We start from the raw sequence: 57,671 nt of genomic DNA, 5'->3' as shown, positions 1-57,671 counted from the left end.
AAAATGCTCAAGCTGCCTGTACTCAAAAGTAATGCTGCATAGCTGTTGAAGGAGGGTTCTTGTGCCTCTCGATAATTCCGCCATCTCACCCCGTAACCATACACCGCTTGTGCGTTCAAAGTCTGTTCACCGGTTAAACAGTACGAACACCCATGCAACCAGCATCGCACAGGCTGCCCTGAGGTTTGCCAAGTATCACATGCGTCGTGGCGCTGGTAACCTGGGGGCAGGCCATGTAAACCCAGTAAAATCATGGACGCCATGCTTTTCATCAGAAAACGCGACGTTACTTGATAAAGTACGACAACAAACCGCTAAAGCAACAAACTTGTCCAATCTAATCAGATTCATTATGAAAGGGGGGGTTGGTAACTGTGGCGAACAGTCTTGTCTGGTTTATTTTTATCTGAATTATCTGCAGGATAATCCACCAGTGTGCTATATGGTCAAGCTATCGCCTGACGATCACACGTTTGTTGTGCTGCACCAGCATCCCGATGAACAAGGTCTGTTCCCCAAGAATTTTAGCGACTGGGATGAGGATGCCGTGGTTATTGATGCCTGGGCCGGCATCTGTGTAGCAGCCAGACACTACCCTGATATCTGGCGCATGACCCTTGATACCATGGGCGCTGTAGGTATTGAACTTGACACCATTGTTTCTAAAAATAACAAAGAAGGCACAGAAGAATTCAAATGGCTGGTGGCTAATGATCCCTTTTGGCGACAAATGCTGGACGTGAATGAAAAATATCAGCTCGGCAAGCAACCAAAGTGAAATAACCCCCATAAATACGATGATGGGTGTTATCCCTTTTTGTTTTTATCCCCTGCCAGTAACTGGTTGAACCGCTCAGACAACGCTGATGGTGTCTGGCTGTCAGGGTTTTCTGTTACCGGTTCGTTAAACGTGGCAATATGAGACACCTGATGACTAGTGACGCCTACCAGAATATCTTTATTACTGATACGTACCAGGCAGAGCCGTGCCTGGTTTGATACCGGTGTTACTGATAACAGGGTAATATCCTTTCCCGTACAACGCTGCGATGGGTGAATCTTTTTCACCATCCATGTCAGCAGAAAAATCAGTGCGATGACCAGCAGTAAAGGCATTAACATCTGACCAATACTGATATCTGAGAGTGTCTCCGCAGGCTTGTCATCAGTAGCAAAGGCCGGGAAACTCAAAAAGACAGGTAGCGCGTTCCATGCTTTCATAGGGCAAGTCCTTTTATTGTCTGTTCAGGTTACTGCAATCCGCCGCAAGAGAAAACGGCCCGCTGCTTTTCAGAGCAACTGCCAGACGTTAGCCGCCTGGGAGCCTGTCGGATTTATGCTTTCTCGCGCTTTCTCGCACTTTCTCGCGCTTTCTCGCGCTTTCTGGATTTTAGGCCGAAATTGTCTTAAGTGCGACCGGCTCCTGGTGGGGAGCTGGATTTTTTCGGCGCGACCCCGCGCCACCAGTGCAGCAACTCTGAGGCCGCGTAGACCGCTTCAACGCCTTTGTTCTGGTTATTGTCACCGGAACGTTTATGGGCATCTTCAATGGACTTAACACCGATCACCTCATTAATAATGGGCTTACCAAACTGACGGGTGATCTCGCTCAGCCCATTGACTACCGTAAAAAGTACGCTTTCGTCATGGGATGTAATACCCTCAAGCACTACACCAAAGGCAATGACAGTGTCGAGTTCAGGGTCCGCTTCAAACAAGACCCTGGCCGCAAAGGGTATTTCCAGTGAGCCAGGTACCCGATGTACCGTAATGTTTTCAGGCTTGACATCAATGGCCAGCAACTCTTTATGGGCCCGGTCTATCATCGCTTCGATACAGTCACTGTGCCAGCGAGCGCCAATAATGGCTACTTTGGCCTCAGGGATCTTATGAAATTCGCCAGGGATTTTCGGTAAACCTGCACCCATGGTGTTCCTCCTTAGGTCTTTTACTGATTAATCAGCCAGTGTCCACAAACTTCGGCTGTTTTCATCCCGCCTTGTGGGGAAAAACTGTCGCGTTATCAACGTCTGGCTCTCAAATAAACGACTGGCAACGGTGACTTAAGTGGCCGTAGCGAGAAAGGATCGGATTAAGGCAATTTGACGCTATTTAACGAGAATCAGCATAAAATAAACCAGTCCAGCTTGTTTGCGCTCGGTGGTAATAAACACAACAGGCGGCTAAAACCACGGCCAGTGCTCAGCAATCACATCCAGTCCTTCAAAGGGTACGTTATCCAACAATGTCGCCAGTCGGCCCTTATTGGGCACCGTAAGATCCGGGGCGATATCATTGAGTGGATAAAGCACAAACGCACGCCCATGCATTTGCTCATGGGGTACAGTCAGTCGTTCACTGTGAACCTGCTGATCCCCATACAATAAAATATCCAGATCCAGTGTTCGTGGTCCCCAGCGAACTGACCGTTGACGACCGTGATGGTTTTCAATCGTTTGCAGGGTATCGAGCAAAGGCTCTGGTTGTAAGGATGTTGTGATGGAAATCACGGCATTGCAGTAATCTGGCTGACCTTCAGGACCCACAGGGTCGCTGCGGTAGAGTCTGGAGCAGCTTAGTAATCGCATACTGTCTGATGAGTCAATGTCATCCACTGCCCTTTGCAATTGCAGCGCTGGCTTTTCCAGATTACTCCCAAGGGCAATAAACGCTGTGATATCAGACATCATACATCCTGATCAGGTGAGTGAGTGGTAACATCGCCTGCTGTTTCAGACTTGCGCTGCTTACGCCCTTTGTTTTTGTTGCCCGCTTTTGATGAAGGGCTACTGCGTAATGCCAGGATTATCTGTTGAAGATCTTCATCACTGGCCTCCTGGGCCGCTGTCCACCATTGGCTGACATTCTCACGTTTTTCACCGGATTTTTCGCGGAGTAACAGAAGGTTGTAAGCGGCCCTGAAACGCTGGTGTTCTAATAAACTCTTAACCAACCTGGGCTGGCGACGCTCAAGGCGGGTCTGTAGCTCCCAGATTTCACGAATCACCAGTACAAACCGTTTCGGTATGGCAGTGTGAGCTGCCTGATTGTTCAGTACCAGGGTCGATGCTTTTTGTAGCGCTATCATAGGAGGAATACCCTGACTTTTTAACTCAAGAACCTGTTGCTGTAAAGGGTGCCATAACAAGACCGCAAACAAAAAGGCAGGGGTTACCGGTTGGTTATTTCGAACGCGTTTATCGGTGCTTTCCAGGGCATGATAGACCAATTCCTCAAACGGAAGATCATCACTCTCAAGGCTATGATAAGTGGCCGGGAACAAAGGCTTCAGCAGGCCATATTCCCAAAGCTTGTCAAAAGTATCCACACCGTTGCCAGAATGAAGGAGCTTTAAGGCTTCATCAAACAATCGAGCCGGGGGAATATCCTGCAACAGGTGGGCGAATGTTTTAATGGGCGCCCGCGTTGCTTCTGCCATAGTGAACTTCAGCTTAGCGGCAAAGCGGATGGCCCTTAACATCCGTACCGGGTCTTCCCGATACCGCTTCAGGGGATCGCCAATCAGCCGGAGTGTCCGCTGTTCAATATCAGCCACTCCGTTGCAATAATCGACCACGGAGAAATTTTGCGACTCGTAGTAAAGCGCGTTGATGGTAAAGTCACGGCGCAGCGCGTCTTCTTCCATAGAGCCGTAGACATTATCGCGTAGTATGCGGCCGGAGTCCGCATGGCGTGAAGAGTCTGATGCTGGCTTATTCGCGTCATGACTGGCCCTGAAAGTGGCGACCTCGATGGTTTCTCGGACAAACAGGATATGCGCCAGCTTAAAACGGCGCCCAATCACCCGGGCGTTTTTAAAAAGCTTGCGAACTTCTTCAGGGGTGGCACTGGTAGCAATATCAAAGTCTTTTGGGGTAATGCCCAGATAAAGGTCACGAATACACCCGCCCACCAGAAATGCTTCATAGCCCGCGTTATTAAGGCGATGGAGTACCTTAAGGGCATTCTTGCTCATATTCCTGCGGGAAATGGTGTGTTTATCGCGGGGGATAATAGGGCTACCTGTTACTGTATCAGATATATTCAGGGGGTGGCTCCCCTTTATTGACAGGGTTGCTTCAGGTAATGCCGTTTGTGGCGAGTTGGATTGTGTGACTGTTTGCCGTCGTATATACCTGAGGACAAACCCGGAAATCAGAATAATGATAAGCACATACAGCGAAATGCTTAGCCAGTCTTGCATGTAGTTTTCTATGTCCAGTGGTCTGATAATAACATACTGCCCAAAGTGGGTAGCCTATTGATGAGCATGACACTCAAGCCTCCTATGGAGCCTGTCGGACTTATGCTTTCGAGCATAAAATTCAGTAGGGCGAGTCAGAATTTTCGATCAATTTGTGCGAATAGTTGACCTATTTAAGCAAATTGATCGGAAATTCTGGCCGCGCTTTCTCGCGCTTTCTGGATTTTAGGCCGAAATTGTCTTAAGTCCGACAGGCTCCTATGATAGCACTACCTGGGAATAAGCATAAGAGCCTTTCGATCCTGATCGATCTGAAACATAAAGCGGTTCAGTATGTTCATTCCCAGCAACCCCTGAGCAGGCTCATTGCCACCTATTTCCAGCTCTGCGACTTCCAGATTATTGAGAACAAAAGCACCTATCTGGAGGGTTTTCAATCTATAAATAGGCGCGAAACGGATACCATTGGCGGTTTTGAGTTCAGTGTGACCGGATCTTGCTGCCAGCTTCAAGCCCTTGAGTTTTTGTAACAGTGCAGGAGGCAGAGTCGTTAATGTAGCACCCGTATCAATCAGCAGCGCAGCGGTTACCTTATCACCAATCATCACGTTTGCCATGAAATGCGCGCCTGATGGGGTTAATGGGACACTGCCGGTTGGCAGGGTTTCAGGTTCATCAAAATCGTCCATGGTAGCCACAGTGAAATCAGCCAGCAACGCGGTTGCTACCTTGCCGAAAACAGGGTCATCTGTGAGTTGTTCGAGTTCCCGGGCGGCATCGTTTGCCAGGCTGGCAGCCAGGTAGATTTCTGCCAGGTGATAGCGGTAAAGACTGTAATGGGGGAACCTGTGAACAAGCCTCTGAAACAGCGGCAATAAACTGGCAAGGTCATTATTTTTTTTGTGGTTGCTGATCAGCTGCCGGGCCAGATGTTGTGTGGTTCTTTTAAAGAATTCAGTACTGCTACCCCGGCGGGTCAAGGGTTCTGCCATCATGCACACTTCCAGGGCTGAATGTATTTCACCCTGGCTGATTAACATTTCTACCTGCATTTTTAGCAATGAACTGTCTTGGTAGTAGTGTTGCGTAAAGCGCTCCAGTGCCTGAATACTTTTCTCACTTTCACCGTTGTTTCGCCATTGCTCCAGAAGCGTGATCAGCGAATGCCTGAGTGCCTGCTGGGTGCTTGCGTCGCTATTGTTGTGTTGTTGAAACAGCGTAATGGCATCATCAAAGCGCCTATCTTCCAGTAAAGCCAGCAGCTCTTTGGTAGCAGGGGGCTGTCTGTAAACGGGTGGTTCCACAAAAGCAGTAGGAGTGATGACCGCAAGCGCGCCATCATTTACAGGCTTAAGAAAAGTTGAACCATGGTACTTATTAGAAGGAGCATAGTTGTCACGTAGCCACCATCCTGCTGAAGCGCCCACTGTCAATATGAGAATGGCTGTACCAAATTTATAAACTGTTGTCAGATCTTCACCTGTAGAGTTGTCGATGGTTGTCACGTTGTAGAGGATAGACAAACTGATACGTGTATACAAAACACTTGGCATATTTCTGTAATTCTGCGTATAATCGCCGTCTCTAAAGGGCCTATAGCTCAGTTGGTTAGAGCAGTGGACTCATAATCCATTGGTCGGAGGTTCGAGTCCTCCTGGGCCCACCAGAAAAAAGCCTTGAAAAAAAGCACTTGCAGATGTACTGAAGTGCTTTTTTTGTGCCTGGAATTTTGCATCTCCCGCTTCAGGGACAACTTTACCCTCTGCTTTCTGAAACCACTTTTCATGGCAGGACTAGCCTGCCATAACATCTATATATCCTCTTCTTCCAATGTTTCCTCCAGTCTTTTTAGCTGAGCAGCATGCTCCTTGAGGTACTGACTTAAAGCCCTAAGCTCATTCAATCCCGTTTCAATAGCAAGAATCAAACGAATCAAAGGAAACGAATCAAAGAAACGAATCAAAGGACACCCATAAATTTATCCTTAACTTTTATATGGCTAAAATTATGGGTGTCCTAGATTTCTCTACTAGATTTCTGGCCTTATTCATGAATAACTGTGTGAATTCAGCCCCCTGATAAAGCTTATTTCAGTTAAATATAGTTAAAAGTTACCGTATAAAAATAAAGAAGAATTGATAAAGTTAAAATCGAAAGTATTGTTTGAGTGCTAATAATTAAGCTCATGGATTGATAATCTCCCCCCATATTTTGAGTCATAGCCGTGGCGTTTGATGAACATGGGGAACCGGCATATATCATACAAACCAAAATTAAAATGGGATCAAACTTCATTAAACTGAGCGTAATTACAACAATTAAAGGCAATATAATTAATTTGATTAATGAGCACCAGAGTATGCCTGACATATTCTTTTTAAAAGTCCCTAAATCCAGGGAGGCGCCTACAGATATAAGGCTTAAAGCTAAAGATGCCTGCCCTATGTAGTTGAGGGTACTGTTTATCCAGGAAACACTGAGTATAACAGGATAAATTGTCGACAAATAATTTATAGCAAGCCCCAGCAAGCAAGAGAACACAAGGGGATTAAGCAAAGTTGATATAAAAGATTCATAAATACCCATTTTGTTTTTGGAATAATGGTTTAAAATGAATACGCTCACCACATTTGTAGTCATAACCAAAAATGCCGTAATCAGTGAGATAAAAGGCATAACATTACTATCTGTATACAGCAATGTTATGACTATAAAAACATAGCTATTATACCTCACTGAACCTTGAATAAAAGCAACCCAGAATCGTTCACTTTTAAATAACGGTTTTAAACCCCATATCCCAAGCATTAACAAAAGAACGATAATAATCAACACAGGAATAAATGAAATATCAATTTCTGAATAATCTGCTTTTGTTATAGAAAAAACCATCAAGCAAGGGAACATTACATAATAGATAAGTCTATTAATTGATGCCCAAAAACTATCTTCTGTTATTATCTTTTTCTTGCAGAAAACCCCAATAAAAAGAAGACAGATTATTGGCATGATGGAATTGAATACACTTAACATTTTTTTCTCTTACTGATAGTAATAAAAAGGAAGCTTGAAAGTCTCCTTTATTAAAGTAGTCTCAGGCTCCTAGTGGGGAATATCAGCACAGTATTTAGGACCTTTTGATCTAAATAGAAATCTGTCAATTTCCTTTGCTGAATGACTGATTTTTTGTCGTGCATGCAAGACTTCTCTATTGCTCAAACACAATAAAAGTCCCGGTTTTACCGTAACTGGATAAGGGTTCAACTTTTTTACAGGCTAACCTCAAACTTTCAAGAAGTATTTTGTTTTCTGGAATGTCAGAAAACATTCTTTCACCAATATTGGACTCTACTCTAAAATCAATATTGTAATAATTTTTATTCCCTTTTTTTTCTACTAAACTTCTATCTCTTTTAAGCAACCGCCCATTAACATTCTTTCCAGAAAGATAAGAGAATTTCATATCGAGAATTTTTTCCTTTAAATCTTTAGGTAGTTTCTCTATTATTGCTTCAATATCATAAATTTTTGTTGAGCTACTTGTTTTGTCTTTTAATATAGTCAAAGATAAAAGATCTGTATCAATATTTTCATAAAGATCATCTGAGTGTGGCGATATATCACCATAACCATTTCCCCACTCCGAAACACCAATACCAGTATCCTTTGGATAGATAAACTTATGGTTTTCATAAGGGTATCTTATATCATCTAAATTAGAAAGGTACCTCGATACTGCTTCATGTATCAAAAAACATACTTTTTTATCAGTAGACTTGAATAATCCGTGAATGATCACTGACTTTACGGAAGTTCCCACCTTATATAGAGAATCCACAACCTCAGAAGGAAGTGATTCTTTTAAAAAAACGGCAATTATAAGTGGATCAAAAAAACCATCCCTTATATGGCTGGAAACATAACTGTCAATATCATCAGTTAATTTATTACTACAAATATACTGCAAGTGATACATTTTATAGTTAACCCTAACTAATTTAGTTTTATAATCAAAGCAAGCGATAATAAAGCCCGTTTATTATAAATTTCTCATTAAGAAAATCCATACGTATAACTTCTTGCTTGTATTATTAAAAACTCCTTTGTAAGCAAAAACAGTTGAATAAATCGGCTCAGTTGCCACCACTGCTCATAGCCCTCCCACGCTTCCCTTTCCGGGGGAAAGACGGCCCCACTGAGCCGTGACGTGCTGACGAAGTTCCTGTAAGCTGGTCAGTCCCAGACAGTGGCCTGCCCGTGGCGCTGTTCCAATTGCAGGAGAGTCACAACGATGGATTTCGCGTCCCTCGGCTTATCAGCCCCGCTCCTTAAAGCCGTTGCGGAGCAAGGCTACAACACACCAACACCCGTTCAGCAACAAGCCATTCCTGCCATTATCAAAGGGCAGGATGTGATGGCCGCTGCCCAAACAGGCACAGGGAAAACCGCCGGATTTACCCTTCCTGTTCTGGAAAGACTGTCGGAAAAAGCAAGCGCCAGGTCAAACAGTGTCCGGGCATTGGTGCTGACGCCCACCAGAGAGCTGGCAGCGCAGGTGGGTGAAAGTGCAAAACGCTATGGTTGCAAGCTGCCCTTACGCACTGCTGTGGTGTTCGGCGGCGTCAAAATCAACCCACAGATGATGACACTTCGCAAAGGCGCGGATATTCTTGTGGCCACCCCCGGGCGATTGCTGGATCTATTCAGCCAGAATGCTGTTCACTTCAAGCAACTGGAAATACTGGTACTGGATGAAGCCGATCGCATGCTGGATATGGGTTTTATCCATGATATCCGCAAAATCCTGGCACTACTGCCCAAGCGTCGGCAAAACCTGCTGTTCTCTGCCACTTTCTCTGATCCTATCCGCTCCCTGGCCAAAGGGCTGGTGCATAACCCCACTGAAATTTCGGTGAGCCCACGCAATGCCACGGCAAAAACGGTCAAACAGTGGATTGTCCCGGTGGATAAAAAGCAGAAGCCTGCTTTGCTAACCCAGCTGGTTATTGAACATAACTGGCACCAGGTGCTGGTCTTCACCCGAACCAAACACGGAGCCAATCGGTTAACTCGCCACCTTGAAGAAAAAGGACTGAGGGCAGCCGCTATTCACGGGAATAAAAGCCAGGGCGCACGCACGCGAGCACTGTCTGAGTTTAAACAGGGCGCGACCCGCATTCTTGTTGCGACGGATATAGCAGCGCGAGGGCTGGATATTGACCAATTGCCTCAAGTCGTTAACTTTGACCTGCCCAATGTGCCTGAAGATTATGTCCATCGTATTGGTCGCACCGGACGGGCCGGCAGCCAAGGTCAAGCCATTTCCCTGGTCAGTGCCGATGAGTTCAGGCAACTGTCAGATATTGAACGGTTAACTAAACAACTACTGACCCGCAGACTGGTTGACGGGTTCGAGCCTGTGCATGATCTGCCAGCCTCCAGCCTGACCCCCAGACGACAGCGCTTTGACAAACCTAAAAAACCCAAGCCGGAGCATCGGGATGGTCAACGATCAAAACAAGCCAGGCTTGAAGGAGGTAAGCGGGTTCGACAAAACATTAAAGGGCTGATTTAAGCGCTGCACTTTCTCGCGCTTCCTCGCGCTTTCTGGATTTCAGGCCGAAATTGTCTTAAGTCCCACAGGCTCCCATGGCATTGACCGGAGTGGTCAGGAAAGGCTAACCTGGCAAAAAGGTGACCTTACCGGTGTCCAGTGAGTATTCCGCGCCAACAATCACCAGCCCTTTTTTTTCCGTCAGGCGCTCCAGTATCTCGGAACCATGGCGGAGCTGATTGACAGAAGCTAAGATGTTGGCCCGCACAGCAAGTCGCATGACCTCTTCAGGCGGTTTATCACCACCGGCTTCAACGACACTGCTAACGGTCGGTTGAATGCGCCTGACGATAGAAAGCAGGTTTTCAGAGACGTTGCTGTCTGTCTGTTTCAGCGCATCAAGGGTTGCTTTAACCGCCCCGCATTTTGAGTGGCCCAGCACAACCACCAGCTGCGTTTTAAATGCTTCCACGGCGAATTCGACACTACCAATTTGCGAGGGTGCCACAATATTACCGGCAATTCGAATCACGAACAGGTCGCCGAGCCCCTGGTCAAACACAATTTCAGCCGGTACACGGGAATCAGAACACCCCAGAATAATCGCAAACGGTGCCTGACCTTCCACAAGATTCTGGCGGCGGTCGTTATTGCTTAAACGGTCAAGACTGACAACATTGGAGGCAAAACGCTGATTGCCCGCTTTCAGGCGTTCAAGGGCTTCCTTTGCTGAAATCATTGTGGAAAAAACCTCCTGGCAGTCTGTGATGTTTGAACCTGAATTCAGCAGTTGATCACTGTTAACTTGCTAGGAGCCTGACCGAGAATAGCGCCTGTAGCGAGGATTACGAGAAATTGAGGATAAAAATTTCTGCTTCTGGGGAGAATAGCGGGGCTATTTGATGAAGAAGCAGGAATTTTTAGACCAATTTATCGCAACCGCAGTAGCGCAGTCTATTCTCGGACAGGCTCCTAGAAGCCTTATTCCTTATGGAAACACGGCATTCAACGGCTGAATTCAGACTGAACTATGGAAAAATACTATAAACCATCAATCAATAAACAGACAGTGAATCGTAGCAATTGATGAGATAGCGCTGGAAAGGCAACCCCTGTATACCGACCTCGACCCGATAAACTCAGTGGCACCATTGTCAACGGGGAAGCTTGCCTCACTTTTCCATATCACTTTTCCATAAAAAGCACTGACACGTCCAACCACGCCAAGGGGGAACATATGAAATTGATAAGCTTGTCATCAACAAAAACAGCACCCCGAAGGAAGCGTAAACGAATAATGTCAATGGCCTGTTCTAACTATCATAATGATCATGTAGTCAATCGCGGCAACCACCACAATCATTAGCAGCAATCCCTGGCGTTAGAAACGTCCACTGTCTTACAGGCTTTTAAGGTATTGTCCTACTCACTGGCAAGACTCAATAATTCAACCTTGTATTTGATGGTACATGGTGAGTGCGGATTATAAGGGTTACCTTGTTTTGATTTAGATTGTGGTTAATCACTCTCTGCCTGGATCGGTAACCCTTGTTCTTTTGAAGAAACGTCAGATCAAGTCTGAAAAACTGTAATTAATTAGATATCATCAGTACTTTCTATGACACAGTCCATTCTTTTTTTGCCGGTTCGCTCAAGGTAAAACTGAAACTCCTGAGGAAGACGCCCGGTTGTTGCACCTTGCCAGGTGGTAGTATCTCCGCTGGTTGTTTGATACTCAAATGTGTATTTCTGTATTTTTCTACGACGCTTGTCTGACAGGTTGTCACCTAAATTCAGATCACCCATTGACACGCCGCTATCCGCCATGATCTGTTTAATAGCCTCAATACTATCATTCTTAGCTTGTCGTTGTTTTTCTTCCAGATCCCGTTCTTTTTGTTTTTCCGACAGAACATCTTTCATTCGAGAAAGGATTTTTTCTAATTCGGGATTTTGAGTATCTTTAAACAGCTGGCGGATTCTGGTTTTACTGCTTAAGCGCTCTAGGAGTTCTTCAAACGTATTCACTGATATAGCCTCAAGTGTGCTGTGATTGCATTTTATGGAAAGCAAATAGGGATAAATTCGCTTTTTATTTATACAGCATGCATGAAAATGATGGAATAGATAAAACAACATTCACATAAAAGTACAGGCATACTGATCAAACAAAATACGGGTTACCCGAATGTCTGTTTATGCGGCTTTTTTCAGCTAGGAGCCTGTCGGACTTATGCTTTCGAGCATAAAATTCAGTAGGGCGAGTCAGAATTTTCGATCAATTTGCGCGAATAGTTGACCTATTTAAGCAAATTGATCGGAAATTCTGGCCGCGCTTTCTGGATTTTAGGCCGAAATTGTCTTAAGTCCGACAGGCTTCTAGATTGCCCCCAGTATGCTTCCCGTCTCGATCGATAACTGGAGCCAAACGCCTGAGGATTTCTATCCGCTGGGTATGACAGCCACTCATCCAAAGTTCAGGAGTCGTTTATATTACTTTATCGTGTACCAAAAAGCGAGTGGGCAACGCCTATTGCCAGCCCTATTTGAGCAAAATCATGAAAAGAATTCACTGCTATAATGCTGCAGCGTGAATTCAGCAGTTGAATACCGTTTTCTCCCTAAAGAATAAGGCTCCCGGCACGTTAAAGGTGATCAACTGCTGAATTCAAGTCGTGTATCATTCCATTACTCTATGCTTTTGCAGGACACGGTTATGGTCAAGTATCTAAACACCTGATTTTTTGCCTTTTTGCCCTTGCTAAAGTATCAGCATCCATCGCTAAAATCATGCTCATTGGGTTTCTTTTTTCTCAAACAGACGACGAAACACCGGGTATATGTCATCAGGCGTTTTAATTTGCTGCATAGCAAAACTTTCCGCAAATTGATCAGCTACGGTCTGGTATTCTCGCCATAAGTTTTGGTGAGCCCGGTCAGTGATTTCCACATAGGAAAAATACTGGACTTTAGGCATGATGCTTTGAGTAAGAATTTTTGTGCAGACACTTGAATCGCCTTCCCAGTTATCGCCATCAGAAGCCTGAGCAACATAGATATTCCAGTCAGCAGGACTATAGCGATTATCAATGACATCCCGTGTCATCTCCAGCGCACTGGAGACAATGGTGCCACCTGTTTCCCGAGAGTAAAAGAAGTCATCTTCAGTTACCTCTTTTGCGGCTGTGTGGTGACGAATAAACACAACTTCTATCTGTTTGTAGCTGCGTTGCAAAAACAGGTAAAGCAAAATAAAAAACCGTTTAGCCATATCCTTGATTTCCTGTGTCATGGAGCCTGACACATCCATTACACAAAACATCACTGCCTTGTTGCTTGGAGAAGGCACTTTGATGAGGTTATTATATTTCAAGTCAAAATCATCGATAAACGGCAGTTTTTTGAGTTTGGTGTTCAGTGCTTTTATCTGCTCTCGCAATGCCACGATTTTTTCCTGTTCGGCTTCGTCAGGGCTGACCTCCATCTCCCTGAGTTCTTTTTTCAGTGCCCGGACATCTTTTCGGTCTTTTCCTGAGAGAGCTATACGACGAGCATATGCCGACCGTAGAGATCGCACCACATTCAGGCGATCAGGTGAGCCATCATTATTAAACCCCGCCTGTTTATATTTGAATTCTGTTGCATCTTGCAGCTGCTTTCTGACGAGATTGGGCAGTTCGAGGTTATCGAACATGTATTCAAGAAATTCTTCGTGATTGATCTGAAAGGAAAATTCATCCATTCCCTCTCCCTGATTGCTGGCTTTTCCCGCGCCTTTTCCAGAACCCTTACCACCACTTGGGCGTTTGATACGATCCCCCTCGACAAAATCCTTGTTACCAGGGTGAACCTGTTCATAATGCCCGCCCTGACCGTGCCTGAAAAAAGGTTCAGTCAAATCTTTACGGGGAATGGTGACTTCACTGCCAGATTCAACATCAGTGATCGAGCGCTTATTAACAGCTTCTGATACGGCTTTTTTGATATGCCTGCGATATCTGTCCAGAAAACGCTGACGATTAACTGTACTTTTATTTTTACCGTTAAGGCGGCGATCGATAATGATACTCATTGTGTACGTTCCCTGTCGTAGCTTTTTCTCTTGGCAGAGAGTCTGGGCGGACCCGCTAAGGAGCCTGTCGGACTTATGCGATTGTCTTAAGTCCGATCGGGCTCCTAAGACCCACCTGGCAAATCTCCTTTTGCCTTATTGCGACTTTCTCACTCGAATATACCATTCAGCCAACAACCGAACTTGCTTTTTGGTATATCCCCGATCCATCATACGTTTTATAAATTCATTGTGCTTGCGCTGATCTTCATTGTTACCTTTAACATTAAATGAGATGACCGGCAGCAAGTCTTCTGTATTGGAAAACATTTTTTTCTCAATAACGGTACGCATTTTCTCGTAACTCAGCCAGTTGGGATTTCTGCCTTCATTTCCGGCCCTGGCGCGTAAGACAAAGTTAACGACCTCGTTACGGAAATCCTTGGGATTAGCGATGCTGGCTGTTTTTTCAACTTTTTCCAGCTCATCATTGATGGATACCCGATCCAGAATATCACCGGTGTCAGGGTCTCGATATTCCTGATCCTGAATCCAGAAATCCGCATAGGTAATATAGCGGTCAAAGATATTCTGGCCGTATTCCGAGTATGACTCCAAAAAGGCTGTTTGAATCTCTTTACCAAGACTTTCGATGTATTTAGGAGCAAGGAATTCTTTTACATAGCGCAGGTAGCGATCTTGGGTTTCTTTCGGGAACTGGTGTTGTTCAATCTGATGCTCAAGAACGTATAATAAATGAACAGGGTTTGCGGCGACTTCTGTTGGATCAAAGTTGAACACTTTTGAGAGGATCTTGAAGGCAAAGCGTGTAGAAAGCCCATCCATCCCCTCATCAACGCCTGCCTCATCCTTATATTCCTGAAGCGGCCTGGCATTTGGGTCGGTATCTTTCAGGTTTTCACCATCATAGACGCGCATTTTTGAAAACACATTAGAATTTTCAGGCTCTTTGATGCGTGACAAAACTGAAAATTTAGCCAGCATATCGAGCGTCTCAGGCGCGCAAGGACTGTTTTTCAGTGAACTGTTCACCAGTAGCTTATTGTAGATCTCAACTTCTTCCGTGATCCGAGTGCAATAAGGTACCTTAACAATATTGACCCGATCGATAAAGGCTTCGTTCGTCTTGTTGTTTTTGAAGCTATGCCACTCTGATTCATTAGAGTGCGCCAGAATAACACCGTCAAATGGGATAGCTCCCATACCTTCTGTACTGTTGTAGTTGCCTTCCTGAGTGGCGGTAAGTAACGGGTGTAATACCTTGATGGGGGCCTTGAACATTTCAACAAATTCCATCAAGCCCTGATTTGCCCGACATAATGCACCTGAAAAACTGTAGGCATCGGGATCATTTTGTGAGTACTCTTCCAGTTGCCGGATATCAACTTTGCCCACCAGGCTGGAAATATCCTGATTATTTTCATCACCCGGCTCTGTTTTGGCGATGGCCGTTTGCTTGAGGACATTCGGGTAGATTTTGATGACTTTGAATTTGCTGATATCACCCCCCATTTCATTGAGGCGCTTCACTGCCCATGGAGACATAATGCCTTTTAAATAGCGGTGGGGAATACCGTATTCCTGTTCAAGAATCTGAGCATCTTCCTCGGGGTTAAAAAGGCCAAGGGGAGATTCAAACACAGGTGAGCCTTTAATGGCATAGAAAGGGACTGTTTCCATTAATGCCTTGAGCCGCTCTGCCAGAGAGGACTTGCCACCCCCAACGGGACCGAGTAAATAAAGAATTTGTTTTTTTTCTTCCAGCCCCTGAGCTGAATGCCTGAAATAGGCGACAATCTGCTCAACAGCCTCTTCCATGCCATAAAATTCTTTAAACGCCGGGTACCGCTTAATCAGTTTGTTAGAGAAAATACGACTCAGCCGAGGATCGGATGACGTGTCAATGACGTCAGGCTCACCAATGGCTGTCAGCATCCGCTCAGCCGCATTAGCATAAGTCGTGGGATCTTGTTTGCAGAGATTCAGGTACTCCTGAATCGATAGCTCTTCCAGTTGTTTAGATTGATAGCGCGCCAGATAACCGTTGAAAATATCCATGCTTCTCTCACCCCGTATGGTACTTTTGCAGAACAGCGGCTGTTAATTTGTCGTTGCTGTTACTGCCCAATTGTCACGCCCGAACCCCTGTGTGCTCTTTTGGCAGTGCTCATGGTCTGATCAGCGCTTCCCTGTTTATTGGTATTGTTATGGAAAGCGCTTAGGGGCAAAGGAAGCTGATCAGAAAGATGCCACCGCACGTCCAGCGCTTAAAACGTCAGTAGTCAGGCTTTTAGCACCCGGACACCCTATGCGTTGGAAAAATGCCGCGCTCCATGAATTTATAATGTGAGGTTTTGACCACTTCTGCAACTGTTGCATGAGTTTTGTTGTACAAAAGAGTGATGGGCGAGGACAACTATGGAGCTCTGTGCGGTAGCAATACAGTCGTTATTGTCGTACAGGAGGAAATCTGTCACGAAGTTATACAAATAATTTCTTCTAACTACCGTAATGATTATGACAATCTGAACGTCAACAGTCGTATTAAAAGTAGTGCTGATACTGCAGTCTGCGATAAACGGGTTCAAAAAGCCGGTTTTGTGGGTTAAATAGCAAGCTATTGCCACTCAATACCGACTTTACCGACTTTTAAGATCGCTTCTCAGAACAAGGCGAAATGACAGGTAAAACTCTCTGTTTTTCAAGCTGGAAAAATTCCATGATATCATCATCGGTCTGTGGAACAGTCAACTCAAACCTGGCATTGATAAGTTCAGCTCACTATCTGCTTTGTGGTTTTCAAGATGAAGGGCGAGTCAAATTGGATAACAGCTCGTTGCGCTCCCTGGCAGGCTTGTAAATCAGCGCAACGTGACCAATTGTCTGGACAAGCTCAGCCTCGGTCTGCTCACAAAAGGACACGATCAGCTGTCGCTTCACTTCACGGTCACCTACAGCAAATTTAACCTTGATTAACTCATGATCATTCAGCGCGCGCAGAGCTTCCTTGACAACCCCCTCCGTCAGCCCTTTGTCTGCTACGGTAACCACGGGCTTTAAACCATGGCCGATAGTACGGAACGCTTTCTTTTTGGCAGCATTCAGTGGCATATTGATGTGTCCTGTTAAAAAATAAAACGTGCGATTTTACGGGCTATATCAACAGGTGTATAGCGGTGATTCCCTTATTTTGTCACTATTGCCAGGAGCCTGACCGAGAATAGCGCCCGTAGCGAGGATTACGAGAAATTGAGGATAAAAATTTCTGCTTCTGAGGATAATAGTGGGGCTATTTGACGAAGAAGCAGGAATTTTTAGACCAATTTATCGCAACCGCAGTAGGGTAGTCTATTCTCGGACAGGCTCCTAGGTAGCTCGAATTCTTCAGGTTTGTACAAAGGCTATGAAAACTCTACAATCGTTTATTCACAAATTATGCGCCGTTTTTTTCAGGGGTGATTCAATAGCCTGACCTTGGTTGTCGGGTTGTACCAATGGCCTTTTAACTACCGTAAGGGCCAGCAAGCTGGAAGTCAGAACAGTAGAAATAACCAGTAAAGCCTTCTACTGCCGGGCGTCTCAACGCATCGCTGGTGTTCATATTTCGGCGTAAAGCGGGGTTGGAACGGGCCATTGGTTGTGTATTGCATTATGGATCACCTTTTATGAATACAGGGTATTATGGCAAGATCGAAAAGCAGTGGTCAGTGGCTCAGGGAGCATTTTAACGATCCGTATGTAAAAAAGTCCCAGAAAGATGGATGGCGCTCTCGTGCCAGCTATAAACTGCTGGAAATCCAGAACAAAGACCGGGTGTTCCGATCTGGCATGAAAGTGTTGGACTTAGGTGCCGCTCCCGGTGGTTGGTCACAGGTGGCAGTGAAGCAAGTGGGGGATTCAGGGCGCGTTGTGGCCTCCGATATTTTGTCCATGGACCCCATCGCTGGTGTGGACTTTATTCAGGGCGACTTTACTGAAGAAGCTTCGCTGAAGGGTATTCTTAACACAATCGGCGCGACACAGGTAGACCTTGTAATTTCAGATATGGCCCCCAATATGAGTGGTAGACCCTCTGTTGATCAGCCAAAATCCATGTACCTTGCGGAGCTGGCGCTGGATATGGCACGTCAGGTGCTTTGTAAAAATGGCGCGTTTCTGACTAAAGTGTTTCACGGTGAAGGTTTTGACGCTTACCTGAAAGATGCTCGCTCATCCTTTGGCAAAGTGCAGACTCGTAAGCCTGATGCTTCCCGTGCCCGCTCTCGGGAAGTTTATCTATTGGCTCGCGATTTTAAAGCATAGCGTGTTGTTTTGGATTTCTCGCGCACACTCGTTCATTCGTGTATGGTTACGAATGAATATGACACCTATAACGATAGCCAGGTTTTACGTAACACATCTATGAACGATATTCATTGGCTCAGAAAGACTCTAGAGAGGGTAGCCCCTTGAACGATATGGCAAAAAATCTGATTCTCTGGGTCATCATTGCCTTCGTGCTTTTGACCGTGTTTAACAATTTTGACGGAATGCAGACATCCACGCAAAAGGTGAGCTATTCCGAGTTTGTAAATATGGTCGAAAACCGCCAAGTCGACAAAGTGGTGATCGATGGCTTTACCATCACAGGGTTGCAAAGTAACAGTGAACGCTTTGAAACCAATATCCCACCCGCTGTGCCCGATAATCAGCTTATGAATGAGCTGCTCCGTGGCAATGTGCAGGTCGACTCCAAGCCCATTGAAAAGCAAAGTATCTGGACGCAGCTGTTAGTCGCGAGCTTTCCGATTCTGGTAATCCTCGCGGTTTTTATGTTCTTTATGCGCCAAATGCAAGGCGGCAGTGGTGGCCGGGGTGGGCCTATGAGCTTTGGCAAAAGCAAGGCACGCCTGCTACCGGAAGATCAGATCAAGACCACTTTTGCTGATGTTGCCGGTGTCGAAGAAGCCAAAGAAGATGTTCAGGAGTTGGTGGACTTTCTGAAAGACCCGGGCAAGTTTCAGCGCCTTGGTGGCCGTATTCCCCGTGGCGTGCTGATGGTAGGCCCTCCCGGTACCGGTAAAACCCTGATCGCCAAAGCCATTGCCGGTGAGGCAAAAGTACCCTTCTTTACCATTTCCGGTTCCGACTTTGTTGAAATGTTTGTGGGTGTAGGCGCTTCTCGTGTCCGTGATATGTTCGAGCAGGCCAAAAAGCAGGCACCTTGTATTATCTTTATCGATGAGATTGATGCCGTGGGGCGTCATCGTGGTGCCGGAATGGGAGGGGGACATGACGAACGTGAGCAAACCCTGAATCAGCTACTGGTTGAAATGGATGGTTTTGAAGGCAACGACGGTATCATTGTTATTGCCGCGACTAACCGTCCTGATGTGCTTGACCCAGCCCTTTTGCGCCCTGGCCGTTTTGACCGCCAGGTGGTTGTGGGCTTGCCCGATATTCGCGGTCGTGAACAAATTGTGAAGGTTCACATGCGCAAGGTGCCAGTCTCTGATAATGTGCAGCCCGATGTCATTGCCCGTGGCACACCCGGCTTCTCCGGTGCTGATCTGGCGAACCTGGTGAACGAAGCGGCCTTGTTCGCGGCACGTGCCAACAAACGTACTGTTGATATGAAAGAGTTTGAGCTGGCTAAGGATAAAATCATGATGGGCGCTGAACGTAAGTCAATGGTGATGAGCGACAAGGAAAAAAGCAATACCGCCTACCACGAGGCGGGTCACGCCATTGTTGGCCGCATTGTGCCAGATCATGACCCTGTTTATAAGGTGAGCATTATTCCACGGGGCCGAGCGCTGGGCGTGACTATGTTCCTGCCCGAAGAAGACCGCTACAGCCAAAGTAAACAAGCCCTGCACAGCCAGATCTGCTCCCTCTTTGGTGGTCGTATCGCCGAAGAGATGACCCTCGGCAAAGGGGGGGTCACTACGGGCGCGTCTAACGATATTCAGCGCGCCAGCCAGATTGCCCGCAGCATGGTCACCAAGTGGGGACTGTCAGATAAACTGGGTCCTTTGATGTACGATGAAGAGGAAGGTGAAGTCTTTCTGGGCAAAAGCTACGGCAGTTCTAAAATGAATGTGTCCGGTGAGACGGCGAAACTCATCGATGAAGAAGTGCGTAATATCATTGATGACTGCTATCAGACAGCCGAGAAAATCCTGCATGATCATCGTGACAAACTGGATCTGATGGCAGAGGCATTGATTCAGTACGAAACCATTGATGTTGATCAGATTGACGACATTATGGCGGGCAAAAAGCCCCGACCACCGAAAGACTGGGGGGACGACGACCAAGGTGGCACTAAACCTCAGCCAACACAGTCCAACCCCGTGGACGTGAAAAAAGATGAGAAACCCATTGGCGGGCCTGCGGGCGAAGTTTAACCGGGTCATTAAGTATCAGTAAAAGGGCGGAATTATCTGCCCTTTTTTCTTTGTCCTGTGTTAGCCCGGATATTTCATAAACATGCTCCTGGCCTTGCTTGCTCCTTGCGGCTCCTAGGTAGAAAATACGACGGGTATCAGACATCAATAGCACTAAAGAGGTTGTAATGACTGCCAAGACCACGCTCTATTGTGCCGGGAAATCCCTGACACTGGACAAGCCAAAAGTCATGGGCGTTTTAAACATCACGCCTGATTCTTTTTTTGCAGGAAGTCGCCATCAGGATGATTGGCTTCGAGCAGCAGAACAGATGATGCTTGATGGTGCGGATATTCTGGATATTGGTGGTGAATCAACCCGCCCGGACGCAGCCGGTTCACCCACGCCTGAGGAAGAATTGAAACGAGTCCTGCCCGTGGTTGAAGCCCTGTCATCGCGCTTTGACACCATTATTTCTGTGGATACCAGCTCGGCATTGGTGATGAAAGAAGTGGTTGCTGCTGGTGCAGGCATGATCAACGATGTTCGCGCTTTACACCGTGAAGGTGCCCTTGAAGCCGCCGCGGCAACTGATGTGCCCGTGGTACTTATGCACTCCCTGATTGATCAGCCAGCCCCTGACTTTGTGCCTTATTATGACGATGTTGTCGCAGAGGTCAGTGAATACCTGTCCCGCTGTGTCAAGCGATGCGTCAATGCCGGTATTGCCAGAGAGCGCCTGGTGATTGATCCTGGCTTTGGCGGTGGTATGTTTGGCAAGACGCCGGCTTATGACCTCAGTATGCTGAAGCATTTTTCCCGCTTTCGTGAACTGGGTTTACCGGTACTTGCCGGGATGTCGCGAAAATCGTTTATTGGCGCTGTTATTGACAAGACCCCCGACCATCGCCTGGCAGGCTCCCTGGCAGTGGCAACACTGGCGGCTTGTGCCGGTGCCAATATTATCCGAGTGCACGATGTTGCCCAAACCCGTGACGTGGTGCAAATGGTGAGTGCCGTTAGACAGGCAGTATAAACCTCAATCATGCTGTTTTTATTGTTATACCCAAAGGACTTTCAAGCTGCTACGCGCCAGCAAGTCAGTGAAACCCAGGAGCCTGTCGGACTTATGCTTTCGAGCATAAAATTCAGTAGGGCGAGTCAGAATTTTCGATCAATTTGTGCGAATAGTTGACCTATTTAAGCAAATTGATTGGAAATTCTGGCCGCGCTTTCTGGATTTTAGGCCGAAATTGTCTTAAGTCCGACAGGCTCCTAGCAGCCTGCCAAGGGCAGTTGACTGGAGGGAACGAACGGTGCCAGCAAAGTAGTGGTTTGACAGTCAGCGGGTCTAGGAGCCTGACCGAGAATAGCGCCCGTAGCGAGGATTGCGAGAAATTGAGGATAAAAATTTCTGCTTCTGAGGAGAATAGCGGGGCTATTTGATGAAGAAACAGGAATTTTTAGACCAATTTATCGCAACCGCAGTAGCGCAGTCTATTCTCGGACAGGCTCCTGGACAGCCCCTTTAAGACTATCTCTTTATGGAGATTTATAGTAACAATGGCACGTAAATACTTTGGTACTGATGGCATTCGTGGCAAGGTGGGAGATTTTCCCATTACACCGGATTTTGTCTTAAAACTGGGATGGGCCGCCGGTAAAGTACTGGCAGATGAAGGTCAGGGTAAGGTCGTCATCGGCAAGGACACCCGTATCTCCGGCTATATGTTTGAGTCAGCTCTGGAAGCTGGCTTGTCTGCTGCCGGCATTGATGTTGTGCTGACAGGTCCCATTCCAACCCCTGCCATTGCCTACCTGACCCGCACTTTTAATGGTTTGGCCGGCATAGTCATCAGCGCGTCTCACAATCCCTTTTATGACAATGGCATTAAGTTTTTTGGGGGTAATGGCAGCAAACTTGCCGATGACGTTGAGCTACGTATAGAAGCGTTGCTTGATCAGGATATCAGTGGGATAAATTCCTTCCGCCTGGGCAAGGTCAGTCGTCTGGATGATGCTGCTGGTCGCTACATTGAATACTGCAAGGCAAGTACTACCCCTCAACTGGATCTGTCACACCTGAAAATTGTGGTTGATGCGGGCCATGGCGCAACCTATCAGGTGGGTCCTGCTGTTTTCAGGGAGCTCGGCGCTGATGTGGTGGTCTCAGGCGATAAACCCGATGGCCTGAATATCAATGACGGCTGTGGTTCCACCTGTCCTGAAGGGTTGGCAGCGAAGGTAAAAGAAACGGGAGCTGACCTGGGTATTGCCTTCGACGGTGATGGTGATCGCGTCATTATGGTGGATGAGCAAGGCAATGTTGTCGATGGTGATGAGCTGCTGTTTGTGATTGCCGTCAGCCGCAAGCAACAGGGCACGCTGAAGGGGGGGGTTGTCGGTACCTTGATGACTAATCTGGGTATGGAGAAAGCGCTGGAAGCTCAGGAGATTCCATTTGCCCGCGCAAAGGTAGGAGACCGTTATGTGAACGAACTGATGTCAGAGCGGGGCTGGCAGATCGGTGGTGAGTCTTCCGGGCATATTATCTGCCGTGACGTGTCAACCACAGGTGATGGTATAGTTGCAGCACTTCAGGTGATTAAAGCCATGTCTCTTTCGGGCAAGCCGTTGAGCGCATTGCGTCAGGGAATGAGCAAATTCCCACAGACAATGATCAATGTTCACGTGGCTAAACGCAAGGATTTAATGAGTGTGCCTGCCATTACCGAGGCCGTGGCCTCATCGGAAACAGCGCTGGCTGGCAGGGGACGTGTTCTGTTGCGCCCCTCGGGAACGGAACCTGTGATTCGCGTTATGGTGGAAGGTGAAAATGCCGACGAAGTGAAACGCCACGCAAAACAGCTTGTAGCAGTCGTAGAAAAAGCGCTGGCTTAAGCCCCTTGAGCGGCTACAAAGCGTTAGGAGCCTGTCGGACTTATGCTTTCGGGCATAAAAGACAGGATTAACGTTGGGCTTTTTCCGGTGGGCACACCTGCCGGTCTTCAGTTTCGAGCCGGTCAATCTCTTCCCGGAACTGGTTAAGGTCTTTAAAGTGTTTATAGACTGAAGCAAAGCGAATATAGGCAATTTCATCGAGCTGTTTGAGTTCATCCATCACGGCCTCACCGACCACCCGCGACGGCAGCTCGCGCTCGCCCGTGGCTCGCAAGCGCAATTTAATGCGACTGATGGCCTCTTCCAGTCGCTCAACACTCACAGGGCGCTTCTCCAGGGCTCGAACCATGCCGGCACGGAGTTTTTCTTCATGAAAAGGCTCGCTGGAACCGTCCTGCTTGACCAGCCGGGGAATCACCAGTTCAGCGACCTCGTAGGAAGTAAAACGCTCGCTGCATGTCTGGCACTCCCGTCGTCTGCGAACCTGGTTGCCCTCAGCAACCAGCCGTGAGTCAATAACCTTGGTGTCTGCGGCACCACAATACGGACAATGCATGATTTATATTTTAACCTTACTCTTTGCAGAGATGGTACCTGCAATGGTTGACATCCTCCCCGACGTGAACGACGGGGATTCCTGCTACCAGACGGCAATGCCCTGGGGTAGCGTATCCCTTACCAGTAGCGGTACACGCCTTATTCGACAATTTGCTCTACCTTTCGGATTGTTGAGATACACGGGCAGAAAGCGGAGGTATTTTACTTGTTACTTTTCCTGTCAGGTAGCGTAATCGCTGGAAACGCCTGACAGATAGAGAATACAATAAATGGCTTGCCTTACAAGCCTCGCTTACATCCCCGCACCAGAGAGGGTGTCGCGAAACGCTGAAATACACCCCGCACCGTCATCCTGTACAGGGAATGTACAGGAACCACATTCTATGGAAGGCGCTCTAACCACACGCATCATGGGGGGGTAGTGATTCACGTCCTTGTGGCATAGATCCCTTACAATCCCTGTACGGGATGACGACGGAGAAAATTAAGCGTTTCGCGACACTCTCCAGAAGTACTCCAGAATTACTCCAGAAGTACTCCAGAAGTACTCCAGAAGTACTCCAGAAGTACGGGGTTTTACGCGATTTCGATAAAATACGTCGATAAAAAGGCTGATATTCGTTTTTTTCGTCAAATATGACCGACAAAAGCCAATCCTTTTCATAGTCGTCATGCGTATCAGCAAAATGCCGGTTTTTTTATCCGGCAACCCCCTTGATTTTACTGGGCTACAGCCGAACCAGTGCCGAATTATAAAAAAATTCTATTTTTTACTATGAAAAACATAGTGTTGCAAGCGTTGCGGTGCTTAGGCAGTCACTTGCCGGTCGTCCCTCGAGTAGGAAGTAAGTCGCTGAAATTTATGAATTTTCCTGAAACGTTCTCTTATTTTTAATGATTAGGTATAAGCACTTGTTGAGTAAAAGATATTTATAAAATATTGTTTTCATTCCTCTACAGCAACAAGTAATTCTTAGAGGTTTTATAAAAAAATTATAAAAGGTGATATCATGAACTCTTCTACCCCTAAAAAGCTTAAAGTAATTAAAACCAACTCAACTTCTTGGTCTCGTGCCCCACGTTCATAAAATTCATGCGTGATACAATGCTTTTTCTTGATCAGGAAGAAATACCCGTTATTAGCGTCGCTCATGCTTGTTCTAACAATAATAACTGCGTACTTTCTAGAAGAGCTATAAATCCAATAATCACGCTAAGTACATGACCAAATGAAAATATATATTTTCTTGCTGGCACACCTTGCAAGACCTGTAGATCAACTTGAAAAGCAAATGGTCATGTACTTAATACAATTAATTCAAGAAACTGAACCTAACCATACACAAGCGCTAAGAAGCGCTCTGGAAAATGGGCTATGACAAAAAAACTACTTCTCGGTAATTCTTTGGTCATGTACGCAGATCTTGCGGTGTATGTGGTTTACTCATTACTTATATTTGATATATCAGAGTCCGTACCTTTGTCAGGAGCTGTATTTGGGGCTTTTGTATTACCGTCATTAATAAGCCCTTTATTCGGAAACATTATTGATAATAGCAATCCAAAATTTTTAATTGCTGGTTCTAATGCAATTGTTGCGATACTAACTACACCACTATTATTCACCGAAAATCATACTTCTATTTTTTTTGCTTATCTTTCTGCTGCTGCTCATGGTTTAAGCTACTCTCTCTATTCATCAGCTAAAGCTAGAATTGTCGTAAACTCCTATCCTTACGAAAAAGTAGGATCGATCAACGCCAAACTTAACTCTACTAGAGAATTAGCCAGGATAGTATCTCCTTTAATTGGTGCTACTATTTACAGTATTTGTGGTGTTTTTTTCTTTATCTTAACACAGTTGATTATTTTAATCCTATCCAGCCTATTTTTCATACGCCTTCCTTTAATGAATTACTTATTAAAAGAGCAAACCAATTTTTCCTCTTTTAAGGGTATTATGGATGGTGTTAACTACCTGGTAAATCATTTTACGCTCAGGTACTTTATAATTACTATTTGTATTAGTTTACTGATATCTGGATTCTACGAGGTATCACTAATTCAGTTTATTAATGATTTATCCCTCCCATCTTCTTTTTTAGGATCATTAATATCAATACAAGGAGCAGGCGCATTGATTGGAAGCCTTCTTTGTATTAGATTTAAAACCAGTGATGCTATGAGCTTAGTCACTAGTGGAATGCTAATACAAGGTCTCGGGATGTTTTTACTCCAATATGACCACCTTTACCCGATATACATCAGTTGTCTATTATTTGGGTTTGGCGCGCCTATGGTATTAATAGGGATGGATACTACAAGTCAAACATTGACTCCATTTGAGCTCCAAGGCAGAGTTAATTCAGCTATAGGCGCAATCACATGCTTACCTTTAGTGATTTCATTCCTTATTGCCGGTGCTGTAATTATAAATATAGGAAGAGGTTACACATCAATAATACTCCTTCTTGTCAGTATGGTCTGTGCTGGATGTATTGGTCGCATAAAAAATTCATTCCAAAGCCAGCAAGATTTTTGTAATAAAATCAGTTAAAACAATTACCCAACTCATCACCCTTCATAAAATGGCAAGTCCGTCTTGTGTTTTTAATGCCATCACCCCATTCACACAATCAGTGCATTGCGCAGTTATCAGTGTGTCGGGTCACTGTTATAGGCATAATGCTAAACAGGCTAGGAGCCTGTCGGACTTAAGGCAATTTCGGCCTGAAATCCAGAAAGAGCGGCCATATTTTCCGATGAATTTGCTTAATAGGTCAACTATTCGCACAAATCCATCGAAAAATCTGACTCGCTCTACTGAATTTCATGCTCGAAAGCTTAAGCTCGACAGGCTCCTGGTAACACTTTCAAAGATTTATGGGAAGTTGAATTCTTTACAACTTAACCTGATAAAATTGTAACTATATATTCAAAATAAGTTCTAGCAAATTACCAGTTCTTACCGCTTCTGATCTATTTTTGATAGTGATCTCAGTTTCGACATAAATAAATTAAAGGGCAGAGCATGATCAAGGTATTTGTACTATCAGAAAAAAATACATTCTTTCTAAACCTCCTCTGTAGCTTGCTGTGTTTTGCCTTGCTTTGTTTTGCAATAAAGACACATTCCTCTTTAATTCAGGAAATAGAGGGTTTGAAAGTGGAGGTTCAAGACGAGAATTTGTGCCCAATTTGCCTGGATATAAAAAAAGATAGTTTTTTTGTATCACCTTCCATATGCAATCATCTTTTTTGCAATGTATGCCTTGGGCATCATCTAGAGATTGCTCAGAGCAGTCGTAAAACGTGCCAATGCCCCCTTTGCCGAGAAAGTTTTACTCAAACAAGACCCAGAAAAGAGGTGGAAATGCATTATGAGCGATTAATATGCCCCGGTTGTCAGAAAGTTTTCTCCCGCGAGGCAATCAATGAGCATCTTGTTTCATGTGAAAAAAATAAACAAACTTACCAAGACAGGGATCAAGAGGTTGAGCAGGCTTATTTGGAGTACCTGGAAAAAAACCCAAAAAAATATGTTTCAAACAATATTGACAGCAGTCATACGACAGCCGCACGTGTGTATGATGAAAATAACCGAATTATTCATTGGACTGTTTTATCGGGAAATAATAAAGATGATGTTTTTTTGGGTTACAGGCATTCTATTTTTATGGACTGTGATAACCCCCCTGAAGTGAGCGTTGTTCAGTTTAATGAGCCGGAAAATGTCTCGGATAATTTTTCGTGCTCTCAATCAAAAGAACTGTTGTGTGTTTCCAGTATGTGTGGATATTTTTCTTTTCAACCAGAAAAAATGCCAGCAGATCTTCAGTTATTGTTAAGCGAGGGTCAAGAAGACCGCATTGAAAAGATGGCTCTTTATCATTCGATAGTAGCTGTCCAGGAAAATCATGGCCCCTTAACACTGGCGCTAACCCCACAGGTAGCGAGTAAGACATTGGATTTAACGAGAGAGCGTCGAAAGGTATTTTTACTCTACAGGATTAATGTACCTGGGCAAAAGGAAGACTATTGGGGGATTCAGGAGGTTGTCAAAGATCGCCGTATCCTTCTCGAACTGTCTGAGGATCTCAGCGTTATTGAACCGGCTGCCATGACCGAACAACAAGAACGGCAGATACAGGAATCAGCGGGCTACAGTGTCAGGGATAATGCTACCAATAGTGTTCGATGTGAGTTGTATCTTTTTTTCGATCCCAGTTATATATACCCTGATGCTTTGTCAAGCATCGGTCGTCCATCATACGATGTTACCCCTACTCAAACGTATCCGAAAAGCCATCAATTTGTTTCAAAAGCGTTCGATACCAAGCGAAAATATATGGTAGCAAGGGGGAGCGGGGGGATTGTTTTTTGTGATGGCGCTGAAGGAACTGATGACTGTGACTCTCCTGTATCTCCTGTAAGAGACGTGTGTGACTCTGTTGGGCATAGCTTTGAAACTCAGGCAACAATGAAGCTTTTAAGCCGTGGGTTTAAACTATCTGAAAAATTGTGCAGACCCGCCAAGGATCGTGTAAATGGACATTCCCTGATTTTAATGAGCCAATCTGTTGTTTTTTTAGATATCGTTTATTCAGGTTTTCCGGTATCACCGAAATCAATTCCTGCTCCGTTACTCAGTGAAATAGCAGAGCAACAACGAAAGATACTCCACTCCATAAATAAAGAAGCGGATAAATAAAACCTGTAAATTTTATACGGTACGATTTATGGCGTTTTATGCTCGAAAGCATAAGTCCGACAGGCTCCTAGCTACAGCAATGAGCACGACAAACCAGGGAGAACAGTTTGTCATGCTCATTATGGTGGTCATTTTTTAAAAAACAAACCTTGCCTGAAGCATAAAATGATCAGAAAGCTCAATATCACCATAATGATATAAAGAGACATTTTTTGAGGGTTCATACATACGAGGGTCATCTAATGCTCTGAGAACTGTGACCTGCTCAGTAACTTTTGATGGGGCAAGGTAATGACTAACAGGAATAATGTAGTCTATAAGAGATTTAGCCGTTTCTTTTGGGGATATCATTAAATTCAGATCTGAGTCGTTACTGTATTTTGGATTTTCATTTATACCGTTACCAACCCATTGATCATCCAAAGACAGTGCGTCCTTAAGTATACTGAAGTCAGACTTTTCATAAAAATCTGTATTTAAATCACCGACCAATATGAGAGGATTACTACTTGATATGTTCAAATCCCGATTATTAATAATATGTTTCCTTATTAAGGAAAACTCTTCATGTCTGGCAGCGATAGCTTTTTTATCACCTCCAGACTGCACATGCGTAGCGATAATATTGTAAAAACGCCCGCCTTTCTTTATTCTTACAAAAGCAGCGCCTTTGTTAGAGAAATAGTCTGCATTAACCAGCCGCTGATGATCCTGGTAATTTAAAAAATATTTTTTTACTATAGGGTATTTGCTGAGTATCAGCAGACCACTATACAAAGGTTTAAGGTATGAATGTCTGGGTATTGGGCTGTATGAATAAGGGTATTCTTTTTTAAAGCCAGCAATTAACTTATCCCTGATCTTTTTGTCCCACGCCTCTTCAAATGATAAAATGTCCGCATGTTTAAGAGTGTCACTTTTAATCATATAACTTATACGACTATTCATTTTATTCAAATCAAGCGCCGTGCCTATATAATTAGGGAATGCCTTGATATTATAGGCGTTAATGGTGAGTTCATTGTCTTTTGACGAATGTAATATAACGGGTGCTTTATCTAAAGCCAGGTACAAGCTATCAACCCCTTGCAAGGAGGTAAAATGATCTTTTTCTGCCACGGCGTATAAGGTGTATGTTTCGTTGTCAGGTGTTTTAAACGCATGTTTCCCTATCACACCGGGTGTTACTTCGCCTTTATCATTATTGCTGTCTAATAAAGTATACTGTTGACCGTTAATAACAGCACTGACTGACACAATATGAAAATCTTTGTCGGCGCCTTCCATCCTAGTCAAAAAATAGCCTTGTATTTTGTGCTTCTCGTCGGAAATAGTATTTTTTACTTGGCGCGCGTTCCCGGCCTCCGCGCCTTCTTTGACGGAAGCGACACGCTTTCTTTGGTAGGCTTTCAATGGACCGTCAATCGCGGCATGACACGAAACGTCAATACCTGTGCCACATGTACTTTCAACAGTAATGGGTGAGGGCGTATTGTCCATCAGATAAACATCATAACTGGCAAATACATTTTGACAAAATAAAAATATAGCGATCAATAGATACTTGTACATAAGACACCAAAGCCAGTATTTTTAAAAAACCAGAACCGGGTACGAAGAATCTCTTTAGGATTATTAACAAAATATAACCCTGAAAACTGAAAATCTGTCATTACGCTCGACATTTTTTACTTTTATTTTACAGGTAAATTTAGCCGGTCTCTTGTAAACGAATGTCATTATTTGTAAAAGATTTTAAAAGACTGTCAAAGCTATTAAAACAAGGATTTTAATACCTGAGCTGACAGTGTTGCCAGTCGCCCAGATCGACCAGATAGACATGGCCCAACTTGCCATGAATCGAGGTGTTCCATGATTTGAGCAGGGTAATAAAGAGACGTTCAAGTGAATAGAAGCCACAGACTCACCGTGTTCAAGATATAGGTATAAGTTACTATACAATTTTGGTAAATACGTTACACTGGAATAGTGCTCTCAGAACGGATTCGTCTTACCTGCACGAGGATGATCCGTTCGAAGTGGCAGATCTCACTGAGGGAACAGTGCGATCTATTTCATCAGGCATTGGTGTAAGGAGGGGCCCCCCATGAGCCATAACAAGTACAAGAGCCTGCAAGATCTGGTAGACAATTATATTGAGTCTGGACTATCTGCAAGGGAATACGTGGAGTGCTGCGTAGATTCTGGCGATATCAGTGCTGCTGAAGCGCTTAAGCTATTATCTATTCTAAGAGACGCTCAGTCTGTCACATTCAAGTTGGCTGAAGTGAATGATGATAGCTTTTCCGGTCTGAAAATGACGCTGATGCGAAAGAGCGATGAGCTGGATGTGAATGAGCCTCCACTGTTTAAAATTGCTATCAATGAAAGTCTGAACTCAGACCGGGAGGAAGTCATTGATATTCTGCAAAAGTTTGCGAAGGAGCTTGCCGTGCTGGCAACCAGGGACGAACTCCCCGAGGCCGAAGCCATAGACACTCTTGATGATTCACCTGAGGAATGGCTTGATCACCCCAATATTATGCCTGCTAGCGATACTCGTCATTGAAAACATCTGAAATGTCCGGCTGTTGCACAGGATTAACCGGACAACCTTCCTCCTGCTTCTCTTTTTTGTAAAAGAAAGTCCTGACACTTTTCAACATTACCCAATAGCGCTCTGTTGCCAGGCGTTCATTTTCCTGCATAGAAAACTGCCACCGTTTATGGAAAAATAAAGCGCGTAAACTTCACAGAAGTCTTTAATTTACGCGCTTAGCCTTCCTGGCGCTTCTGTTGAGACGTTTATAAACAAGCTTCTTAGCGACAGTGCTATACAACCGGACATGGGCCTCTGCTAACAGCCTGCCCAAGGAGCCTGTCGGACTTAAGACAATTTCGGCCTAAAATCCAGAAAGTGTGAGAAAGTGCGAGAAAGTGCGGCCAGAATTTCCGATCAATTCGCTTAAATAGGTCAACTATTCGCACAAATTGATCGAAAATTCTGACTCGCCCTGCTGAATGTTATGCTCGAAAGCATAAGGCCGACAGGCTCCAAGGTCCTGATCCTCGAGTATCGTACCTATAACTGTTATAAGTCGATGGCGACAACCCAAAAAAGTGTACTTTTAGCCTTATGATCAGTCGAGTATTAATGCTACTACCGCTAGTTACTCTGCTTTTCTCCCAAAGCAGCTTGGGATTGAGCAGCCCTTGGGTCATCAGCCCACAGCAACCTGATATAAAAGTCAGACTGCTTATCAGTGGAGAGGTCGACCCTGTCTCAAAAACCGTAATGGCCGGTCTTGAAGTAAAGCTTGCCGATTCCTGGAAGACTTACTGGCGTTCACCGGGTGAAGGAGGGGTGGCTCCGAAAATCACCTGGCAACCTTCTGATAATATCAATACCATTGACTGGCTTTGGCCACTGCCCAAACGGTTTGAGCTGTTGGGCTTCCATACACTGGGGTATCAAAACGCCGTTGTTTTTCCACTGTTGATCAGGGTTCACCGGTTAGACAAACCAGTCACTGTCGTCGGCAGGCTGGAGCTTCCTTCCTGCACCACAGTCTGTATTTTATCGGACTATAGTCTTAACCTGACGTTTACCCCTTCGATGCTTCAGCCTGACAGTGATGCTGCGTTTCTGATCAATAAGGGCGTGTCAGCAACCCCCAGAAGTGATAAAAACATCGCCACACACCCTATAGTCTCAGGGATTCATGATGTACAGGCATTTTGGGACAAAAGTAGTAGCACCTTGCGTATTATTGCGGAAACTACCCAGGCTCAGAACAACGCAGATGTCATAGTGGAGTCAGATAATACTGATATTTCGTTTGGTTTACCTAACCTTCACTGGCGTGGGGCACAATTAACGGCAACAGTAAAAGCCAGCAATTGGCTCAGGGAAGCCAATCTGGCCAACACATCTGTTACCGTGACCATTAAAAATGGTGATGATGCCCTTGAGAAAACTATCAAGGTGCAACCGTCCTCCTCATCGCTAAATAGTCAGTCCCTGCTTTCCATTCTTGTCTTTGCCTTGCTTGGCGGCCTGATTCTCAACCTGATGCCTTGTGTATTGCCTGTACTGGGCCTCAAGCTAACCACACTGGTTGAGGCTTCGAGGCAACCCCGCCAGCGAGTGCGCCAACAGTTTTTAAGCTCAGCGGCAGGCATTCTGTTTTCATTCTGGTTACTGGCCGGGGTACTGTTGCTTCTTAAATTAACAGGAACCCAGATTGGCTGGGGTATTCAATTTCAGAACCCCTGGTTTATTGGTTTTATGGCCTTAATCACCACAGGCTTTGCGGCCAATTTAATGGGATTGTTTGAAATCAGGCTTTCTTCCGGGTTTTCCACGAAAATAGCGACTGCTGGCGATGACAGTTGCAGAGGGCATTTTATCCAGGGCGCGTTTGCCACATTACTGGCAACACCGTGCTCAGCGCCTTTTCTCGGTACCGCTGTTGCCTATGCACTGTCGACGACCGCATTAAACCTTATCATTATTTTTACGGCATTAGGTCTCGGGCTGGCAACACCTTATCTTCTGGTTGCACTGAGTCCCGCCCTGGTGCGCTTTCTGCCCAAACCTGGCCGGTGGATGCGCCATTTAAAAATCCTACTGGCTCTCATGTTGACCGGCACCAGCTTATGGCTCATTAACTTGCTGCAAACCTACCTTTGGGCACCCTGGTTATTAATGGCTTTCTGCATTCCAACGGTTCTGTTTACCTTTTTGCTATTAAAACAGGTTTTACAGCGCGGCAAAAAAAGTATATTGTTCATAGCCTCGTCGGTTCTGTCTCTGGTCATTGCTCTGGTTTTCAGTTGGTCTACAGGCATCTTGCAGCCAAGTGAAAACAACAAACCCGCCCTTCCCTGGCAACCACTTTCTATGTCTATGATTCAAGCAGCCGTTGCTGAAGGGAAAGTCGTTTTTGTGGATATCACCGCTGATTGGTGTTTGACCTGCAAGGCCAACAAAATTCGCGTACTGGATCGCGCGCCTGTTTTCGATGCCCTGCAACAAAACACTGTGGTGCTAATGCAAGGTGACTGGACAAGACCATCTGATACCATCAACGAGTTTCTGAACAGTCATGACCGCTATGGTGTTCCTTTTAATATTGTATACGGCCCCGGTGCCCCTCAGGGGATTCCACTGCCGGAACTTCTTTGTAGTGACAAGGTGATGACCGCTTTGCAACAAGCTTCCAGTCAATAAAAAGGAATATTCACCTATGAAAAAACTGCTAATAATGTTTTGCATGTGCAGCCTGTCCCTGGTAACTCAAGCTGATTCCCTGACCCCTTCTCAGCAAAGCGAGGTTCGTTCTTTGGTTCGAGAAACCCTGATCAAACATCCTGACATTATCGTAGAAGCTATTAACGAACTGCAAAAGCAAAAGCAGCAGGAGCAACAGGGGAGGGTGCAAGCTGTTTTGGATGCTAATAAAGCAACCCTTTTCTATGACCGGCAAGATCCATACCTTGGCGCTGAAAAACCAGCATTAACCATTGCTTACTTTTTCGATTTTAATTGTACCGTCTGTAAACGCCAGGAGGTTGAGATTGAAAAAACGCTGAAAGCATTCCCTCAGGTACGGGTCGTCTACAAAGATTTACCCATTTTGGGGGAAAGCTCGTGGGAAGCGTCTGAAATGGCATTAGCTGTGCACGAAAAAGACCCGAAAAAGTATGCTTTAGTCCATAAAAAACTCACCTCCAAACCGGGGAAACATGACAGCCAGTCCATTTCAGCCGCTTTAAAATCAGAAGGCTTTGATGTGAATACACTTAAAAAAGGTAATACAAACAGTTTTGACAAACAATTGAATAAAAACATACAGCTGGCTACTCTGTTAGGTATTCGAGGTACCCCCGCACTGGTTTTCCCTGATAAAGTGGTAGTCGGTTATGTCGATGAAAAACAACTGGCTGCAATGATAAAAGAATGGCTAAAGCCCCATAGCTAATTTAAAAATATTATTTACAAAGAGCGACTTTACAGCGCTCTTTGTATCAAGGTGAAATTAACCCGGCTTTGCAGGGTAAAAAGATAAAAAATTTTAGTCAGATTGACGCATTTTAGCCCTGCTAAAAGGCTGATAGCTTTACCGGATGTATAAATTTTGATCAAAGCGGACTCTAGGGCACTTCCAAGAAATACCAAAGAAAATGAACGTCTTTTTTATTGGCAGTTTGCTCAAAAATGCACCAACTCAGCAGTCATTTCGACCCACGCTTACTTATTTTCTATTGAATGTTTATGTTTCTGTTCTTCCCAGCTCTGAGACAATGCAGTCTTTACGATCTTTGCCAGTGCGCTGCAGGAACTCAGAAAACTCAGCAGGAATCCTGCCAGTAGTCACACCTTCCCAATTAACAGAATTGCCGTCTTTTGTTTCGTAGGAGAAAACAAAGCGCTCACGAGGCTTATGCTTGCGAGTCGACGTGCCAACACTGATCGCACCTAAGTCTTCCAGCGAAAGGCCCAGTTCTTTCATTTGATTAACAACAGCTTCAACGGCTTCACGCTTTCGGCTTTGTTGTTGTTGTTGTTCATGCTGAAGCTGCAGCTTCTCATCATAAATGCTCTCAATACGGCTAACCACGCGCTGTAAGTCTTCTACGTGCATATCCTGAAACAGTTTACGCATCTGTACTTTAGACTTGAGAATATCAATCGCTTCTTCAAAAATATTCATTCTATACCGACCAGTCTTTAATAAAATATGCTGGGTAAATCAAGGCAGGGTAATTCACTACTGAACAAGACCGCCTGTAACCTTATGATAGCGGAATCTTATTTCATAGTCACCCCGATTCATCACTATACCAAAATAGTATTCTGTAAATTTAAGGAATTATACGCTGCCGGTTGCCATTAAATCATTTCCTCCATCGGGGACGCTTGTTAAATGCCACAGAAAAATAAAGCGCTAATTGTGAGGTAATGGATCATGAATTAGACGGTGTTATGAAAAACAGTAAGGTACCTATAGACATTGAGCGCTAACTATGCGAAAGCGATAGACAAAATTTCCAGCTTGGGTTTGCCTGGACGCTTTTTAAACCTGCATTCAGCCGTTGAATAGCCCTTATACGCGAAAATCAGTACCCGATGAGATCACCCCAGCGCCTGTTTTGACCTTGTGTGCTACTAATATAACAAAAGCAAAGTGACAATAAGGAGTTGCTTGTGCTCTGCCAGCCATTATTATGAATGCTATTTTCTCATAAGATGGATAGATTATGCATCCCCTTGCTGGTCAACCTGCCACCAGAGATGTTCTGGTCAATATTCCTCGTTTAGTCAGTGACTACTACATAAACCAGCCCGACACTGATAACCCACTTCACAAGGTTGCCTTTGGCACGTCAGGACACCGTGGGAGTTCGTCGCTGTGTACCTTTAACGAGGCGCATATACTGGCTATCAGCCAGGCAATTTGTGATTACCGGGTTCAGCAAGGTATCACAGGTCCCATCTTTTTAGGTATTGATACGCATGCGCTGTCTGAACCCGCGATGACCAGTGCTGTTGAAGTCTTTGCGGCTAATCATATGGAAACAGTGATTCAAACGGGTCGAGGCTATACGCCAACGCCGGTTATCTCCCACGCGGTTGTGTCCTTCAATCGTAAAAACACCCGCCATGCGGATGGTGTTGTTATCACGCCTTCGCATAATCCGCCGTCTGATGGCGGGTTCAAGTACAACCCACCCCATGGTGGGCCTGCAGAAACAACCGTGACACGCTGGATCGAACAACGCGCTAATACGCTGATCAGGGAAAGTTTAACATCAGTCAGGCGCATAAATTTTACCAAAGCAATAACATCTGGTTTCGTCACTGAGCAGGATTTTATGCCATCGTATATTCAAGACCTTGATGAGGTGGTGGACATGAAAGCCATCAGGGATGCCCGCTTAAAAATAGGTGTTGATCCACTAGGGGGGGCCGGGTTGTATTATTGGGAACCTATTGCTGAATACTATGGGTTGAACATTGAGGTTGTCAGTAAAAAAATAGATCCTACCTTCTCATTTATGCACCTGGACAAAGACGGCAAAATCCGAATGGATTGCTCCTCTGCCTGCGCTATGGCCGGATTGATTCAATTAAAAGATACATTCGATATTGCCGTTGGCAATGATCCCGATTTTGATCGCCACGGCATTGTGACACGCGAGTACGGCTTACTAAACCCTAACCATTACCTGGCGGTTGCCATTGACTATTTGTTCCACCACCGCCGTGACTGGCCAGCACAGGCAAAAGTAGGCAAAACCATCGTCTCAAGCAGCATGATTGACCGTGTCGCTGTGGGGCTTCAGAAACAGGTAGCCGAAGTTCCTGTTGGTTTTAAATGGTTTGTGGAAGGGCTGGCAACCAATACCATGGCTTTTGGCGGAGAGGAAAGCGCCGGCGCAGCCTTTCTGCGCAAAGATGGCTCGACCTGGTGTACCGATAAAGACGGTTTTATCATGGCGCTATTAGCGGCTGAAATCACCGCGGTCACCGGCAAAGACCCTGGAGAGCACTATAAGAACCTCGCTACCCGTTATGGCGCACCTGTCTATCAACGTATAGAAGCCCCTGCCACTGATGTACAGAAAAACCGATTAAGCCAGCTAACCCCGGAACAACTTAAGGCTGACACTCTCGCGGGTGACCCTGTTATGACTACGCTCACCCATGCGCCATGGAATAATGAAGCCATTGGCGGACTCAAGGTGACCACTGAAAAAGGCTGGTTTGCTGCCAGACCTTCAGGGACTGAGCCAGCGTATAAGATCTACGCGGAAAGCTTCGACGGTGAACAACACCTGGAGCAAATCCAGTCAGAAGCGCAAGCTATGGTTTCCGAGGTGGTGGATAAGGGCTGAAGAACGGGGCGTGGGATGTTTCTGTCAGGGCACATCCCGCTACTTGCCTTTGAAACGACTTGCTGGTTGATATACCCGTAACGCTCACACCTGAAATAACGGGAGAGCGTCAGCGGTTATGCGATTGTTGTGTTTTTTCCTCTGTCAGCCAAGGGCGTCGGTATTGCAAAACTACAGCGCTCTGCCACACCCTTTATAGGTTTGACCACCATAATGAACCGTCACTGAAGTATCAAAAGGTTCACCACTGATGGTGTCATTACAGGCTTTACCCTCAATTTGCACTGTTATTTGCTGATGACCATTGTTGAGGCGATAGGTGGAAGTGCGCTTACTGGCATCTGTGACAGGCTTGGTGGTTTTGAACAGGGCACGGGTTTTGCCGTGATCGCCCACAAACACGGTATTCCCCTGAAGGCTCAATTCCAACGTCCAGCCGGGCTTATTACCCGCTGCCCGAAAATCAGCCCCCCGTAACTTAGCCTCAACCCAGACAGCTTTTTCAGGCTGGTTACGGCATTGCTCCGGGCGTTTATCATTCACTTGAAACATTCCGTTATTGCCTTTTCCCCACAGGCTATACTCACCATTAGAGAATATAGCGGCACCATCGGCTGTTTCTTTGCGTACCAGCCGCTTGGCGCCTTCAGGTAAAAAAATCCAGGCTTCGTCCTTTTGTACATTGACCGGGAACTCATAACCACCTGTACACAACATATACAGGGCACGGCCTTTCATGGAAGCACTCGGAAAACTGTCCTCGGCAGGCGGCACGCCCTGCACCGGTTCCACTGGTTTTTGTGGCTGGCTGCTACAACCTGTTAACAGCAGCACAAGCAGAGCACAGACTACTTTCGTCATTGTTATTCACAACTATAGCGGTGTTATTTACTGGGGATTATACCGTGATTTGCCAAAAACACGCCCTTTTCTTTCATGATGTCACAGAATCCCGACATCTTTCTCCTGGACGGTAATGCCCTGGTGCAGCGTATCCCTTCACAAAGGGTAGACCTGATTAAATGCTAGTATTTTTTTAAAATGAGGATAAAACTCATGGCTAGGAGCCTGACCGAGAATAGCGCCCGTAGCGAGGATTACGAGAAATTGAGGATAAAAATTTCTGCTTCTGAGGATAATAGTGGGGCTATTTGACGAAGAACCAGGAATTTTTAGACCAATTTATCGCAACCGCAGTAGGGTAGTCTATTCTCGGACAGGCTCCTAGGAGCCTGTCGGGCTTAAGCTTTCGAGCATGAAACTCAGTAGAGCGAGTCAGATTTTTCGATGGATTTGTGCGAATAGTTGACCTATTTAAGCAATTTCACCGGAAAATATGGCTGCTCTTTCTGGATTTCAGGCCGAAATTGCCTTAAGTCCGACAGGTTCCTGGTGTGTGTATAGAGTTGCATTTGAAGGAAATCGCAAAAGCCACAGTGGCAGCCCGATACTCTGGTTGGTTCCGGGCGTTTATTCCTGACAATGTATCATGTTGATCAGGGTAACTTCTCTCAGGGGATTCACCAAGGCTCAAAACTTAATGTCTAACCTGAGGTTGTAAAAGGTTATATAAATGACATCACTTTATAGAAAAACGCTTTTTATTTTATGGATGCTTTTAATGCATCGTGTGGCAACAGCTGATGATATTACCGTGACTAACCTGCCTTCAGGTTATTTTCCAGTGTATTTGTTAGCATTAACCTGGTGGCCAGAGTATTGTACGACAATTAATGAATATAACTGTAGTCAGTTATCCGGCAAATATACACAAACACATATAGGACTGCATGGTTTATGGCCACAATATTATAGAATACCAGCAACTTATCCTACTTATTGTTTAGATAGTCCAGGTGGTGACGCTTTTGATAAAAACAAACTAACTCAGGAAACATGGCAGCATTATCAATCGCTTGTGCCTTTTGATGCTGAGCAATTAGCTCAGCATGAATGGGCTAAACATGGGACTTGTAGTGGTTTAACACAGCAACAGTTTTTCCAAAAAAGTATTCAGGCAGCCATGCTTACACTCGGTACGCCAATAGGGTTTCAATCTTATATTGGTAAATCATTGTCCTATACTCAACTAGCTAATTTTTTTGGTGGAGTGGATAGAGTAGAGCTTATTTGTGACTATGACAGCACTGATGATAAATATTATTTTTCACAAGTTATAACAATCTGGGATAAAAATACAAGTAAACCATTAAGTAATCCCGGATTTGAATCAAGTTGTCCCAAAAACAAGCCTATCTACATTCGTTCTGTGGGTAATCCATCAAAAAAATAAACACAAATTAAATTATTTGTAACGATTTTTTTCTTATTAAACGTGTCTGAAAAGAAAGCTTTGACATCCTCCTCCAGCTAGGTCGCTGGAGGATTCCCATTACTGGGGCGTTACTTTCTTGCGAGTTTACGCGGGTTTCTGCTTCCACGTTACAGCCACGAGGGACTTACATTAACTCCACAGACTTTACTTCCCCTCTGCCTGAGGGTAGGTCTTCAACGACGGAAAGAATATTAGCGGAATGTTAGACGAAATTTACCTCCCGCCTGGCTCGGCGGGAGTACTCCTTCGGAAACGGATAGAATTAATAGGTATAAACAACTACTGCCGACTGGCGCTTTTTTCCGGCATTATACGAACCGAAATCAGTTGAATACGCTTTATCTCTTGCAGAACATACCGTCCAAAGAGACACCTTAGGGACACTTGAAAAGCTGCTCCTATTATCGTAAGCTCCTGTTTCCTTAAATAAGGGCTAGGTAGCTCAGTTGGTTAGAGCACAGCACTCATAATGCTGGGGTCGGCAGTTCAAATCTGCCCCTAGCTACCATTTCAAGTGTTTTAGCACGTGGTTTTAAGGTTTTTACTGGGGTATCGCCAAGCGGTAAGGCATCAGGTTTTGATCCTGACATGCGGAGGTTCGAATCCTCCTACCCCAGCCAAATAAAAAAGCCTCTCAATTTGAGAGGCTTTTTTATTGCCTGCGCAATGTCTGACCATTGAACGCTTCAGCGTTCAGTGGTCAAAAAAGTTACTTTAAGCGACTGAGTAGAACTCGCTGCTTCTCAACCCACCGGCCCATCAGCTTTTTACCGCGGGTAGTGTCGATTTACAGCCCAGGCAAATTTTTTAGAGTGACGACACTGCTTGTTGGAGTAAAGCTTGGTGGTAGAGTCCATAACTTTTCCCCAGGCCAGTATGCGGTTTACACTGCCCAGCAGTATGTCTTAAAGGGTGGAAGCGTCTGGTTCCACTAGGAGCCTCTCGGTATCACTGTCTGATTTGCCTGACAGTGACCCCTACAGAGAATCAATACTTAACTAACCCAGATATTTCATAAACTGCCCTTAGAGCCGCAAGGAGCAAGCAAGGCCAGGAGCATGTTTATGAAATATCCGGGCTAAACCACCGGGAAAAAACGTGCTGCAAATCCTGATGCCCAAAGCCAAACCCTGCCTGTACGATTTTTTCAGGGACAACGTACTGTCCCCCTGTGACCAGGACAGAGGATTCACCTAACAGTAACTGTAATAACTTGGCAGGCATAGTCAGGATGGTGGGTCGTTTTAATGCATTTCCCAGTGCCCTGGTAAAGCTTTCGTTACTCACAGGCTGAGGGGCAACGGCATTGAAGACGCCCTGGCACTGCGGATGCTCCAATAAAAAAATTAACAAACGTACCATGTCGTCAAGGTGTATCCAGGACATTATTTGCTGACCTGAACCTATCACTCCCCCCAGTCCCAGACGAAAAGGGGGCAACATTTTTTTCAGAGCGCCACCTTTGGGATGAAGAACGATGCCTGTGCGCACAATGCATGTTCTCACGCCCAGTTTTTCAGCCAGGCGGGCTTCTTGTTCCCAGTCAGCACACAACTGTGCGGCAAAATCTGTACCTGGGGCGTCATTTTCAGTCAACTGTTTTTCCAGAGGCCGCGAGCCATAATAGCCAATGGCTGAGCCGCTGATGAGTACTTTCGGCAGTGTTGTCCGGGTTTCCATCCAGCAAACTAACGACTGAGTCAGAGCAATACGGCTGTCCATCAGAGCCTGCTTACGTGACAGTGTCCAGCGCCCGTCCATAATCCCTTCACCGGCCAGATTAACAATGCCATCAAAAACGTCAGATGCCGGGATAACCGATAACGATGAAACCACATTGACAGGGCGTGCCCATCGCTTCTGGACAGCTTGTGCGTTTTGGCGACTTAATACCGTGATAGCCACCTCTGTTTGCAGCAGTGACTCAATCAGTGTTGAGCCAATAAACCCGGTGCCACCAGTTACCAGTATCTTTTTCATTGACATTCACCTGCATCAGGGTTGTTATGGACGGTTTGCCGGATATTCAACGATAGGGCATCAGGGGCAACGCCACTATAAAAAATTCGGCTACTGTCGGTTTTGCATCAGGGACATTCTGGCAAACTGTTATTTTCATCGTTCAAAGGTGACCTGTAATACACTCAGGAAGATTGTGGTGATTGAACCTGTTGAATATGCCCAATGGAAGTGCCAGGTAAATGGGTTGCGGAGACCTGTTTATGCCGGTCAATTTCTTCCCGAATGATATCCAGTAACCAGTGATAAAAAGGGTTTTGACGTTGGCGACTGTGGAAATAAGCCCTGACTTTCAATAAATCAGAAAACTCACCAGGAGTATCAATCATGGTTAAAGAACCACTGATTTCTGGCAAAAATTCCCTGCTGCCAAACATAATCATGTCGGAGGTTTCTATCAACCGAAAAGCAGCATTCAGCTGGCCGATGCATGCCTTGACTTTGGGCTTGTATCCCTGCTGCTTGAAAAGGGTTTCCACTACTGTCACATAACCACTGTAGTTGGAAGACTCATGGATCAGCACAGGTTGTGCTGCTAAAAGATCAAATGTCACTTGTTTTGCCGTTGTCAGAGGGTGCTCCTGTCGGCAGATGATAACCATGGAGGCTTGTGCCAATGTGCGCTGGACCAGGGATTTGGGGTGCTGGTCAATAATGTGAATACCTATGTCCAGCTCTTCCCTCTCGAGTTGTTTGAGTGTGGTTTTGCTCCATAATTCAGAATGGAAGGTTAGCTTTGGCGCCTCTTGTGCCACTCGGTGATACAAGTGGGGTATCAGCCAGCCACCCAACGCCTGAGGTACCGCGATATGCAATCTCCCACCTGCCCCTGTTGGGCAAAAGTGCAAAGAACGCTGGAGCAGGTTATCTAATTGATTAACAATGCCCGGCAACTCATCCATAATGGCATGGACGCGAACAGTGGGTATTAACCCGTTGTTAGTCCGAACAAATAATGGGTCACCCAAAGCTTCTCTTAGCAACCTCAACGAATAACTAACAGCCGGAGGCGTGATGCGCAAGCGCTCTGCGGCCGCTTTCACGCTTCCTTCCTGATAGAGAATGGTTAGTGCACGAAGGTGATTCAATGCAATGTTTTGGATATCCTTGCCAGACAAAATGAATGCTCCAGAGCTGAGGGGCGGCATTGAGGGCTTATCGAACTAAAAGGTATGTTGGGTTTATTGAGCAAATAACAAGGCATGGCCCAATGCGTTCGGCTCTCAAACGCAGTTGTCTTATGTGAATACCCCCGTTTGCAAGTGCCCGTCGCTAGGAGCCTGTCCGAGAATAGACTACCCTACTGCGGTTGCGATAAATTGGTCTGAAAATTCCTGCTTCTTCGTCAAATAGCCCCACTATTATCCTCAGAAGCAGAAATTTTTATCCTCAATTTCTCGTAATCCTCGCTACGGGCGCTATTCTCGGTCAGGCGCCTAGAGCTTTCTTCCTTATTTGAAAGGTATCAGCCGTCTCCCGGGCTCTGCCTGAGCATTACCTTCAGAAGCCCTTATCCAGCTGCGCCTCTTTTTTTAACCCGAAAAGTCCTGACTATAACGGCAGCTTCTCTTATGATATCCACAATGAGGTTAAAATCATAACAGCGACCAGGACACTGCCTTGCGTTTACATACACTTTTTAGAGTCATCATTTAAGGCCATTTTTTTGTCTATTGCCAGATTCTCTGCGCTTAAGCCTTTTATAATTGTTCTATCGTACTTATTTCTTTCCTTTATTCCCGGAGCAGCCCATGCCTGATGAGCTTGTCCTGACAAACTTTGTCAGTTTGACTAACAAGATGGAACTCAATGGCAAGAAACGGAGTCTGAGTATGTAAGCAAACCAATATAAGGTTTTCAGACAGAAGAAGGTGGCATAGCCACTGAATCATAACTTAAGCGTCATGGAGGACTTAATTATGTATTCAACAACTTTACACCCTGTTCATGCATCTACGACTAAGGTATCAGCAGGTGTTGAGTCTGCCAGCGTTTTCCGTCAGCGCACGACTGAAAAAGCCCGTTCAGAGCCTGAGATTCCAGGTGGCATTCCAGGTGGCGATGTACTTAAGAGCGCCGTTCCTCTGGCTCTTCGTGCTGTAGCACCGGTTTCTGCCGTGTTTCTCGGCGCGTTGGGAATGTCCTTACTTGCAGGCAATCCTTTATTAAGCACTGTATTGGTGGCTGTTGCCCCCATGGCATCAGAGCTGGTCAACGGCCTTGCTGATTATATTGAAACGGAAGATTTCAGCAACCTTGAAGCTGCGCTTTTCAAAGCCGGAAACGCAGTGCTGCCAGGCACTGGGGAGTCAGGAAACAAGCGCGCGATGGTCTCTGGTATCGCTACTCCCATGCTAAAGCTGTTAGGTAGCCTGAGTGCTATAACAACACCAAGCCAGGACCATGACCATAAAGCATCTGAAGCAACGCCTGAAAGACCTGGAAAAAAGAAGCGGGTTGTAATGAAAAAAACACGAAAGCCCGTTAACTCGGCTAAAAAAAGAACAAAGGCAAAGGGTGTGAGGAAAACCCCTCAACCTGGGCGACGTGACTTACACCGTGGTATCGCGCCTGAAGACTGGGCTAAAGATACCCCTAAAAAAGTAAAGGGCTGGTTTTCAGATTACCTTGAGCACCCTGCAAGGGGCCTGCTGGTATAAGGCAAAGTATTCAAAACATGACATCAGAAAGAAAGACTGATCTCAAAGAAACGGGTTAACCTTTTTACACTGGATCCTCCACCGGTGTAAAAAGGTCAGCAAGCACAGTTTACTCCTGTAAACTGTGCTTTTTTTTAGTCGGCAATGACAGCTATTTGCCTATTTGCCTATTTGCCTATTTTCATACAGATAAATGGGTAAAGGGAGTATTCTGTGCATAATTATTCACTCGGTAAAGACACCCATGACCCATCCAAAACACGATGCGCTGATCAATGCCTTTAAAAAGATACTGAAAGAAGAGCGGTGTGGCTCCCAGGGACAGATTGCCAATCAGTTGCAGGCCATGGGTTTTGACAATGTGAGCCAGTCAAAGGTATCTCGCCTGCTAAGTCGCTACGGCGCTGTCAGAACCCGAAATGCTTTTGGTGAACTGGTGTATTGCCTGCCGCCAAAGTTAGGGAAAATGGACGCCAATATTGTGGTCAAGGATCTGGTAGAAGAGATTGCTCATAACCATGCATTAATTATTATTCGTACAAGTCCGGGCGCGGCTCAAATGATAGCCCGTCTACTGGACTCAGTTGGCCGCAGTGAAGGTATTCTTGGCTGTGTAGCAGGTGACGACACCATTTTTGTCGCCCCGGTTTGCGCCAATACGATTGAGCAGACAATGGAGCGTGTTAGGGAACTGTTTCACTAGGAGCCTGTCCGAGAATAGCGCCCGTAGCGAGGATTACGAGAAATTGAGGATAAAAATTTCTGCTTCTGAGGATAATAGTGGGGCTATTTGACGAAGAAGCAGGAATTTTTAGACCCATTTATCGCAACCGCAGTAGGGTAGTCTATTCTCGGACAGGCTCCTAGAAGCCTGTCCAGTTTACCCTCAGGCGAAAAGTGTGTCTTACTGAGGTTGGTGAACGCGGCGAGAGCGTTATTACTGATGACCGTAACGGCTGAATAGCCGGGCTGTATCTGACACAGAGGCCCATACAGGCAGCATCCGTATTAAAGTACCACCGGTATGTAGCCAGCTTGCCTTTTTGTGGGTGAGAGGCTAGATTGTACGCGGGGCAGCTGATACGGGCATTACCTGATAACCATTAAATAACCCATCCCCTGTGTCTTGCCGTGGGGCTCAACCGCTTAGGCTAAAAAAATACGCTTGTTTACGCGATCTTTGGTGAGCTTTTTTCGGAGAATCTCACTTTTTAATTTAACTCTCAATGATAACGATCGCTTTTTATTTTTTATCACTGAATGTATAGTGACTTTTCATTATGTGAACCATCTATTCACAAAATAACGATCGGTCACGGGGTAGCTATGCCGCTATTGACAGTAGAAGACCTACAGATTGAATTCCCATCCCGCAATGGGAATACTGTTGCTGTAAGGGGATTGTCATTTACTATTGAAAAAGGTGAAATCTTGGGGTTGGTGGGCGAGTCAGGTGCTGGCAAATCCACCGTCGGCAATGGGGTGGTTGATTTACTTAGCCCACCTGGCAGAGTGAGCGCGGGTCGCGTTTATTTGAATGATGAGCCAATCCATGGGCTTAATCCTGAAGCTATGCGCGCCGTGCGTGGCAAACGGGTTGGCTTTATTTTCCAGGATCCGATGACCTCATTAAACCCATTGCTCACCATTGAAACACAGCTGGTGGAAACCATTTGCACGAACCTGCAATTAGACGTACCAACGGCTGTAAAAAAAGCATTGGCATTATTAAAAGCGGTGGGAATACCGCAGCCACAGATGCGTCTGAAACAATACCCGCATCAGTTTTCAGGGGGAATGCGCCAGCGTGTAGTTATTGCGATCGCCTTATCCTGTGACCCGGAATTAATTATTGCTGATGAGCCAACCACCGCGCTGGATGTTTCTATCCAGAACCAAATTCTTGAATTAATTCGCGCCTTGTGCAAAGAACGTGAAGTGGGTTGCCTGTTGGTGACTCATGATATGGGCGTGATTGCCAATGTGACTGACAGGGTCGCAGTCATGTACAAAGGTGAACTGGTAGAGCTGGGTTCAACAACCCAGGTTCTGCGCGAACCGCGCCATGATTATACAAAAAGCCTGATTAGAGCCGTGCCAAGGGCAGACCGTAAATTGTATCGTTTTCCCAACGTCGACTATATCGAAAAGGCACAAAGCCACTCCATAGATATTAAAAGCCATTGGCTGGGTGAAAAAGAAACCGACCACGAGGAAAAAACCGGTGAAGCGTTATTGCGTGTAGAGGGTATTAATTTACACTTTGAAACACGATCGGCATTTTTTAAGAAAAACCGGCGTTATGTCAAAGCGTCAGATAATGTTTCCTTTTGTATTTATAAAGGGGAAACATTTGGTCTGGTGGGTGAGTCTGGCTCGGGTAAATCCACCATTGCCCGAATCATTGCCGGCTTGCACGCGCCTGACAGTGGCCAGGTGTTATACGGTGGTACTGATGTCAGCCGTTTAACGTCAAAACAGCGCCAGCCTTTTCGCCGACAGATTCAAATGGTCTTTCAAAACCCCTATACCAGTATGAATGCCCGAATGAGAATCAGGGACATTATCGCTGAACCAATACGCTTTCACCGTCTGGCAGGTTCTGACCAACAAATCACCGGTATTGTGAATGACCTGCTTGATCACGTGGGGATTGGAAAAAGTGCGGGGGTGAAATTTCCCCATGAATTCTCAGGAGGGCAGCGCCAGCGTATTTCCATTGCCCGTGCCCTTGCCACACGCCCCCGATTGTTAATTTGTGATGAGCCTACTTCCGCGCTGGATGTATCGGTTCAGGCACAGATTTTAAATCTGCTCAAGGATTTGCAGGATGAGTTAGGCTTAACATTATTGTTCATCAGCCATGATCTTCCTGTGATTCGCCAGATGTGCGATCGTGTGGGAGTAATGAAACACGGTGCGCTGGTAGAAATTGGCGAAACCGAAGGGCTATTTAATAACCCTGGCAAGCCATACACCCGTGAGCTGATTAACTTGATGCCCAGGATTGACCAGATTAACCGGGAGGATGCGGGAGGGGGGAAGCCTATCCATTAGCACTGACTGTTACTATCTAACAGCACAATTCTTTACAAAAAAAACAGGAGTAACCCGAAATGATTCGAACAATAAAACAGGCAGGCAAAGCTATCGCGGCCATGACTGTTCTTTTATCCGCCGCCGTGAGTGCGAATGCGTCAACACTTAATAATGCGTCAACACTTAACAACCCGGTAACACTTAACATTGCCTACGATTCTGATCCTGTTTCTCTGGACCCCCACGAGCAACTGTCTTCAGGCACGCTTCAGATGTCCCATTTAGTGTTTGACCCCTTGGTTCGATGGGGTGCTGACTTACAATTCAAGCCGCGCCTGGCCGAATCATGGGAGCAGATAAATGATAAAACCATGCGTTTCACCCTGCGTAAGGGCGTCACCTTTCACTCCGGCAACCCGTTGACCACAGCCGATGTCAAATGGACGTTTGACCGTTTGATGAACAGCCCTGATTTTAAAGCCATCTTTGAATCTTTTGTTGATCTTAAGGTCATTGACAATTACCGGTTTGATCTGATCACAAAAACGGCCTTTCCGCTGGTTTTGAATTCAGCCGCCTATATTTTCCCCATGGACAGCAAATTCTATTCCGGGCTTGATGATAAAGGTCAGGATAAAGGCTTGTTGAAAAAACACGGTGAAACGTTTGCCTCGCGTTCCGCATCTGGCACTGGCCCCTATATCGTCACAGAGCGCCAGCAAGGGGTTCGCGTGGAATTTAAACGTTTTCCCAACTACTGGGATAAACAGTCACCTGGTAATGTCACCAACATAGTACTGACCCCCATTAAAGAAGGGCCGACACGTGTTGCCGCGCTGCTCTCTGGTGATGTGGATTTTATTTATCCTGTCCCGCCAAACGATCATGTCCTTATTGATCGCTCTGCTCAAGCCGATCTTGTAACACTGGGGGGAACGCGCCTGATCCACCTTCAGTTAAATCAGAATCGTGTGGCAGCATTTAAAGATAAACGCGTTCGTCAGGCAGTGGACTATGCTATCAATAATGCTGGCATCGTAGAAAAAATCATGAAAGGCTTCGCTACTCCCGCCGGTCAGCAAAGCCCTAAAGGTTACGTAGGTCATGTGGAAGCGCTGAAACCCCGTTATGACCTGAAAAAAGCCAAAGCCCTGATGAAAGAAGCAGGCTACGAGAAAGGCTTTAGCGTCACCATGCTGGCACCGAATAACCGTTATATCAATGATGCCAAAATTGCCCAGGCTGTGGCTGCCATGCTGGCAAAGATAGATATCAAAGTGGATCTGCGAACCATTCCTAAGGCACAGTACTGGCCGGAGTTTGATGCCCGCTCTGCGGATATCATGATGATTGGCTGGCACTCAGACACCGAAGACTCCGCTAACTTTACCGAGTACCTGACAGCCTGCGCTGATAAAAAGACCGGTTGGGGACAATATAACTCAGGTGGCTACTGTAACCCGGAAGTAGATAATCTTGTCAAAGCAGCCGGTAAGGAAACAAATTCTGCTAAACGTGCCCGGCTATTACAGGATGTAGAACGTATTCTGCATGATGACGCAGCGATTATTCCATTGCACTGGGAGAATCTTGCCTGGGGAGCCAGTAAGGCATTTGCGGCAAAAGACGTGGTGAATATTATGAATATGCCTTATCTCGGCGATGCGGTAATGAAAACTAAAAACTAAAAACCAAGGGCAATATTCAGGCAGAGCAAAGGCATTGTCTATGAATGCCTTTGCGCCGACCTGCAGCCGAAGAAAGGTGTTCTATGCTGTTATTTTTATCCCGGCGGCTGCTTCAGGGGCTGCTGGTTATGTTTGTGATCAGTCTCATCAGTTTTTCTATTCAAGATAATCTCGGGGATCCGTTACGGGAACTGGTAGGACAATCAGTGTCTGAGCAGGAGCGGGAGGCACTGCGTGATGAAATGGGGCTGAACGACCCCTTTTTAACCCAGTACGTGCGGTTTATTACACAAGCTGTTCAGGGGGATTTTGGGCAATCGTACTTTTTTAAAGCGCCTGCATTATCCGTTATTCTGGAAAAACTGCCAGCAACCCTTGAGCTGGTTTTTGCTGCCAGTTTGCTGATTTTACTGATCTCTGTTCCCGCAGGTGTTTACTGTGCCATAAAACCGCGCAGTATCGTCACCAAATGTCTGCTGGGTTTTAGCATTCTGGGTATCTCGGTACCGGTGTTTCTCACGGCTATTTTCAGTATTTATTTTTTCTCCATTGAGCTGGGCTGGTTGCCTTCTTTCGGCAGGGGGGAGTTGGTATCTGTGTTAGGTCTTTGGGAGAGTGGACTGTTTACCAAAGATGGCCTGCTGCATTTGATTTTGCCAGCAGTGTCTCTGGCCGGCATTATGCTGCCGTTATTCATTCGTCTGATTCGCTCTGAAATGACTGAAGCCCTGCATACTGAGTATGTAAAATTTGCCCATGCAAAAGGCCTGAAAAAACACCGGGTTTACTTTGTCCATGCCTTTAAAAACACCTTGTTACCTGTGATCACGGTGGGTGGCGTACAAATTGGAACGATGGTCGCCTACACCATCTTGACGGAAACAGTGTTTCAGTGGCCGGGTATGGGCTTTTTATTTCTTGAGGCAGTAAACCGTGTTGATACCCCTCTGATTGTGGCCTACCTGATAGTAGTGGGCGCTATTTTTGTGGTGGTGAATACGCTGGTCGATCTGTTATACGGGCTGATTAACCCCACGGTACGCATTGCAGGGAGCGCAACATGAATGACGCCCCATTATCACCCATGGGCCTCTGGCAGCGATTTCGCCAGTCAGATATAGGTTACAGTTTTACCCGGGATAAAGTGGCCATAGTCTCCGCAGTGGTTTTTGTCGTGTTTGCTCTGGGTGCGCTGCTGGCTCCCGTTATCGCGCCAACGAACCCCTATGATATTTCAACCATTGATATTATGGACTCTGAGCTGCCCCCGGTATGGATGGAAGGGGGCGACTCACGTTTCCTGTTGGGGACGGATGCTCAGGGAAGAGACCTTTTCAGTACCATTTTGTACGGTATGCGCCTTTCACTGACCATCGGTGTCCTTGCTGTCTTATTGCAGGCGTTATTAGGCATTAGCCTTGGCCTGGCCGCAGGCTATTTTGGCGGCAGACTCGATAGCTTTTTGATGCGCTTAGCGGATATCCAGTTATCATTTTCCACGATGATGGTAGCCATTATTGTCCTGGCAGTATTTAAGGCGGCCTTTGGTTCGGAGCTATACAGTCAGCTAGCCATGCTGATGTTAATTCTGGTGATTGGTATTGCTGAATGGCCACAGTATGCCCGGACGGTGCGTGCCTCGGTACTTGCGGAAAAAAGGAAAGAGTATGTAGAGGCCGCTCAGGTCATGGGTTTTGGTGCAGGGCGCATTATGTTCCGGCATATCTTGCCAAACAGTCTGTCACCCGTGTTGGTTATTTCAACGGTTCAGATTGCCAATGCCATTATCAGCGAAGCGGCCTTGTCATTCCTTGGTTTAGGAATGCCAGTCACCCAGCCATCCCTTGGCGCTTTGATTGCCAGTGGTTTTGAGTATATTTTCTCTGGCAGCTGGTGGATAACCGTTATTCCCGGCATTGTGTTGGTGGTGCTTGTACTGGTACTTAACCTGCTCGGTGACTGGTTGCGTGACTGTTTAAACCCCAAGTTATACAAGGGCTAGGAGCCTGTCCGAGAATAGACTACCCTACTGCGGTTGCGATAAATGGGTCTAAAAATTCCTGCTTCTTCGTCAAATAGCCCCACTATTATCCTCAGAAGCAGAAATTTTTATCCTCAATTTCTCGCAATCCTTGCTAAGGGCGCTATTCTCGGTCAGGCTCCTAGGAGCTTGTCGGACTTAAGGCAATTTTGGCCTGAAATCCAAAAAGAGCGGCCATATTTTCCGGTGAATTTGCTTAAATAGGTCAACTATTCCCACAAATCCATCGAAAAATCTGACTCGCTCTACTGAATTTCATGCTCGAAAGCTTAAGCCCGACAGGCTCTTAGCCCGGATATTTCATAAACTGCCCTTAGAGTCGCAAGGAGCAAGCAAGGCCAGGAGCATGTTTATGAAATATCCGGGTTAGTAAGGCTAAGAAGCTATTGAAGACCTGGGTAGCTGTTCGCGGTCTTTTGTGAGTTCAAACCAATAAAAACAGCCTGTTTCGGGCTTTTCACAGAAGATTATGGACAGCTCCAGGCGTTAGATACCCCCTTATCTCGCAGCACTGTATTGGGCATCCTGCGCATCGATTGTTATCAGCATCTCTTGCTGGAGCTGTTTCAGCCTGGGCATAAATTGTTCGGTGACATGCTGAACGGCCTTTATCGTTGTTTCCCGCATTTGTGGCTGATGTTTGAGAATCTCCTGGCCTGCCTTGGAGGCAAAAAAACGGGTGGCTTCCTTCATGGTTTTTTCACTGTAGGTATTAATATAAGCATCAATAATAGGGGGAGTGAGGGTGGACCAGTTAACTTCAGCAGCCAGTACTTCCCGGATACGGCGGGTAAACTGGTCAATCACCGCTTTTTTTTCTGGTGGTACCTGAAGCTGGATTAACTGGTTGGCAATGATCTGCTCAATTTTTTCATGGGTTTTTTTCAGTATCTGCTCAGTGCCATTAACCCTCAGGAGTTTTTCAGCCGTTGCCCGCTGGCTTTTTTCACCAGCACTACAGAAGGCAGACAGCAACAACAGCAGGAGTGCTGCAAATCTTTTCATTATAACCTCATCCATCATGTGAAAAGGATGAGTATAGGCCAGTTTTTTTCAGGTTTTTGAAGGGCTGGCTAATGGCGGCCAGTTTTTCGTGGCTAGGAGCCTGATCGAGAATAGACTACCCTACTGCGGTTGCGATAAATTGGTCTAAAAGTTCCTGCTTCTTCATCAAATAGCCCGTTATTCTCCTCAGAAGCAGAAATTTTTATCCTCAATTTCTCGCAATCCTCGCTACGGGCGCTGTTCTCGGACAGACTCCCAGATGCAATAAGATGTCGTCAAGCAACAGTGTTTTCAATTTTAGTCCGGTACAATAAGTATAATACTGGCTTAAATGGGCGATCTGTATTGCCCTGGCTTTTTTATCCCATAAGAAAAACCAGATATTATTCAAAAGTAGTTATACTTTTGCACAATATCTGGTTGCTTGTTTCCAGGTAGTTATGTTCAGGCAATTATCAACAACAATCATTATCGCAAGCCTACTCATCCTGTTAACCATGGGGGGAGGAGGATACTGGTGGTTATCTGAAGGCCAGTATATTGAATCAACAGATAATGCCTACATTCATGCTGATAAAACGATGATTAGCTCAAAGTTGCCAGGCTTTATCGATGCTGGCTGGATCAAGGATAACCAACACGTTATTAAAGGAGATGAGCTGGCACGGATTGATCCTGATGAATATACTGCCAACCTGAAGTTGGCCCGGTCGCAAACGGCTGCTGCCCAGGCTGAGATGATGCGTGTGCGTGCGCAACTGGTATTGCAGGACTCAGTGATTCAAGAAGCCAGAGCGGTCATTGCGGCAAACCAGGTATCGTTAAAGCAAAGAATGGATGATGTCAGTCGTTATCAGCGTTTGTCTGGTGCCGGTTATAGTGCCAAGCGTGATCTGGAGTCCGCGCGTGTGGCAAAGGCAGCGGCTCGAGCTAAACTAAGCCAGGCCCAGGCTGAGCTTGATAGACAGCACAAACAAAAGCGCGTATTACAAGCACGACTGCAACAGGCCATAGCCACATCAAACGCGAAAGAAGCTTCACTGGAAAAAGCCCAGGCAGACAGAGATAAGGTCGTTATTCGTGCGCCAGGCGATGGTGTTATTGCCCAGCGGCTTGTACAAAATGGTGAGTTTGTCGGGGCAGGTACCCCCCTGTTTACCCTGATGAACATGAATAATGTCTGGGTTGTCGCAAACTTCAAGGAAACCCAGATCAGCCATATCAAACCCGGCCAGCCAGTAGCCATTGTTGTGGACAGCTTTTCCGGCCAGCCATTGACCGGTTATGTGCAAAGCCTGTCGCCAGGCAGCGGTGCTGAATTCAGCGTGTTACCTCCCCAGAATGCGACGGGTAATTTCACTAAGATTGTTCAACGTATTCCTGTAAAAATCATCATTCCAGACCATCAGGCTCTGGCAGGTAAGTTGCGCCCGGGTATGTCTGTCACAGTCACCATCAATACACAAGACAAGCCAATGGATTTATCCCTGCTGACTACCGGAGATAATAATGTTGCCGCTACTCCCCGATGAGACGCGCCATGGCGGCGGCTGACACCCAGCCGGTGAGTCCAGCGTCATGGCTGGCTGTTATTGGTGGTGTGATTGCCGCATTTATGGCGGTACTGGATATTCAGATCACTAATGCCTCATTGCGGGACATTCAGGGCGCACTGTCAGCGAGCACGGAGGAGAGCTCATGGATTTCTACGGCCTATCTGGTCGCGGAAGTCGTCATTATCCCAATGACAGGCTGGTTATCACGGGTTTTCAGTATTCGTCGGTACATGTTAGCTTCGGTGGCCTTGTTTCTGGTTTTTTCCGTTCTGTGTGGTTTTTCTTGGAGCCTACCCTCCATGATTGTGTTCCGTTGTTTTCAGGGATTGTTTGGTGGCGCATTAATACCACTGTCGCTTACTCTCATTATGATACTGCTTCCTGAAAAAGAGTGGTCAACAGGCATGGCTTTGTTTGCCCTGTCTGCTGTTTGCGCTCCGTCCTTCGGGCCTGCCCTTGGTGGTTGGCTGACGGAAACCTGGAGCTGGCAAATGATTTTTTTTATTAACCTGATCCCTGGAGGGGTGATGTTTTACCTCCTGTACCAGGGATTGCCCCGTCAGACCATGAACCTGTCGTTGTTAAAGCAAGGTGACTGGTTCGGAATTATAACCATGGCTATCGGTCTTGGCAGTTTGCAGGTTGTGCTTGAAGAAGGGAGCCTGAAAGACTGGTTTGAGTCTTCTTATATTGCCTTCATGTCACTACTTTCTGGTGTTGCTTTAATGGCGTTTTTGATACGTGAACTCACTTGCCAGCAGCCATTGATTAATCTTCGACTTTTTGCCAGCCCCCGGTTTGCTTTGGGTTCCCTGGCAAATATGGTGGTCGGTTTTTGTCTGTATTCAGCCGTGTATTTATTTCCTGTCTATTTGGCGAAAATCCATGATTACTCATCGATGCAAATTGGTTTAGTTATTATGTGGATGGGACTGCCACAATTTTTGATTGTACCTATGGTTCCCAAACTGGTAGAACGTTTTGGTAGTTCACAGGTATCCTTGACAGGTATAGTTATTTTTGCTTATAGCTTCTGGCTGTCGACGCGCTTAAGTCCTGATTTTGCTGGCCCGCAGTTTCATTTTATACAACTGATTCGTGCCATTGGTTTGCCTTTGGCAATGACGCCATTAATGCTATCAACGACCACAGGCATACCAGCCAGGTATGCGGCAGATGCATCAAGCCTCTTCAATATTGTCAGGAACCTCGGTGGGGCCATTGGCATGGCCGTGATGGCAACGGTATTGAGCAGCCGTACCCGTTTGCACGATGCTCGCATACGGGAAGCGCTCCCTGATACCACCGACAAAATCTATCAGGCTTATGTCGGCGTTCCCCATCTTGATCATCAAAATGTCCTGACACTTTTTTCCATGGAAATCCATAAGCAGGCATCCATTATGGCCTTTGCTGATGATTTTCTGATACTGACCTGGTTGATGTTTGTGGCAGGTCTACTCGTGTGGTTATCGGGTCGAAGCCTGCAACGGATCCAAACAGCTAAACCCGATGTTTAGTGTCTGACAGGCTCCTTGCTACCTCCATGGGGCGTAAGATCTGTATTTATTAACGGAGACTGTTGATATAGTTGATATAAGAGAACAGTAAATACGACTAAAGTCTATTATTGCGAAGCGTGGCAACGCACCGCCGCGCTCAGCTTTACCGTATAACCCATCTGCTTTAGTTGTCGCCTTTTTAGCCCGGATATTTCATAAACTCCCTTAGAGCCGCAAGGAGCAAGCAAGGCCAGGAGCATGTTTATGAAATATCCGGGTTAGTGCTTACCACTAATTACATTACTCCATCGTAAACCCATAATTGCCTTGGAGCCTGTCGAACTTATGCTTTCGAGCATAAAATTCAGTAGGGCGAGTCAGAATTTTCGATCAATTTGCGCGAACAGTTGACCTATTTAAGCCAATTGATCGGAAATTCTGGCCGCACTTTCTCGCACTTTCTCGCGCTTTCTCGCACTTTCTCGTATTTTCTCGCACTTTCTGAATTTTAGGCCGAAATTGTCTTAAGTCCGACAGGCTCCTTGAATAGCTCTTTGCTTATTCCTCAAAAGCAGTCATTCAGGAGTATTATCCATGAATATAACGGTAATTGGAGCGGGCCAGGGTGGTTTGGCCACTGCCGGTCACCTGACGCTTAAAGGTCATAAAGTGACCCTATGGAACCGATCCCTGGAAAAACTTCAAGCATTAAAGAAAATAGGCAGTATCACCATGGGGGGAGTCATCAACGGTACTGTTCAGTTAAGTGCCATCACCAGTAATCTTGAAGAAGCCATTAAAGGTGCTGACATCATTTCAATTATGATTACCGCTGATGGGTATGAAAGTATTGCTATAAAAATGGCTCCCTATCTTGAAGATGGACAAAAGGTGCTATTGAACTCTGCTGGCTTAGGAGGCGCTTTGTTATTTCAGGCAACGCTCAGAGGTACGGGGTATTGCCCAAAAATTACTGTTGCAGAAGCAGATAACTGCATATATGTCTGTAGATCGCCTGAAATAAGCAAAAGCCTGATTAAATCCATTAAAAAAATCATTTGTTTTTCCGTACTGCCGTTGGATCAGGCACAAGGGTTTCTTGATGTTATCCATAACCTGTATCCACAATTCCAGCTGGTTGATGACCCGCTAGTTAATGGCATCAGACATGTAAATGCCGCCGTTCATACTGCCGGTGTTATCCTTAATGCTGAGCGCATAAAACGAAAAGAAAACTTTAACTTCTATACCGAAGGAATTACACCGGCGATTGGCAGTTATATAGAAATGCTGGAAAAAGAAAGGATAGCCGTGGCCGAAAAGTTGGGGATATCCACACAAACAACCAGGCAGTGGTTACATTCAGTGTACAACCTGCCTATGGATGAGCTTTATAAAATGTTGCAGAATCACAATGCTTATTCCGAAGATATTCTAGCCCCAAAAACCTTTCAACATCGATTTATTCTCGAAGAAGTGCCTGCCAAGATGGTACCTCAGTTGGATATTGCAAGAATTCTGGATATTCCACAACCACTCACAACAAAGATCGCTAATAAAGCGTGTGAATTAACGGGAATTGACCTGTTTGCCAGCGGGCGAACCGTCGAAAAACTTGGCCTGACTGAAGAGGATATTTGTCGTTATGCCGAGCAAGGTATTGCTCCTTGCCTGGAGAGGATAAGTGTTCAGTAGTGGCAGTGAATAATGATCTGCCTGATTGAACTCAGCGATTATGGCAGCTAATAATGATGGTGTGTCGTTCTTTTCGATGCTAGGAGCCTGCCCGAGAACAGCGCCCGTAGCGAGGATTGCGAGAAATTGAGGATAAAAATTTCTGCTTCTGAGGAGAGTAGCGGGGCTATTTGATGAAAAAGCAGGAATTTTTAGACCAATTTATCGCAACCGCAGTAGGGCAATAGCGCAGTCTATTCTCGGACAGGCTCCTATTCAATGTTCAGCCAGAAATCTGTCGCCCATGTTAAGGGCTGTATGAAGCTATAACTGTAGCAGCCGATGGATAGGTAATCCCTTGTTATTTGTGCTGCTGCTTTATTATGCATTTTAAAAACAACAAGTCTTGTGATAATAACAATCATCCATCCCGGCTGGCATGTACCATCGCTGCCATCATTGCCTGTTATACAGCCCCTGGCCAGGCTTCCTCAACAACAGTATCCAAGTATGGATTAACAGTAAATCAGAGGCAGATGTGTGAAAGGTCAGAAGCCCCTGAAGAAAAAGCGGCTTTATGTCTGGCAAAATCACAGCCACTGTCTGACTTTTCAGGTCAGTCCTCCTCCTCTTATTATTTTGACGGACCCTACCCGGTGTTCTCTCTCGCGGGGCTGGAAGCATTTTATTATTATTTATTGAGCAATAAATACATATCTATGGCCGCTGCTGTGGCGGGCGCTGCCGCTGGAGCGGTGGCTATACCTAAAGATAATAAAAAGGAGCCTGATAACTCGACCCCATTAGATTCCGAGCCTGATGATACTGGTTCAGATAATTCCGGTGGGGTAGACAGTGGCGGTTCTGATGGGGGCGGTAATT

At 45.8% G+C, this 57,671-nt stretch carries 44 protein-coding genes and 3 tRNA genes; 27 read left to right on the top strand and 20 right to left on the bottom strand.

What is annotated here, in order from left to right:
• The first annotated feature begins 61 nt into the window (after positions 1-61).
• Positions 62-778: a hypothetical protein gene (locus tag V4C51_RS01460; RefSeq protein ID WP_330924343.1), complete on the top strand. Its 717-nt coding sequence runs from the start codon at positions 62-64 to the stop codon at positions 776-778.
• A 29-nt stretch (positions 779-807) separates the two neighbouring features.
• Here V4C51_RS01460 and V4C51_RS01455 read toward each other — a convergent pair whose 3' ends face one another.
• The 5 genes from V4C51_RS01455 to V4C51_RS01435 all read right to left on the bottom strand — a co-directional run bounded on the left by V4C51_RS01455 (position 808) and on the right by V4C51_RS01435 (position 5,757).
• Positions 808-1,221 carry a FliO/MopB family protein gene (locus tag V4C51_RS01455; protein ID WP_330924342.1) on the bottom strand — a complete coding sequence of 138 codons (414 nt, stop codon included), beginning with the start codon at positions 1,219-1,221 and terminating at the stop codon, positions 808-810.
• A 185-nt stretch (positions 1,222-1,406) separates the two neighbouring features.
• Positions 1,407-1,928: a 6,7-dimethyl-8-ribityllumazine synthase gene (ribH, locus tag V4C51_RS01450; protein ID WP_330924341.1), complete on the bottom strand. Its 522-nt coding sequence runs from the start codon at positions 1,926-1,928 to the stop codon at positions 1,407-1,409.
• Positions 1,929-2,183: 255 nt separating this feature from the next.
• Complete coding sequence (folK, locus tag V4C51_RS01445) at positions 2,184-2,690, bottom strand: 2-amino-4-hydroxy-6-hydroxymethyldihydropteridine diphosphokinase (protein WP_330924340.1); 507 nt, start codon at positions 2,688-2,690, stop codon at positions 2,184-2,186.
• Entirely contained in the window at positions 2,687-4,204 is a 1,518-nt protein-coding gene (gene pcnB, locus V4C51_RS01440) for a polynucleotide adenylyltransferase PcnB (protein WP_330924339.1), read from the bottom strand. The genes folK and pcnB overlap by 4 nt, the downstream gene beginning before the upstream one ends.
• Before the next feature lie 269 nt (positions 4,205-4,473).
• Positions 4,474-5,757: a retropepsin-like aspartic protease gene (locus tag V4C51_RS01435; protein ID WP_330924338.1), complete on the bottom strand. Its 1,284-nt coding sequence runs from the start codon at positions 5,755-5,757 to the stop codon at positions 4,474-4,476.
• Positions 5,758-5,793: 36 nt separating this feature from the next.
• Between V4C51_RS01435 and V4C51_RS01430 the strand changes: the two genes are divergently transcribed.
• Positions 5,794-5,870 (top strand) — tRNA-Ile (locus V4C51_RS01430).
• Between the two features lie 144 nt (positions 5,871-6,014).
• Here the strand turns inward: V4C51_RS01430 and V4C51_RS01425 are convergent.
• From V4C51_RS01425 to V4C51_RS01415, 3 genes are all read right to left on the bottom strand, one after another.
• Positions 6,015-6,167 (bottom strand): hypothetical protein, encoded by a 153-nt coding sequence (locus V4C51_RS01425; RefSeq protein WP_330924337.1) that lies wholly within the window; start codon positions 6,165-6,167, stop codon positions 6,015-6,017.
• 131 nt (positions 6,168-6,298) lie between these two features.
• A complete protein-coding gene (locus V4C51_RS01420) occupies positions 6,299-7,237 on the bottom strand; it encodes an AEC family transporter (RefSeq protein WP_330924336.1) in 939 nt (312 codons plus the stop codon).
• Between the two features lie 175 nt (positions 7,238-7,412).
• Positions 7,413-8,180 carry a hypothetical protein gene (locus tag V4C51_RS01415; RefSeq protein ID WP_330924335.1) on the bottom strand — a complete coding sequence of 256 codons (768 nt, stop codon included), beginning with the start codon at positions 8,178-8,180 and terminating at the stop codon, positions 7,413-7,415.
• A gap of 315 nt (positions 8,181-8,495) precedes the next feature.
• Here V4C51_RS01415 and V4C51_RS01410 point away from each other — a divergent pair, with 315 nt between their 5' ends.
• On the top strand, positions 8,496-9,779 hold the full coding sequence (locus V4C51_RS01410) for a DEAD/DEAH box helicase (RefSeq protein ID WP_330924334.1): 1,284 nt from the start codon (positions 8,496-8,498) through the stop codon (positions 9,777-9,779).
• Between the two features lie 103 nt (positions 9,780-9,882).
• On the opposite strand, the gene V4C51_RS01405 is transcribed toward V4C51_RS01410, so the two are convergent.
• From V4C51_RS01405 to V4C51_RS01390, 4 genes are all read right to left on the bottom strand, one after another.
• Complete coding sequence (locus V4C51_RS01405; protein WP_330924333.1) at positions 9,883-10,497, bottom strand: carbonic anhydrase; 615 nt, start codon at positions 10,495-10,497, stop codon at positions 9,883-9,885.
• An 857-nt stretch (positions 10,498-11,354) separates the two neighbouring features.
• Positions 11,355-11,786, bottom strand: a complete 432-nt coding sequence (locus V4C51_RS01400) for an H-NS family histone-like protein (protein ID WP_330924332.1) — start codon at positions 11,784-11,786, stop codon at positions 11,355-11,357.
• A 766-nt stretch (positions 11,787-12,552) separates the two neighbouring features.
• A complete protein-coding gene (locus V4C51_RS01395) occupies positions 12,553-13,830 on the bottom strand; it encodes a YeaH/YhbH family protein (RefSeq protein WP_330924331.1) in 1,278 nt (425 codons plus the stop codon).
• Between the two features lie 135 nt (positions 13,831-13,965).
• Positions 13,966-15,888 (bottom strand): PrkA family serine protein kinase, encoded by a 1,923-nt coding sequence (locus tag V4C51_RS01390; protein WP_330924330.1) that lies wholly within the window; start codon positions 15,886-15,888, stop codon positions 13,966-13,968.
• 329 nt (positions 15,889-16,217) lie between these two features.
• On the opposite strand from V4C51_RS01390, the gene V4C51_RS01385 reads away from it, so the two are divergent.
• A complete protein-coding gene (locus tag V4C51_RS01385; protein WP_330924329.1) occupies positions 16,218-16,439 on the top strand; it encodes a hypothetical protein in 222 nt (73 codons plus the stop codon).
• A 190-nt stretch (positions 16,440-16,629) separates the two neighbouring features.
• Here V4C51_RS01385 and V4C51_RS01380 read toward each other — a convergent pair whose 3' ends face one another.
• Entirely contained in the window at positions 16,630-16,941 is a 312-nt protein-coding gene (locus tag V4C51_RS01380; RefSeq protein ID WP_330924328.1) for a YhbY family RNA-binding protein, read from the bottom strand.
• A 570-nt stretch (positions 16,942-17,511) separates the two neighbouring features.
• On the opposite strand from V4C51_RS01380, the gene rlmE reads away from it, so the two are divergent.
• The 4 genes from rlmE (at position 17,512) to glmM (ending at position 23,100) form a co-directional block, all read left to right on the top strand.
• A complete protein-coding gene (rlmE, locus tag V4C51_RS01375) occupies positions 17,512-18,132 on the top strand; it encodes a 23S rRNA (uridine(2552)-2'-O)-methyltransferase RlmE (protein ID WP_330924327.1) in 621 nt (206 codons plus the stop codon).
• 155 nt (positions 18,133-18,287) lie between these two features.
• On the top strand, positions 18,288-20,219 hold the full coding sequence (gene ftsH / locus V4C51_RS01370; protein ID WP_330924365.1) for an ATP-dependent zinc metalloprotease FtsH: 1,932 nt from the start codon (positions 18,288-18,290) through the stop codon (positions 20,217-20,219).
• Between the two features lie 167 nt (positions 20,220-20,386).
• On the top strand, positions 20,387-21,235 hold the full coding sequence (folP, locus tag V4C51_RS01365; RefSeq protein ID WP_330924326.1) for a dihydropteroate synthase: 849 nt from the start codon (positions 20,387-20,389) through the stop codon (positions 21,233-21,235).
• 527 nt (positions 21,236-21,762) lie between these two features.
• On the top strand, positions 21,763-23,100 hold the full coding sequence (gene glmM / locus V4C51_RS01360) for a phosphoglucosamine mutase (RefSeq protein WP_330924325.1): 1,338 nt from the start codon (positions 21,763-21,765) through the stop codon (positions 23,098-23,100).
• A 67-nt stretch (positions 23,101-23,167) separates the two neighbouring features.
• Here the strand turns inward: glmM and nrdR are convergent, their stop codons facing one another.
• A complete protein-coding gene (gene nrdR / locus V4C51_RS01355; protein WP_330924324.1) occupies positions 23,168-23,656 on the bottom strand; it encodes a transcriptional regulator NrdR in 489 nt (162 codons plus the stop codon).
• Between the two features lie 1,377 nt (positions 23,657-25,033).
• Between nrdR and V4C51_RS01350 the strand changes: the two genes are divergently transcribed.
• Positions 25,034-26,215: an MFS transporter gene (locus tag V4C51_RS01350; protein ID WP_330924323.1), complete on the top strand. Its 1,182-nt coding sequence runs from the start codon at positions 25,034-25,036 to the stop codon at positions 26,213-26,215.
• Positions 26,216-27,031: 816 nt separating this feature from the next.
• Positions 27,032-28,369 (top strand): hypothetical protein, encoded by a 1,338-nt coding sequence (locus V4C51_RS01345; RefSeq protein ID WP_330924322.1) that lies wholly within the window; start codon positions 27,032-27,034, stop codon positions 28,367-28,369.
• Between the two features lie 135 nt (positions 28,370-28,504).
• Here the strand turns inward: V4C51_RS01345 and V4C51_RS01340 are convergent, their stop codons facing one another.
• Entirely contained in the window at positions 28,505-29,782 is a 1,278-nt protein-coding gene (locus tag V4C51_RS01340) for an endonuclease/exonuclease/phosphatase family protein (RefSeq protein WP_330924321.1), read from the bottom strand.
• A gap of 694 nt (positions 29,783-30,476) precedes the next feature.
• Here V4C51_RS01340 and V4C51_RS01335 point away from each other — a divergent pair.
• The 3 genes from V4C51_RS01335 (at position 30,477) to V4C51_RS01325 (ending at position 34,353) form a co-directional block, all read left to right on the top strand.
• Positions 30,477-30,938, top strand: a complete 462-nt coding sequence (locus tag V4C51_RS01335; RefSeq protein WP_330924320.1) for a hypothetical protein — start codon at positions 30,477-30,479, stop codon at positions 30,936-30,938.
• A gap of 567 nt (positions 30,939-31,505) precedes the next feature.
• Positions 31,506-33,602, top strand: coding sequence for a protein-disulfide reductase DsbD family protein (locus V4C51_RS01330; protein WP_330924319.1), 2,097 nt, complete (start codon positions 31,506-31,508; stop codon positions 33,600-33,602).
• A gap of 16 nt (positions 33,603-33,618) precedes the next feature.
• On the top strand, positions 33,619-34,353 hold the full coding sequence (locus V4C51_RS01325) for a DsbA family protein (protein WP_330924318.1): 735 nt from the start codon (positions 33,619-33,621) through the stop codon (positions 34,351-34,353).
• A gap of 291 nt (positions 34,354-34,644) precedes the next feature.
• On the opposite strand, the gene V4C51_RS01320 is transcribed toward V4C51_RS01325, so the two are convergent.
• Complete coding sequence (locus tag V4C51_RS01320; protein ID WP_330924317.1) at positions 34,645-35,085, bottom strand: H-NS family histone-like protein; 441 nt, start codon at positions 35,083-35,085, stop codon at positions 34,645-34,647.
• 547 nt (positions 35,086-35,632) lie between these two features.
• Between V4C51_RS01320 and pgm the strand changes: the two genes are divergently transcribed.
• Positions 35,633-37,270, top strand: coding sequence for a phosphoglucomutase (alpha-D-glucose-1,6-bisphosphate-dependent) (gene pgm / locus V4C51_RS01315; RefSeq protein WP_330924316.1), 1,638 nt, complete (start codon positions 35,633-35,635; stop codon positions 37,268-37,270).
• Between the two features lie 171 nt (positions 37,271-37,441).
• Here the strand turns inward: pgm and V4C51_RS01310 are convergent, their stop codons facing one another.
• Entirely contained in the window at positions 37,442-38,131 is a 690-nt protein-coding gene (locus V4C51_RS01310) for a COG3650 family protein (RefSeq protein ID WP_330924315.1), read from the bottom strand.
• Positions 38,132-38,843: 712 nt separating this feature from the next.
• Here V4C51_RS01310 and V4C51_RS01305 point away from each other — a divergent pair.
• From V4C51_RS01305 to V4C51_RS01295, 3 genes are all read left to right on the top strand, one after another.
• Complete coding sequence (locus tag V4C51_RS01305; RefSeq protein WP_330924314.1) at positions 38,844-39,563, top strand: ribonuclease T2 family protein; 720 nt, start codon at positions 38,844-38,846, stop codon at positions 39,561-39,563.
• A 473-nt stretch (positions 39,564-40,036) separates the two neighbouring features.
• Positions 40,037-40,113, top strand: a tRNA-Met gene (locus tag V4C51_RS01300).
• Positions 40,114-40,150: 37 nt separating this feature from the next.
• Positions 40,151-40,225: transfer RNA gene (locus V4C51_RS01295), tRNA-Gln, on the top strand.
• Between the two features lie 442 nt (positions 40,226-40,667).
• Here V4C51_RS01295 and V4C51_RS01290 read toward each other — a convergent pair.
• Complete coding sequence (locus V4C51_RS01290) at positions 40,668-41,585, bottom strand: TIGR01777 family oxidoreductase (protein ID WP_330924313.1); 918 nt, start codon at positions 41,583-41,585, stop codon at positions 40,668-40,670.
• Between the two features lie 164 nt (positions 41,586-41,749).
• On the bottom strand, positions 41,750-42,742 hold the full coding sequence (locus V4C51_RS01285; protein ID WP_330924312.1) for a LysR family transcriptional regulator: 993 nt from the start codon (positions 42,740-42,742) through the stop codon (positions 41,750-41,752).
• Between the two features lie 801 nt (positions 42,743-43,543).
• Here V4C51_RS01285 and V4C51_RS01280 point away from each other — a divergent pair.
• The 6 genes from V4C51_RS01280 (at position 43,544) to V4C51_RS01255 (ending at position 51,013) form a co-directional block, all read left to right on the top strand.
• Complete coding sequence (locus V4C51_RS01280; RefSeq protein ID WP_330924311.1) at positions 43,544-44,284, top strand: hypothetical protein; 741 nt, start codon at positions 43,544-43,546, stop codon at positions 44,282-44,284.
• Positions 44,285-44,528: 244 nt separating this feature from the next.
• The gene (argR, locus tag V4C51_RS01275) at positions 44,529-44,987 is read left to right on the top strand and encodes a transcriptional regulator ArgR (RefSeq protein WP_330924310.1); all 459 of its coding nucleotides are present in this window, start codon (positions 44,529-44,531) and stop codon (positions 44,985-44,987) included.
• 623 nt (positions 44,988-45,610) lie between these two features.
• A complete protein-coding gene (locus tag V4C51_RS01270; protein WP_330924309.1) occupies positions 45,611-47,341 on the top strand; it encodes an ABC transporter ATP-binding protein in 1,731 nt (576 codons plus the stop codon).
• Between the two features lie 59 nt (positions 47,342-47,400).
• Complete coding sequence (locus V4C51_RS01265) at positions 47,401-49,011, top strand: ABC transporter substrate-binding protein (RefSeq protein ID WP_330924308.1); 1,611 nt, start codon at positions 47,401-47,403, stop codon at positions 49,009-49,011.
• 83 nt (positions 49,012-49,094) lie between these two features.
• On the top strand, positions 49,095-50,075 hold the full coding sequence (locus tag V4C51_RS01260) for an ABC transporter permease (protein ID WP_330924307.1): 981 nt from the start codon (positions 49,095-49,097) through the stop codon (positions 50,073-50,075).
• Positions 50,072-51,013 (top strand): ABC transporter permease, encoded by a 942-nt coding sequence (locus V4C51_RS01255; protein WP_330924306.1) that lies wholly within the window; start codon positions 50,072-50,074, stop codon positions 51,011-51,013. Before V4C51_RS01260 ends, V4C51_RS01255 begins: the two co-directional genes overlap by 4 nt.
• 537 nt (positions 51,014-51,550) lie before the next feature.
• Here V4C51_RS01255 and V4C51_RS01250 read toward each other — a convergent pair.
• Positions 51,551-52,057, bottom strand: coding sequence for a DUF2059 domain-containing protein (locus V4C51_RS01250; RefSeq protein WP_330924305.1), 507 nt, complete (start codon positions 52,055-52,057; stop codon positions 51,551-51,553).
• A 440-nt stretch (positions 52,058-52,497) separates the two neighbouring features.
• Between V4C51_RS01250 and V4C51_RS01245 the strand changes: the two genes are divergently transcribed.
• The 4 genes from V4C51_RS01245 to V4C51_RS01230 all read left to right on the top strand — a co-directional run.
• On the top strand, positions 52,498-53,589 hold the full coding sequence (locus V4C51_RS01245; RefSeq protein ID WP_330924304.1) for an HlyD family secretion protein: 1,092 nt from the start codon (positions 52,498-52,500) through the stop codon (positions 53,587-53,589).
• 8 nt (positions 53,590-53,597) lie between these two features.
• Positions 53,598-55,133, top strand: a complete 1,536-nt coding sequence (locus tag V4C51_RS01240) for an MDR family MFS transporter (RefSeq protein WP_330924303.1) — start codon at positions 53,598-53,600, stop codon at positions 55,131-55,133.
• 576 nt (positions 55,134-55,709) lie between these two features.
• Positions 55,710-56,810 carry an NAD/NADP-dependent octopine/nopaline dehydrogenase family protein gene (locus V4C51_RS01235; protein ID WP_330924302.1) on the top strand — a complete coding sequence of 367 codons (1,101 nt, stop codon included), beginning with the start codon at positions 55,710-55,712 and terminating at the stop codon, positions 56,808-56,810.
• 362 nt (positions 56,811-57,172) lie between these two features.
• On the top strand, positions 57,173-57,671 hold a 499-nt coding region (locus V4C51_RS01230), incomplete at its 3' end, for a hypothetical protein (RefSeq protein ID WP_330924301.1).

The sequence above is a fragment of the Candidatus Sororendozoicomonas aggregata genome (assembly GCF_031528575.1).
GTDB classification, from domain to species: Bacteria; Pseudomonadota; Gammaproteobacteria; order Pseudomonadales; family Endozoicomonadaceae; genus Endonucleibacter; species Endonucleibacter aggregata.
This window is presented reverse-complemented; position numbering and strand designations above follow the sequence as displayed.

Bases quoted from the DNA above. Each gene is read 5' to 3' on its own strand.
- V4C51_RS01455 (WP_330924342.1), bottom strand. From the start codon at position 1,221: ATGAAAGCATGGAACGCGCTACCTGTCTTTTTGAGTTTCCCGGCCTTT.
- ribH (WP_330924341.1), bottom strand. From the start codon at position 1,928: ATGGGTGCAGGTTTACCGAAAATCCCTGGCGAATTTCATAAGATCCCT.
- folK (WP_330924340.1), bottom strand. From the start codon at position 2,690: ATGATGTCTGATATCACAGCGTTTATTGCCCTTGGGAGTAATCTGGAA.
- pcnB (WP_330924339.1), bottom strand. From the start codon at position 4,204: ATGCAAGACTGGCTAAGCATTTCGCTGTATGTGCTTATCATTATTCTG.
- V4C51_RS01435 (WP_330924338.1), bottom strand. From the start codon at position 5,757: ATGCCAAGTGTTTTGTATACACGTATCAGTTTGTCTATCCTCTACAAC.
- V4C51_RS01420 (WP_330924336.1), bottom strand. From the start codon at position 7,237: ATGTTAAGTGTATTCAATTCCATCATGCCAATAATCTGTCTTCTTTTT.
- V4C51_RS01415 (WP_330924335.1), bottom strand. From the start codon at position 8,180: ATGTATCACTTGCAGTATATTTGTAGTAATAAATTAACTGATGATATT.
- V4C51_RS01410 (WP_330924334.1), top strand. From the start codon at position 8,496: ATGGATTTCGCGTCCCTCGGCTTATCAGCCCCGCTCCTTAAAGCCGTT.
- V4C51_RS01405 (WP_330924333.1), bottom strand. From the start codon at position 10,497: ATGATTTCAGCAAAGGAAGCCCTTGAACGCCTGAAAGCGGGCAATCAG.
- V4C51_RS01395 (WP_330924331.1), bottom strand. From the start codon at position 13,830: ATGAGTATCATTATCGATCGCCGCCTTAACGGTAAAAATAAAAGTACA.
- V4C51_RS01390 (WP_330924330.1), bottom strand. From the start codon at position 15,888: ATGGATATTTTCAACGGTTATCTGGCGCGCTATCAATCTAAACAACTG.
- V4C51_RS01380 (WP_330924328.1), bottom strand. From the start codon at position 16,941: ATGCCACTGAATGCTGCCAAAAAGAAAGCGTTCCGTACTATCGGCCAT.
- rlmE (WP_330924327.1), top strand. From the start codon at position 17,512: ATGGCAAGATCGAAAAGCAGTGGTCAGTGGCTCAGGGAGCATTTTAAC.
- ftsH (WP_330924365.1), top strand. From the start codon at position 18,288: ATGGCAAAAAATCTGATTCTCTGGGTCATCATTGCCTTCGTGCTTTTG.
- folP (WP_330924326.1), top strand. From the start codon at position 20,387: ATGACTGCCAAGACCACGCTCTATTGTGCCGGGAAATCCCTGACACTG.
- glmM (WP_330924325.1), top strand. From the start codon at position 21,763: ATGGCACGTAAATACTTTGGTACTGATGGCATTCGTGGCAAGGTGGGA.
- nrdR (WP_330924324.1), bottom strand. From the start codon at position 23,656: ATGCATTGTCCGTATTGTGGTGCCGCAGACACCAAGGTTATTGACTCA.
- V4C51_RS01350 (WP_330924323.1), top strand. From the start codon at position 25,034: ATGACAAAAAAACTACTTCTCGGTAATTCTTTGGTCATGTACGCAGAT.
- V4C51_RS01345 (WP_330924322.1), top strand. From the start codon at position 27,032: ATGCATTATGAGCGATTAATATGCCCCGGTTGTCAGAAAGTTTTCTCC.
- V4C51_RS01335 (WP_330924320.1), top strand. From the start codon at position 30,477: ATGAGCCATAACAAGTACAAGAGCCTGCAAGATCTGGTAGACAATTAT.
- V4C51_RS01330 (WP_330924319.1), top strand. From the start codon at position 31,506: ATGATCAGTCGAGTATTAATGCTACTACCGCTAGTTACTCTGCTTTTC.
- V4C51_RS01325 (WP_330924318.1), top strand. From the start codon at position 33,619: ATGAAAAAACTGCTAATAATGTTTTGCATGTGCAGCCTGTCCCTGGTA.
- V4C51_RS01320 (WP_330924317.1), bottom strand. From the start codon at position 35,085: ATGAATATTTTTGAAGAAGCGATTGATATTCTCAAGTCTAAAGTACAG.
- pgm (WP_330924316.1), top strand. From the start codon at position 35,633: ATGCATCCCCTTGCTGGTCAACCTGCCACCAGAGATGTTCTGGTCAAT.
- V4C51_RS01310 (WP_330924315.1), bottom strand. From the start codon at position 38,131: ATGACGAAAGTAGTCTGTGCTCTGCTTGTGCTGCTGTTAACAGGTTGT.
- V4C51_RS01305 (WP_330924314.1), top strand. From the start codon at position 38,844: ATGACATCACTTTATAGAAAAACGCTTTTTATTTTATGGATGCTTTTA.
- V4C51_RS01290 (WP_330924313.1), bottom strand. From the start codon at position 41,585: ATGAAAAAGATACTGGTAACTGGTGGCACCGGGTTTATTGGCTCAACA.
- V4C51_RS01280 (WP_330924311.1), top strand. From the start codon at position 43,544: ATGTATTCAACAACTTTACACCCTGTTCATGCATCTACGACTAAGGTA.
- argR (WP_330924310.1), top strand. From the start codon at position 44,529: ATGACCCATCCAAAACACGATGCGCTGATCAATGCCTTTAAAAAGATA.
- V4C51_RS01270 (WP_330924309.1), top strand. From the start codon at position 45,611: ATGCCGCTATTGACAGTAGAAGACCTACAGATTGAATTCCCATCCCGC.
- V4C51_RS01265 (WP_330924308.1), top strand. From the start codon at position 47,401: ATGATTCGAACAATAAAACAGGCAGGCAAAGCTATCGCGGCCATGACT.
- V4C51_RS01260 (WP_330924307.1), top strand. From the start codon at position 49,095: ATGCTGTTATTTTTATCCCGGCGGCTGCTTCAGGGGCTGCTGGTTATG.
- V4C51_RS01255 (WP_330924306.1), top strand. From the start codon at position 50,072: ATGAATGACGCCCCATTATCACCCATGGGCCTCTGGCAGCGATTTCGC.
- V4C51_RS01250 (WP_330924305.1), bottom strand. From the start codon at position 52,057: ATGAAAAGATTTGCAGCACTCCTGCTGTTGTTGCTGTCTGCCTTCTGT.
- V4C51_RS01245 (WP_330924304.1), top strand. From the start codon at position 52,498: ATGTTCAGGCAATTATCAACAACAATCATTATCGCAAGCCTACTCATC.
- V4C51_RS01240 (WP_330924303.1), top strand. From the start codon at position 53,598: ATGGCGGCGGCTGACACCCAGCCGGTGAGTCCAGCGTCATGGCTGGCT.
- V4C51_RS01235 (WP_330924302.1), top strand. From the start codon at position 55,710: ATGAATATAACGGTAATTGGAGCGGGCCAGGGTGGTTTGGCCACTGCC.